General features: G+C 71.3%; 52 protein-coding genes, 2 tRNA genes and 1 pseudogene (1 of these 55 cut by a window edge). 23 read left to right on the top strand and 32 right to left on the bottom strand.

What is annotated here, in order from left to right:
- Positions 1–259 carry the 5' portion of a DUF1489 family protein gene (locus MFF04_RS00275; protein ID WP_238273582.1) on the bottom strand. Its footprint begins 179 nt before the window's first position, so 259 of the gene's 438 nt are visible here — the first part of the coding sequence; it begins with the start codon at positions 257–259; its stop codon lies beyond the left edge, outside the window.
- Positions 260–356: 97 nt separating this feature from the next.
- Positions 357–1,574, bottom strand: a complete 1,218-nt coding sequence (locus MFF04_RS00270; RefSeq protein ID WP_238273484.1) for a hypothetical protein — start codon at positions 1,572–1,574, stop codon at positions 357–359.
- A gap of 126 nt (positions 1,575–1,700) precedes the next feature.
- Between MFF04_RS00270 and MFF04_RS00265 the strand changes: the two genes are divergently transcribed.
- The 5 genes from MFF04_RS00265 to MFF04_RS00245 all read left to right on the top strand — a co-directional run bounded on the left by MFF04_RS00265 (position 1,701) and on the right by MFF04_RS00245 (position 6,773).
- Positions 1,701–2,894, top strand: coding sequence for an MFS transporter (locus MFF04_RS00265; RefSeq protein ID WP_238273483.1), 1,194 nt, complete (start codon positions 1,701–1,703; stop codon positions 2,892–2,894).
- An 83-nt stretch (positions 2,895–2,977) separates the two neighbouring features.
- A complete protein-coding gene (locus tag MFF04_RS00260; protein ID WP_238273482.1) occupies positions 2,978–4,135 on the top strand; it encodes an ABC transporter permease in 1,158 nt (385 codons plus the stop codon).
- A 14-nt stretch (positions 4,136–4,149) separates the two neighbouring features.
- Complete coding sequence (locus MFF04_RS00255) at positions 4,150–4,995, top strand: ABC transporter ATP-binding protein (protein ID WP_238273481.1); 846 nt, start codon at positions 4,150–4,152, stop codon at positions 4,993–4,995.
- 4 nt (positions 4,996–4,999) lie between these two features.
- A complete protein-coding gene (locus MFF04_RS00250) occupies positions 5,000–6,082 on the top strand; it encodes an MlaD family protein (RefSeq protein ID WP_238273480.1) in 1,083 nt (360 codons plus the stop codon).
- Between the two features lie 106 nt (positions 6,083–6,188).
- Complete coding sequence (locus MFF04_RS00245; protein WP_238273479.1) at positions 6,189–6,773, top strand: ABC-type transport auxiliary lipoprotein family protein; 585 nt, start codon at positions 6,189–6,191, stop codon at positions 6,771–6,773.
- A 10-nt stretch (positions 6,774–6,783) separates the two neighbouring features.
- Here MFF04_RS00245 and MFF04_RS00240 read toward each other — a convergent pair whose 3' ends face one another.
- The 4 genes from MFF04_RS00240 to thiE form a co-directional block, all read right to left on the bottom strand.
- On the bottom strand, positions 6,784–7,239 hold the full coding sequence (locus MFF04_RS00240) for a hypothetical protein (RefSeq protein ID WP_238273478.1): 456 nt from the start codon (positions 7,237–7,239) through the stop codon (positions 6,784–6,786).
- Between the two features lie 5 nt (positions 7,240–7,244).
- Entirely contained in the window at positions 7,245–7,874 is a 630-nt protein-coding gene (locus MFF04_RS00235; protein WP_238273477.1) for a helix-turn-helix domain-containing protein, read from the bottom strand.
- Between the two features lie 95 nt (positions 7,875–7,969).
- Positions 7,970–8,779 carry a bifunctional hydroxymethylpyrimidine kinase/phosphomethylpyrimidine kinase gene (thiD, locus tag MFF04_RS00230; RefSeq protein ID WP_238273476.1) on the bottom strand — a complete coding sequence of 270 codons (810 nt, stop codon included), beginning with the start codon at positions 8,777–8,779 and terminating at the stop codon, positions 7,970–7,972.
- On the bottom strand, positions 8,776–9,477 hold the full coding sequence (gene thiE, locus MFF04_RS00225) for a thiamine phosphate synthase (protein WP_238273475.1): 702 nt from the start codon (positions 9,475–9,477) through the stop codon (positions 8,776–8,778). The genes thiD and thiE overlap by 4 nt, the downstream gene beginning before the upstream one ends.
- Positions 9,478–9,672: 195 nt before the next feature.
- Here thiE and MFF04_RS00220 point away from each other — a divergent pair, with 195 nt between their 5' ends.
- Complete coding sequence (locus MFF04_RS00220; RefSeq protein WP_238273474.1) at positions 9,673–10,668, top strand: NUDIX hydrolase; 996 nt, start codon at positions 9,673–9,675, stop codon at positions 10,666–10,668.
- Here MFF04_RS00220 and MFF04_RS00215 read toward each other — a convergent pair.
- From MFF04_RS00215 to MFF04_RS00205, 3 genes are read right to left on the bottom strand one after another with little or no spacing between them, the layout of a single operon-like run.
- The gene (locus MFF04_RS00215) at positions 10,658–11,950 is read right to left on the bottom strand and encodes an adenylate/guanylate cyclase domain-containing protein (protein ID WP_238273473.1); all 1,293 of its coding nucleotides are present in this window, start codon (positions 11,948–11,950) and stop codon (positions 10,658–10,660) included. The genes MFF04_RS00220 and MFF04_RS00215 overlap by 11 nt on opposite strands.
- 8 nt (positions 11,951–11,958) lie before the next feature.
- Positions 11,959–14,166, bottom strand: a complete 2,208-nt coding sequence (locus MFF04_RS00210) for a sensor histidine kinase (protein WP_238273472.1) — start codon at positions 14,164–14,166, stop codon at positions 11,959–11,961.
- Between the two features lie 52 nt (positions 14,167–14,218).
- Positions 14,219–14,518, bottom strand: a complete 300-nt coding sequence (locus MFF04_RS00205; protein WP_238273471.1) for an Rdx family protein — start codon at positions 14,516–14,518, stop codon at positions 14,219–14,221.
- Between the two features lie 154 nt (positions 14,519–14,672).
- Between MFF04_RS00205 and MFF04_RS00200 the strand changes: the two genes are divergently transcribed.
- The 3 genes from MFF04_RS00200 to MFF04_RS00190 are packed head-to-tail and all read left to right on the top strand — an operon-like array spanning position 14,673 to position 16,713.
- The gene (locus MFF04_RS00200; RefSeq protein WP_238273470.1) at positions 14,673–15,305 is read left to right on the top strand and encodes a LemA family protein; all 633 of its coding nucleotides are present in this window, start codon (positions 14,673–14,675) and stop codon (positions 15,303–15,305) included.
- A 9-nt stretch (positions 15,306–15,314) separates the two neighbouring features.
- Positions 15,315–16,091 (top strand): TPM domain-containing protein, encoded by a 777-nt coding sequence (locus MFF04_RS00195; protein ID WP_373319916.1) that lies wholly within the window; start codon positions 15,315–15,317, stop codon positions 16,089–16,091.
- Complete coding sequence (locus tag MFF04_RS00190; protein WP_238273469.1) at positions 16,075–16,713, top strand: TPM domain-containing protein; 639 nt, start codon at positions 16,075–16,077, stop codon at positions 16,711–16,713. The genes MFF04_RS00195 and MFF04_RS00190 overlap by 17 nt, the downstream gene beginning before the upstream one ends.
- Positions 16,714–16,722: 9 nt before the next feature.
- Here MFF04_RS00190 and moaA read toward each other — a convergent pair whose 3' ends face one another.
- Positions 16,723–17,748: a GTP 3',8-cyclase MoaA gene (moaA, locus tag MFF04_RS00185; RefSeq protein WP_238273468.1), complete on the bottom strand. Its 1,026-nt coding sequence runs from the start codon at positions 17,746–17,748 to the stop codon at positions 16,723–16,725.
- 123 nt (positions 17,749–17,871) lie between these two features.
- Here moaA and MFF04_RS00180 point away from each other — a divergent pair, with 123 nt between their 5' ends.
- The 3 genes from MFF04_RS00180 (at position 17,872) to MFF04_RS00170 (ending at position 19,350) form a co-directional block, all read left to right on the top strand.
- Complete coding sequence (locus MFF04_RS00180; RefSeq protein ID WP_238273467.1) at positions 17,872–18,309, top strand: gamma-butyrobetaine hydroxylase family protein; 438 nt, start codon at positions 17,872–17,874, stop codon at positions 18,307–18,309.
- Between the two features lie 11 nt (positions 18,310–18,320).
- On the top strand, positions 18,321–18,713 hold the full coding sequence (locus MFF04_RS00175; RefSeq protein WP_238273466.1) for a rhodanese-like domain-containing protein: 393 nt from the start codon (positions 18,321–18,323) through the stop codon (positions 18,711–18,713).
- Between the two features lie 100 nt (positions 18,714–18,813).
- Positions 18,814–19,350: a GNAT family N-acetyltransferase gene (locus MFF04_RS00170; RefSeq protein WP_238273465.1), complete on the top strand. Its 537-nt coding sequence runs from the start codon at positions 18,814–18,816 to the stop codon at positions 19,348–19,350.
- A 91-nt stretch (positions 19,351–19,441) separates the two neighbouring features.
- Here the strand turns inward: MFF04_RS00170 and MFF04_RS00165 are convergent, their stop codons facing one another.
- The 4 genes from MFF04_RS00165 to nadA form a co-directional block, all read right to left on the bottom strand.
- Complete coding sequence (locus MFF04_RS00165) at positions 19,442–20,104, bottom strand: L,D-transpeptidase (protein ID WP_238273464.1); 663 nt, start codon at positions 20,102–20,104, stop codon at positions 19,442–19,444.
- A 390-nt stretch (positions 20,105–20,494) separates the two neighbouring features.
- A complete protein-coding gene (gene nadC, locus MFF04_RS00160) occupies positions 20,495–21,352 on the bottom strand; it encodes a carboxylating nicotinate-nucleotide diphosphorylase (protein ID WP_238273463.1) in 858 nt (285 codons plus the stop codon).
- A gap of 11 nt (positions 21,353–21,363) precedes the next feature.
- A complete protein-coding gene (locus MFF04_RS00155) occupies positions 21,364–22,884 on the bottom strand; it encodes an L-aspartate oxidase (RefSeq protein ID WP_238273462.1) in 1,521 nt (506 codons plus the stop codon).
- Positions 22,881–23,909, bottom strand: coding sequence for a quinolinate synthase NadA (gene nadA, locus MFF04_RS00150; RefSeq protein WP_238273461.1), 1,029 nt, complete (start codon positions 23,907–23,909; stop codon positions 22,881–22,883). The genes MFF04_RS00155 and nadA overlap by 4 nt, the downstream gene beginning before the upstream one ends.
- Before the next feature lie 521 nt (positions 23,910–24,430).
- Between nadA and MFF04_RS00145 the strand changes: the two genes are divergently transcribed.
- The 4 genes from MFF04_RS00145 (at position 24,431) to MFF04_RS00130 (ending at position 27,720) form a co-directional block, all read left to right on the top strand.
- Positions 24,431–25,174, top strand: a complete 744-nt coding sequence (locus MFF04_RS00145; protein WP_238273460.1) for a sigma-70 family RNA polymerase sigma factor — start codon at positions 24,431–24,433, stop codon at positions 25,172–25,174.
- Positions 25,175–25,248: 74 nt separating this feature from the next.
- Positions 25,249–26,778 (top strand): class I adenylate-forming enzyme family protein, encoded by a 1,530-nt coding sequence (locus MFF04_RS00140; protein WP_238273459.1) that lies wholly within the window; start codon positions 25,249–25,251, stop codon positions 26,776–26,778.
- The gene (locus tag MFF04_RS00135) at positions 26,775–27,614 is read left to right on the top strand and encodes a glycosyltransferase family 2 protein (RefSeq protein WP_238273458.1); all 840 of its coding nucleotides are present in this window, start codon (positions 26,775–26,777) and stop codon (positions 27,612–27,614) included. The genes MFF04_RS00140 and MFF04_RS00135 overlap by 4 nt, the downstream gene beginning before the upstream one ends.
- A gap of 13 nt (positions 27,615–27,627) precedes the next feature.
- Positions 27,628–27,720, top strand: a tRNA-Ser gene (locus MFF04_RS00130).
- Between the two features lie 113 nt (positions 27,721–27,833).
- Here the strand turns inward: MFF04_RS00130 and MFF04_RS00125 are convergent.
- Both MFF04_RS00125 and scpA read right to left on the bottom strand, forming a co-directional pair.
- Positions 27,834–28,820, bottom strand: a complete 987-nt coding sequence (locus tag MFF04_RS00125) for a GDP-mannose 4,6-dehydratase (protein WP_238273457.1) — start codon at positions 28,818–28,820, stop codon at positions 27,834–27,836.
- A 119-nt stretch (positions 28,821–28,939) separates the two neighbouring features.
- Entirely contained in the window at positions 28,940–31,099 is a 2,160-nt protein-coding gene (scpA, locus tag MFF04_RS00120) for a methylmalonyl-CoA mutase (protein ID WP_238273456.1), read from the bottom strand.
- 213 nt (positions 31,100–31,312) lie between these two features.
- Here scpA and MFF04_RS00115 point away from each other — a divergent pair, with 213 nt between their 5' ends.
- Entirely contained in the window at positions 31,313–32,797 is a 1,485-nt protein-coding gene (locus tag MFF04_RS00115) for a PepSY domain-containing protein (RefSeq protein ID WP_238273455.1), read from the top strand.
- A 47-nt stretch (positions 32,798–32,844) separates the two neighbouring features.
- On the opposite strand, the gene MFF04_RS00110 is transcribed toward MFF04_RS00115, so the two are convergent.
- Entirely contained in the window at positions 32,845–33,255 is a 411-nt protein-coding gene (locus MFF04_RS00110) for a site-specific integrase (RefSeq protein WP_238273454.1), read from the bottom strand.
- On the opposite strand from MFF04_RS00110, the gene MFF04_RS00105 reads away from it, so the two are divergent.
- Positions 33,250–33,636, top strand: a complete 387-nt coding sequence (locus tag MFF04_RS00105; RefSeq protein WP_238273453.1) for a hypothetical protein — start codon at positions 33,250–33,252, stop codon at positions 33,634–33,636. The two genes, MFF04_RS00110 and MFF04_RS00105, sit on opposite strands and share 6 nt — an antisense overlap.
- A 16-nt stretch (positions 33,637–33,652) precedes the next feature.
- Here MFF04_RS00105 and MFF04_RS00100 read toward each other — a convergent pair whose 3' ends face one another.
- The gene (locus MFF04_RS00100; RefSeq protein WP_238273452.1) at positions 33,653–37,642 is read right to left on the bottom strand and encodes a DUF4214 domain-containing protein; all 3,990 of its coding nucleotides are present in this window, start codon (positions 37,640–37,642) and stop codon (positions 33,653–33,655) included.
- Between the two features lie 273 nt (positions 37,643–37,915).
- On the opposite strand from MFF04_RS00100, the gene MFF04_RS00095 reads away from it, so the two are divergent.
- Complete coding sequence (locus MFF04_RS00095; RefSeq protein ID WP_238273451.1) at positions 37,916–38,752, top strand: DUF6065 family protein; 837 nt, start codon at positions 37,916–37,918, stop codon at positions 38,750–38,752.
- Positions 38,753–38,756: 4 nt separating this feature from the next.
- On the opposite strand, the gene MFF04_RS00090 is transcribed toward MFF04_RS00095, so the two are convergent.
- Positions 38,757–39,779 carry a helix-turn-helix transcriptional regulator gene (locus MFF04_RS00090; RefSeq protein WP_238273450.1) on the bottom strand — a complete coding sequence of 341 codons (1,023 nt, stop codon included), beginning with the start codon at positions 39,777–39,779 and terminating at the stop codon, positions 38,757–38,759.
- A 675-nt stretch (positions 39,780–40,454) separates the two neighbouring features.
- Here MFF04_RS00090 and MFF04_RS00085 point away from each other — a divergent pair.
- Positions 40,455–40,688, top strand: coding sequence for a helix-turn-helix transcriptional regulator (locus MFF04_RS00085; RefSeq protein WP_238273449.1), 234 nt, complete (start codon positions 40,455–40,457; stop codon positions 40,686–40,688).
- 1,297 nt (positions 40,689–41,985) lie between these two features.
- On the opposite strand, the gene MFF04_RS00080 is transcribed toward MFF04_RS00085, so the two are convergent.
- The 3 genes from MFF04_RS00080 to argC all read right to left on the bottom strand — a co-directional run bounded on the left by MFF04_RS00080 (position 41,986) and on the right by argC (position 44,002).
- Positions 41,986–42,062: transfer RNA gene (locus MFF04_RS00080), tRNA-Arg, on the bottom strand.
- Positions 42,063–42,216: 154 nt separating this feature from the next.
- Positions 42,217–42,732 carry a Ros/MucR family transcriptional regulator gene (locus MFF04_RS00075; protein ID WP_238273448.1) on the bottom strand — a complete coding sequence of 172 codons (516 nt, stop codon included), beginning with the start codon at positions 42,730–42,732 and terminating at the stop codon, positions 42,217–42,219.
- 319 nt (positions 42,733–43,051) lie between these two features.
- Positions 43,052–44,002 (bottom strand): N-acetyl-gamma-glutamyl-phosphate reductase, encoded by a 951-nt coding sequence (gene argC / locus MFF04_RS00070; RefSeq protein ID WP_238273446.1) that lies wholly within the window; start codon positions 44,000–44,002, stop codon positions 43,052–43,054.
- Positions 44,003–44,159: 157 nt separating this feature from the next.
- On the opposite strand from argC, the gene MFF04_RS00065 reads away from it, so the two are divergent.
- Positions 44,160–44,675, top strand: a complete 516-nt coding sequence (locus MFF04_RS00065) for a hypothetical protein (protein WP_238273444.1) — start codon at positions 44,160–44,162, stop codon at positions 44,673–44,675.
- 78 nt (positions 44,676–44,753) lie between these two features.
- Here the strand turns inward: MFF04_RS00065 and rpsI are convergent, their stop codons facing one another.
- The 3 genes from rpsI to MFF04_RS00050 all read right to left on the bottom strand — a co-directional run bounded on the left by rpsI (position 44,754) and on the right by MFF04_RS00050 (position 46,298).
- Positions 44,754–45,236: a 30S ribosomal protein S9 gene (gene rpsI, locus MFF04_RS00060; RefSeq protein ID WP_238273443.1), complete on the bottom strand. Its 483-nt coding sequence runs from the start codon at positions 45,234–45,236 to the stop codon at positions 44,754–44,756.
- A 2-nt stretch (positions 45,237–45,238) separates the two neighbouring features.
- Positions 45,239–45,700, bottom strand: coding sequence for a 50S ribosomal protein L13 (rplM, locus tag MFF04_RS00055; RefSeq protein ID WP_238273441.1), 462 nt, complete (start codon positions 45,698–45,700; stop codon positions 45,239–45,241).
- A 181-nt stretch (positions 45,701–45,881) separates the two neighbouring features.
- Positions 45,882–46,298, bottom strand: a complete 417-nt coding sequence (locus MFF04_RS00050) for a PaaI family thioesterase (protein ID WP_238273440.1) — start codon at positions 46,296–46,298, stop codon at positions 45,882–45,884.
- 79 nt (positions 46,299–46,377) lie between these two features.
- Between MFF04_RS00050 and MFF04_RS00045 the strand changes: the two genes are divergently transcribed.
- The gene (locus tag MFF04_RS00045) at positions 46,378–46,953 is read left to right on the top strand and encodes a CoA-binding protein (RefSeq protein ID WP_238273580.1); all 576 of its coding nucleotides are present in this window, start codon (positions 46,378–46,380) and stop codon (positions 46,951–46,953) included.
- Between the two features lie 6 nt (positions 46,954–46,959).
- Here the strand turns inward: MFF04_RS00045 and MFF04_RS00040 are convergent, their stop codons facing one another.
- From MFF04_RS00040 to MFF04_RS00010, 7 genes are all read right to left on the bottom strand, one after another.
- Positions 46,960–48,405, bottom strand: a complete 1,446-nt coding sequence (locus tag MFF04_RS00040) for a YcjX family GTP-binding protein (RefSeq protein WP_238273439.1) — start codon at positions 48,403–48,405, stop codon at positions 46,960–46,962.
- 73 nt (positions 48,406–48,478) lie between these two features.
- Positions 48,479–49,558 (bottom strand): hypothetical protein, encoded by a 1,080-nt coding sequence (locus MFF04_RS00035; protein WP_238273437.1) that lies wholly within the window; start codon positions 49,556–49,558, stop codon positions 48,479–48,481.
- Between the two features lie 22 nt (positions 49,559–49,580).
- Positions 49,581–50,369 carry a histidinol-phosphatase gene (gene hisN, locus MFF04_RS00030; protein WP_238273435.1) on the bottom strand — a complete coding sequence of 263 codons (789 nt, stop codon included), beginning with the start codon at positions 50,367–50,369 and terminating at the stop codon, positions 49,581–49,583.
- A 52-nt stretch (positions 50,370–50,421) separates the two neighbouring features.
- Positions 50,422–52,368, bottom strand: a complete 1,947-nt coding sequence (locus MFF04_RS00025) for an AI-2E family transporter (RefSeq protein WP_238273434.1) — start codon at positions 52,366–52,368, stop codon at positions 50,422–50,424.
- A 125-nt stretch (positions 52,369–52,493) separates the two neighbouring features.
- A complete protein-coding gene (locus MFF04_RS00020; RefSeq protein ID WP_238273433.1) occupies positions 52,494–53,252 on the bottom strand; it encodes a LamB/YcsF family protein in 759 nt (252 codons plus the stop codon).
- On the bottom strand, positions 53,252–54,544 hold the full coding sequence (gene pncB / locus MFF04_RS00015) for a nicotinate phosphoribosyltransferase (protein ID WP_238273431.1): 1,293 nt from the start codon (positions 54,542–54,544) through the stop codon (positions 53,252–53,254). The genes MFF04_RS00020 and pncB overlap by 1 nt, the downstream gene beginning before the upstream one ends.
- Positions 54,545–54,680: 136 nt before the next feature.
- Positions 54,681–55,184, bottom strand: a complete 504-nt coding sequence (locus MFF04_RS00010; protein WP_238273430.1) for a pyridoxamine 5'-phosphate oxidase family protein — start codon at positions 55,182–55,184, stop codon at positions 54,681–54,683.
- Positions 55,185–55,205: 21 nt separating this feature from the next.
- Here MFF04_RS00010 and MFF04_RS00005 point away from each other — a divergent pair.
- Positions 55,206–55,405 (top strand): annotated as a pseudogene (locus tag MFF04_RS00005) (hypothetical protein); the annotation flags it as partial.

Genomic DNA, 55,405 nt, shown 5'->3' with positions numbered 1-55,405 from the left:
GGCATCGGGAGATGCCGTCCGTGCCGGTGAACGGCTCGATGGCGGCGATGGCCTGCCGGCAGCAGAGCGTGCCGCGGATCACCCAGTAGATCGACCCCTGCCCCGCGATCTCGGCGAGGCGCTTCGGGACCATGCGGGTGGTGTGCGAGGGGGTGTAGGCGCGCCCCTCCTCCGCGGCCTCGCGCGCCCAGCGGGTGTGGCGCGCTTCGAGGTCCGCGATCGAGTCCGGCCCGACGCTGAGCTTGAGAAGGTGGAGAATGTCCGGCGCGTCCCGTCCGCGTCCGGGAAGGCGGGCGCAGGGTCCCCTATAGCAGCACCGCCCGCCGGGGCACGAGCGGCCCTGCGGTCGCGGTGGCTCAGGTGAACAGGGCGAGCTTCTCTTCGAGGGTCAGCTCGTCGAGATCGGCGAAGTCCGGCATCGCGGTCTTGGCGGCCGGCTCGGCCTCGCCCTCCGCCGCATCATCCGCGGCCTCGGCCGTCGTCTCCGAAGCGGGGGAGGTCTCGTCGAGGAGGGCGAACGCGTCGGCATCGGCGCTCTCATCCTGGCTCGCGAATTCTGCCGCGAACGCCTCCTCCGGCTCCAGATCGAAGGCAGGATCGACCGCGACGCTCCCGGCCTCCTCGGCCGAGGTCTCGCCCTCGGCATCGAGCGGGAGCTCGGCCTCTTCGAGAGCCGCGAGGTCGGCCGGCACCGCATCCGGCGCCTCCTCGACCATCGCCTCGTCCGGCGCCGCTTCGCGGAGCGGCATCTCGGCAGCCGTCTCCTCCACGGCGGGAGAAGCCACGAACATGAGGTCCTCGTGCAGAGGTACCGTCCCGAACGCGGCGGCCGCAGGAACCACGGCCTGCGCCCGCGGTCCGGCCTCGCCCTGCTCGGCGCCGAGGCTCTCCATGTCGATGAAGCGGTCGACGTCGGTCTGATCGAGGGGACCGAGGGACGGGTCGACGGCGAATGTCTGCGATCCGGCGCCGGGCGCCGGGGGCACGCTCTCGTCGCCGCCCCAGATGCCGATCATCGCGATCAGCCGTTCTTCCAGGTAGCGGAGGGTATGGACGACGCGGCTGGTGGGCTGCGCCGTGAGGTCCTGGAAGGAGCAGGCGGTGTAGATCTGGGTCGCGTGCCGGTCGAGCTGGTCGCAGAGGCCGTTGTCGACGCCGTTCTCGCGCAGCGTCCAGGCGAGTTCCTGCACCTCCTCGGCCGCGCCGAGGATGTCGGAGGTCGCCTGCTCCGTGGAGCGCACGATGGCGTCGAGCGCTTCCGAGGCGCCCGTGAGGCGGCTCTGGTCGTGGCTCGGGGCGCTGATCGCCGCGATCTCGGCCTTGGTGCGGGCGATGGCGTTGGCCATCTCCATCAGGTCGCCCCGCAGGCGCCCGACACCGTCGAGGGAGCGCTCGCCGGAGACGGCGTTCTCCAGCTTGCCGATGGCGGAGAGCAGCACCTCGGTGTCGGCGTTGCGGTTGCGGCGTGCGTACTCCGAGAGGAACCAGCGCCCGCGGGCTGTCTCGGCGACCGCCGCCTCGATCACCTCGTAGGCGGACGGATCGGCCGGGCTCAGGAACTGCGATCCTGACATTCTCTGGTCCTCGGAGCCGGCGCCTCGAACGGACCAGCCCTCACGCAACCCCGGCAATTTGACAGAACGGGCTTAACGGGCGCTTACGCTGCCGCCCGCCCCTTCCTCTCCCAGCCCCGAAGGCCTTTGCCGACGCCCCCACCCCGCTCCGCCGGCCTCGCGCTGCTCTACGCGGTCGTGTTCGTCGAGATCGGCATCGCGATGCCGTTCATGCCGGTCTGGCTCGACGCGCTGGGCCTTGATGCCCGCATCATCGGCCTGCTGCTCGCGATCCCGATCGCCACGCGCATCGTCGCCACGGCGCCGCTGATGAGCCTGATCGACCGCGGCATCGGCCCCCGGCGGCTGGTGCTGCTGGCGAGCCTCGGCCTCGCGCTCACCTACGCGATGATGCCGACGGCCGCCGCGTTCGGCTGGCCGCTCCTCGCCGTGCTGGTGGCGGTCAACGCGATCGCGGGGGCGCCGCTGGTGCCGAGCATCGACTACCTGACGCTCGCCGCCGTGCGCCGCGACCCGCGCCTCGCCTACGCGCGCATCCGCATGGCCGGCTCCATCGGCTTCCTCATGGCCAACCTCGCTGGCGGCGCGCTGCTCGCCGGGCTCGGCGGGCAGGTGGCGGTGCCCCTGCTTCTGACCGGGCTCGCCCTGTTCGCGAGCGCCGTCGCGGCGGCGAGCCAGGGGCCGGAGCCTGCGGAGCCGCGGCCCGCGCCGGTGGCCGGGCGCCCTCCTCTGCCCCGCGTGCTCTGGCTCTCCATCGCCGCCGCGGCGCTCGTCCAGGCGAGCCATTCGGCGATCTACGGCTTCGCGGGCATCTACTGGACGGCGCACGGCCTCTCGACGGCCGCTGTCGGCGCGCTCTGGGCGGTGGGCGTGGCGGCGGAGATCGTCCTCTTCGCCCTCGTCGGGCGCCTGCCGGACCCTTGGCGAAGCCCCTTCCGGCTTCTTGCCATGGGCGGCGCGGCGGCAGCGGTGCGGGCGCTCGGCATGGCCGCCTTCGGCAGCGACCCGCTGGTCGCCGGGTCGCTCCAGCTCCTGCACGCCTTCACCTTCGGGGCGACGCAGCTCGGCGTCATGGCGGCCGTCTCCCGCTTCGCGCCGGAGGGCGCCCGCGGCCGCGCCCAGGGCACGCTGAGCGCCGTGAACGCGCTCGCCGCCGCCGGATCGACCCTGATGAGCGGCCTCGCCTACCGCGAGGCGGGGCCGGTCGCGTTCCTGCTGATGGCGCCGCTCGCGCTCGCCGGCCTGACGCTGACGGCGCTCGCCGCGCGGGAGGCAAAACGGCCGAGGTTTGGCCCCGGACCCTTCGACAGGGTATGTTAACCGCGTTCCCGCCTGATCCGGCCGTGGGCGGCGGCCGGCTCGCATCGCGGCGCGGGGACGGCAGCAGAACGGGAACGGGCACCGTGCGGGCAAGAGACTCCCATCTCGACGCCACCCTCGACGACGGTCGCGCGAGCGCGCAGGTCGATGCCGCGGGTGGCCGCGTCGCGCTCTCCGGCCGCTGGACGGCGGACCAGGGCCCGGCGGTGGAAGCCGCCGCCGCCGGCATCGCCGCGCTGGGCAGCCGCCCGGTCGAGATCGATCTGCGCCGCCTCACCCGCCTCGACACCCTCGGGGCCTGGGTGCTCGAGCGGACACGGGGCGAGATCGAGGCGGGGGGCGGCGCCGTGGTCTACACCGGCACGACGCCGGAGCATCGCATCCTCCTGGGCGAGATGGGCCTGCGCCAGCCGGAGGCGCCGGCCGGGCCCCGGCATGGGCGGGTCTACGCCTTCCTCGACGCCACCGGCCGCCGCACCGTGCGCGGCGTCAAGGAGGTCGTCTCCGGGATCGCCTTCCTCGGCGAGGTGGTCACGGCCTGCGGGCGCGTCGCCCTGCGGCCGGGCACCTTCCGCACGACGGCGCTCGTCAACCAGATCGAGCACGTGGCCTGGCGCGGCGTGCCGATCATCGCGCTGATCTCGTTCCTCGTCGGCGGCATCGTCGCGCAGCAGGGCATCTTTCAGCTCCAGCGCTTCGGGGCGCAGACCTTCGTCGTCAACCTCATCGGCCTGCTGATCCTGCGCGAGCTCGGCGTGCTGCTCACCTCGATCATGGTCGCGGGCCGCTCCGGCTCGGCCTTCACCGCCGAGATCGGATCCATGCGCATGCGTGAGGAGGTCGACGCGCTCCGCGTGATGGGGCTCGACCCCATCGAGATCCTGATCGTGCCGCGCATCCTTGCCCTGGTGATCGGCCTGCCGATGCTGACCCTGGTCTCGTCGCTCGCGGCGCTCGCCGGCGGCGGCCTCACGGCGATGCTCTACGGCGGCCTGACGCCGGAGGCGTTCCTGGCGCGCCTCCAGGCAGCGATCTCCGTGCATCACGTGTGGGTCGGTCTGATTAAGGCGCCGTTCATGGCGCTGACCATCGGGATCATCGCCACCATCGAGGGCTTCGCGGTGGAGGGCTCCGCGGAGTCGCTCGGCCGCCACGTCACCGCCGCAGTCGTCAAGTCTATCTTCATGGTGATCATGCTTGATGGACTCTTCGCGGTGTTCTTCGCCGCCATCGATTTCTGAGCCCCGTGCAGAGCTTGCCCCCTCAACCAGCCGGTGCCGGTGCGGACGCGCTGATCCGCGTGCGCGACCTCGTCGTGGGCTTTCGCGACCGCACCGTGCTCAAGGGCCTCAACCTCGACATACGCCGGGGCGAGATCCTCGGCTTCGTCGGGCCCTCCGGCCAGGGCAAGTCGGTCCTGACCCGCACCATCCTCGGCCTCGTGCCGAAGCGTTCGGGCACCATCGAGGTGTTCGGGGAGGACACGGACGGGCTCACCACCGCCCGCCGCCGGCAGATCGAGCAGCGCTGGGGCGTGCTCTTCCAGCAGGGCGCGCTGTTCTCGGCGCTCACCGTGAAGCAGAACATCCAGATGCCGATGCGCGAGCATCTGAACCTCTCCGGGCGCCTGCTCGACGAGTTCGCCCGGCTCAAGATCGAGATGGTCGGGCTGAAGCCCGACGCCGCCGACAAGTTTCCCTCGGAGCTCTCCGGCGGCATGATCAAGCGCGCGGCGCTCGCCCGCTCGCTGGCCCTCGACCCGGAGATCCTGTTCCTCGACGAGCCGACCTCGGGCCTCGACCCGATCGGCGCCGGCGAGTTCGACGAACTCGTGGCGACCCTGAAGCGCACGCTGGGGCTGACCGTGTTCATGGTCACCCACGATCTCGACAGCCTCTACACCGCCTGCGACCGCATCGCGGCGCTGGGCGACGGGCAGATCATCGCCGAAGGGCCGATCGAGGCGATGCTGGCGAGCGACCACCCGTGGCTGCGCTCCTACTTCCACGGCAAGCGCGGCCGCTCGCTCGCGGCGCCCGCGGCCGCCGCGCGGCGTGTGCTGCCGCACGGCGCGCCGGCCGCCAATCTCGCAGGGGTCTGACGCCATGGAGACCCGCGCGAACTACGCCCTCGTCGGAGCCTTCACCATCGCCGTGGTGCTGGCCGGCTTCGCCTTCGTGTTCTGGCTTCAGGGCGGCTCCTCCCGCCAGGTCCGCCAGGCCGTGCGGATCGTGTTCTCCGGCAGCGTCGGCGGGCTCGCCAAGGGCTCGGGCGTGACCTTCAACGGCATCCGCGTCGGCGAGGTGCAGGACGTGCGCCTGCTGCCGCAGGACCCGCGGCGCGTCATCGCCGCCGTTCAGGTCGAGCCGACGACTCCCCTGCGCGCCGATACCCGCGCCCGCCTCGATTCCGCGATGCTCACCGGCGTCTCGGTGATCGCGCTGTCGGGCGGCAACGCCGACGCGCCGGCCCTGGCCCAGGGCGCCAATGGCGAGCCGCCGACGATCTTCGCCGATTCCTCCGACATCCACGACATGATGGCGGCGGCCAAGCAGATCGCGCAGCGGGCCGACGACGTGCTCCAGCGCCTCGACAAGATCGTCGCCGGCAACGAGGGCGCCATCAACCGGACGCTCGCCAACGTCGAGGCCTTCTCGAAGACGCTGGCCGATGCCGGCCCCGCCGTGAGCAGCCTCGTCAAGGCCATCGACGGGCAGAAGCTCAACCGCATCGTCGACAACACCGACCGGCTCACCGCCTCTCTCGGCAACGCGGGCCCCGACATCGAGGCCGGCGTGAAGGACGCCCGCTCCCTGGCCGGCAAGCTCAACGCATCGGCCGACCGCATCGACGCCGTGCTGAAAGGCGCCGAGGGCTTCCTCGGCTCCGCCTCGGGGCAGGCCGGCACCAGCACCTTCGCAGAGGTCCGGGATGCCGCGATCTCCGTGCGTGACGCCGGCCGCGCCTTCCGCACCCTCTCGGAGAATCTCGACAAGCGCACCGCCAACATCGCCACGAGCTTCGGCCGCCTGAGCGGCACCGGCCGGCGGGAGGTCGAGGCCTTGTCCACGGACGGCCAGCGGACGCTCAACACCCTGAACCGCACCGTGAAGAGCCTTGAGCGCGATCCCTCGCAGGTGATCTTCGGCGGCAAGCCGTCGTTGCCGGAATACAACGGTGGGCGCTGAAAGCGTCCGCCCCGGAAACGCGGTGCGGCGGCGCACGGCACCGTTCGAGCTTTGCCGTATTGTCAGGGTCGGGCCGCCCTTCGCGAGGCGGCGCAGGTACACCCGTATGCGTTCTCGATCCCCCGCGTCCGTTCTCGGCGCCTGCCTGATAGCCGCCGCCCTCGGCGGCTGCGGCGGTGCCGCGCCGCTGACCTTTGACCTCGCCGCCGTCCCCGGGCAGGCGCGGCAGGGCGCGGTCGCGCGCGCGATCGTGGTGTCCGAGCCCACCGGCCTGCAGCCCTTCGAGTCCGACCGGATCATCGTGCGCGAGCCCGGCGGGGCGCTGTCCTTCCTCGGCGGCGGTCAGTGGGCCGACCGGCTGCCGCGCCTGATTCAGACCCGGCTCGTGCAGAGCCTCGAGAACTCGGGCCGCCTGCGCTCGGTCAGCCGCCCCGGCGACAAGGTCGCCTCCGACTACCAGCTCATCAGCGAGATCCGCGCCTTCGACATCGCCGCCGGCTCCGGCGAGGCGGTGGTCGACCTCTCGGCGAAGCTCATCGCCGACGGCAGCGGCAAGGTCGTCGCGGCCCGCGTCTTCACGGCGCGTGTGCCGGTGGCGAAGGTCGATCCGGGCACGGCCGCCGCCGGCCTCGACGCGGCGCTCGCCAACGTGCTCGCCGATATGGTGCGCTGGGTGAACGCCGGCCGCTGAGCGCACCCCTTCAACCCACGTACTGCTTCAGCACCTCGATCCCGGCGAAGGGCGCCGGCCAGAGCACGATCCGGTAGCGGTCGTCGCCGTCGAGCCTGTCCTCGGACAGGGTGTCGAGGCCCGCGAAACAGACCCGCACGCGGTAGGTGTCCGGCGCCAGATCGATGACGTCGATCGATCCGCCGGTGCATTCGTGGATCTCGAGCTGTCCGGACGGCAGGGCGAGGCTGCCCTCGGCGACGTGATCCCAAGGGTCGAGAGCGGGGTCCGGCGCCGCGGACACGATCTCGATCTCGACGGGCACCTCCATGTTCCGCTCCGGCTGCACGACGAAGAGGTGATCCTCGACCTTGATGCGCCGCTCAACGTCCTCCGGCTTGAAGATGAGCGACGTGTCCGGCGCCGCGCCGCGGTCCCAGAGGTAGAACTGATGGTAGTCCGCGAAGATCGCATACCGGCGGATCATCGATCCTACTCCATCACCGCCGCCTTCATGATGACGACCATGGTCGCCCGGCCCGGCTCGTCGCTGACGCAGCGGACGGTGTGGGGGCGGTCGCAGCGGTAGCGCAGGGTCTCGCCGGTGCGGGCCCGCTGCACGACCCCGCCGATATCGACCTCGAACACGCCCTCGCTCACCGAGAGCGACTCGACGGAGCCGCGCTGGTGGGGATCGGAATCGAGCACGCCGCCGGGGTCGGCCGAGACCTCGTACCACTGGAGCCACTCGACGGTCTTGATCCAGCCGATGATGGCGAGGCGCACCTTGCCGTCCTCGGAGAGCAGGATCGGCGTGTCGGCCCGCGACGAGCGCTCGAGGAACGGCTCCTCGTCGCTGCTCGCCAGCACCCGCTCGATGGAGACGTCGAGCGCCTGGCTGAGGCGCCAGATCGTGGCGAGCGTCGGGTTGGTCTCGTTGCGCTCGATCTGGCTGATGATCGACTTCGCCACGCCCGACTGCTCGGCCAGCTCGGAAAGCGACAGGTTGTAGGCCTTGCGCAGCCGCTGGATGGTCTTGCCGAGCTGTCCCGAGAGGAGCTGGGCCCCGTTCAGCAGGTCCCGCGGCTTGCCGCGCTCGACCCGTTCCGCACTGTCCTGCATCGTACCCGATCCACGAGATCGTTCCGTTATCCGAACGATCGTGCGTTACTTCAAACGCAAACGGGCGGTTGATTCAAGGGATTCGGTCTCCTCGTTCAAGACCAGACGGCATGGAAGTGGTGGACGGGCCCGTGGCCAGCTCCGATCGACAGCCGATCAGCGGCCGCGATGGCGGCGGTGACGTAGCGCTTGGCCTGGACCACCGCTTCGACGAGCGAAAGGCCGCGGGCGAGCCCGGCGGCGACGGCGGCCGACAGGGTACAGCCGGTGCCGTGGGTGTTGTGCGTGGCGATCCGCTCGGTGGCGAGGCGGCGCAGCGTCCCCCCCGCCGTCACGAGATGGTCGACGCTCTCCGAGCCCTCGGCATGCCCGCCCTTCACGAGGACCGCCGGCGCCCCGAGCGCCAGGATGCGGCGCGCTTGCGCCACGGCCTCGGCCTCCGTGCGCGCCACGGCCTCGCCGAGAAGGATGGCGGCCTCGGGCAGGTTCGGGGTGACGAGGGTGATCCTCGGCAGCAGATGCCGGCGCAGGGCGTCGACGGCGGACTCGGCGATCAGGCGGTCGCCGCTCGTGGCCACCATCACCGGGTCGAGCACCACGGGGCAATCGGGCGCGAGCCGGGCGAGGCCAGCGGCGACGGCGTCGATGACGGGCGCCTGCGAGAGCATGCCGATCTTGGCGGCGCGCACGGAGAGGTCGCCGAAGACGCTCTCGATCTGCGCGGCGACGAAATCCGGGGGCACGTCGTGGATCGCCTGGACACCGCGGGTGTTCTGCGCGGTCAGCGCCGTGACGACGCTCGCGCCGTAGACGCCGAGCGCCGAGAAGGTCTTGAGATCGGCCTGGATGCCGGCGCCGCCTCCGGAATCGGAGCCGGCGATGGTGACCGCGATGGGCGTCGTCATGCCCCGCCCCGCTCGGCCAGGGCCGCGTCGACCCGCGCGCGCAGGTCGCGGGCCCGCGCCTCGACGTCGCTCCCTGCGAACAGCGAGGAGATCACCGCGATCCCGTCAGCACCTGCCGCGATCACCGCTGCGGCGTTGCTCGCGTCGATGCCGGCGATGGCGCCGAGCGGCACCTCGCGCCCCCGGGCGAGGCGTGCCCGGAACAGGATGTTGCGAAGGCCGTCGAGGCCGACCGGCGGGTCCGGGTTGTCCTTGCTGGCGGTCGCGAAGACCCCGCCGATGCAGGCGTAGTCCACGGGGAGCCGGTAGAGCTCGTCGGCCTGCGCACCGGTCTTGAGCGTCAGGCCGACGATCGCTCCCGTGCCGAGCAGCCGGCGGGCGTCGGCGGGATGCAGGTCGGACTGGCCGAGATGCACGCCCTCGGCGCCGGCGGCGAGGGCGAGATCGACGCGGTCGTTGACGAGGACGGGCACCCGGCCCTCCACGGCCGTGCGGATCGCGCGGATGCGGGCGAGCGCCGCGCGCGCGTCGGGGATCGCCTTCTCGCGGTACTGAAGGAGGGTGCAGCCGCCCGCCACGGCCTCGGCCGCCATCGCCGCGAGGCGGCCCCCGTCGAGGCCGCTGACGCCGGTGTCGAGAAGACCGTAGAGGCGCAGGTCCGCGCCCGCGCCTGCCTCCCGGCGTCCGTCGATGCTCATCGCCGCGGCCTCCTCACGCTCCGGTCGGTTCCGTTTGGGCGCGCGCCGGGCGGAAGGCAAGCGCCGACGATCAACCGCGATCTCGGCGATGCGCGGACACCCGACGTTGACGCGCCGCACCGATCTGCAACACAGGAGCCGGGAGGGCCCGCGGCTCGGAGCACCTCCGGGACGCGGTGCGCGAGCGCGGTGGCGATGGCCGAGGCGACACGGAACTCCCAGGCCTGGACGGAGCCGAGCCCCTCGTCGGTCGGGCTGGTCGCGGTGATCGTGGCGGCCACGGGCGTCGAGCCGCGCATCCTCACCGTGCAGGCCGCCGGACAGTCGGAGGGGCGTGGGGCCGGGCTTCCCGCCGGCCCGCTGGTGCAGGAGCACGCCACCCTGGAGAAGGGCCTGCGGGCCTGGGTGGAGCGGCAGACGCAGCTCCGGCTCGGGCATGTCGAGCAGCTCTACACCTTCGGCGACCGCGACCGTTCGGCGGGCACCGAGGCCAGGGTGCACTCGCTTTCGGTGGCCTATCTGGCGCTGGCGCGGGAGCTGCGTCCCGCCGGGCTCGCCGAGGCCGGCTGGCGCAACTGGTACGCGTACCTTCCCTATGAAGATTTCCGGCGCGGCCGCCCCGTCGCCCTTGACGCCATCGAGCCGAAGCTGCTCGCCTGGGCGGCCTCGGCCGGCGACGCGAAGCTCCGCCGGCGGCGGGAGGACCGCCTCGGCCTCACCTTCGGGATCGGCGGCAGCGCCTGGAACGAGGAGCGGGTGCTGGAGCGCTACGAGCTTCTGTTCGAGGCCGGGCTGATCCCGGAGGCGCAGGGCAACGCCGGCGCGGCGCACCCGGGCGACCCGACCGGCATGCCGATGGCCTTCGATCATCGCCGGGTGCTGGCGACCGCGATCGGGCGGCTCCGAGGCAAGATCAAGTACCGCCCCGTGGTGTTCGAGCTGCTGCCGCCGACCTTCACCCTGCTCCAGTTGCAGAAGACGGTCGAGGCGCTCTCCGGCACGCTCCTGCACAAGCAGAACTTCCGCCGCCTCGTGGCGCAGCAGGGCCTCGTGGAGGAGACGGAGGACCTCACCACCGGCGCCGCCGGGCGGCCCGCCCGACTCGTGCGTTTCCGCCGGGAGGTTCTGATGGAGCGCCCGGCCCCGGGCCTTCGCCTCATCCCCGGCGCGATCAGCCGTGTCAGGCCGTGAGGCGCCAGACCGGCATCGGCCCCCGGCCCTTCACCTCGACGAGGTGCGGGCCCTCGAAGCGGTAGCGGCCTTCGAGCGCGGCGGCCACCGCTTCCGTCACCTGGATGCGGCCGGCGACGCCGTGGCTCTCCATCCGGCTCGCGAGGTTCACGGTGTCGCCCCAGACGTCGAAGATGAAGCGCGCCTCGCCGATCACGCCCGCCGTCACCGGCCCGGAATGGATGCCGATGCGCAGGCGCAGCGGCGTCCCGTCCGGATCGCGGGTGCCGGCGGCGGCCTCCATCATCTCGCAGGCGGCGCGCATCACCCCGTCGAGATGCCCGGCATCGGGGTGCGGGATGCCGCCGGCGACCATGTAGCAATCGCCGATGGTCTTGATCTTCTCCAGCCCGTGCCGTGCGACGATGCCGTCGAAGCGGCGGAACAGATCGCCGAGAAGACCCACCACGGCCGTGGGCTCCAGGCGCGCCGACAGGCCGGTGAAGTTCACGATGTCGGCGAAGAGGAGCGTCGCGCTGGGGAAGTCGTCGGCGATCGGATGCTCGCCGGAGAGCTTGCGAAGGGCGATCGACGGCGGCAGCACGTTGTGCAGGAGCGCCCGCGCCCGGTCCTCCGCACGGGCCAGCTCGGCCTCGCGCAGCCACGCGATGCGCTGGGTGCGGTCGAGAAAGTAGGAGCCCACGCCCGAGAAGCCGATCACGCTGGCGAGCCAGGCGCCCTGGAACAGCACGAGGAGCGGCGGCTCCGGGCGCAGCACGAGGGTCGCGACGAGGAAGGCCGCCAGCGCCAGCAGGGAGAGGACCGCGCCTTCCACGAAGGTCACGGCGCACAGGGCGAAGCTCGTGACCGCCGCCATCGTGAAGATCGCGCTCGGCGGGCAGTAGGTCAGCGTGTCCGGGGACATCAGCGCGACGCACAGCACCAGCAGCCCGGTGTTGGCGGCGACCGTCGCCGCGCCCGCCGCCTCGATCCAGCGCCCGGGCCTTCGGAGCGCCACCACCGCGAACAGGATCGCGGTCATCGCGATTCCGGCAAGGCGCGTCGCGAAGAGCCCCGGCGAGGGGTCGCTCAGTGTCGCCGCGTCGAGCAGCAGGAAGACGAGCCAGGTCAGCGCACCGGCAAGGCTGCTGATCGCGGTCGCCGTCCGGCGGAACGGCAGGCGGTCGGCATGGTATCGCCGCTCGAGCGCCGGGTCCCGGAAACGCAGGCTCAGCGGCCGGAACGCCCGGTCGGGCGGACGGGCCGCGGCGTCGATGCCGGATGTCGTGGCGGGAAGAGCCACGATCACTCTCAGTGCGGCTGGAGGAGGGCGATCGGGCCGGGCGTCGGGGTCGCGCCCCGCCGCTCCAGAAGGCCGGGCGGGGGCACCGGCGCCTCGATGGTGCAGATCACGCCCTCCGGCTCGTACAGGAGCTGCACGTCCCCGGCGAGCTCACGAGCGAGGCTGCGCTCGATCAGGCGGGAGCCGAAGCCCGTGCGCGTCGGCGGCACCACCGGAGGCCCGCCCCGCTCGGTCCAGCGCAGGGACAGGCGCGTCTCGTCTCCCCGCGAGACCCTCCAGCCGATCTCGACGGTGCCGCCCTCCTGGCAGAGCGCGCCGTATTTCACCGCGTTGGTGCCGAGCTCGTGCAAGGCCATGGCGATGGAGAGCGCCAGCCGCGGCGGCAGCCGCAGGGCCGGGCCGGAGATGCGGAACCGCGAGGGCTGATCCTCGGCGGCATCGAGGGGGCGCACGGCGTCGGCGACGACGGTGCCGAGCTCCGCCCCCTCCCAGCTCTCCCGCGTGAGCACGTCGTGAACGCGGGCGAGCGCCAGAAGCCGCGCCTCGAAGGCGGCGCGGGCCGCCCGCGCGTCCTCGCCCTCGAGCCGCCGCAGGGACTGGCCGGCGATGGACTGCACGGTGGCCAGCGTGTTCTTCACCCGGTGGTTCAGCTCGTGGATGAGCAGGAGCTGGTGCTCGGCGGCGAGCTTGGCGTCGGTGATGTCGACGTTGCAGCCGGTGTAGCCGAGGAAGGTGCCGGCATCGTCGAGCCGCGGCACGCCTTCGCATCGCAGCCAGCGCACGGCGCCGTTCCGGTCGACCACCCGAACCTCGCAGCGGAACGGCAGGCGCGCCGAGAAGGCCTCCGAGAACGCCGTCGAGAAGCTCTCGACGTCGTCGGGATGGACGATCCGCCGCCAGCCGGAGTTGGCGAGCTCGGAGGCGGGCACCCCGAACATGTGGTCGAAATGCATGTTCGCGAAGCTGACCTCGGCGTGCTCGTTGGTCATCCAGATCAGGGCCGGCGCCGAATCGGCCATGTGGCGGAACCGGGCCTCGCTCTCCTTCAGCGCCGAGAGGCCGCGCCGGGTCTCGGCCAGCGCCCGGTCGCGCTCCTCCTCGCGGGTGCGCAGGCGAAGCGAAGCGTCGGAGAGGACCTCGGCGAGGCGGCCGATCTCCTGAACCGGCGAGGCGAGGCGCGGGATCGCCTCGCCCCGCGCCAGCGCCGGGCCGGAGGCCGCGAGCTGCCGGAGCGGGCGCGACACCCGCGACCACAGGCTCACGGCGAAGTAGGAGGCGGTCGCCAGCACCAGCAGGGCGAAGGCCAGGAAGGCGTAGAGCCAGCGGTCGAGCCGCGCGTTGACGATGGTCTTCGGGATGCTGGTGCCGACCGTCCATCCCGTGAGGCGCGACTGGGCCTCGATCACCAGGACGGGCTGCCGCTGCCGGTTGCGGCCCTCCCAGACGCCGGGGGTCGTCGTCAGCGTCTCGCGCAGGCCCTGGTAGCGGATCTGCCCGATCAGCGCCGGCTGCGGAGGCTCCAGCGCCAGGATGTGCTGGCTGCGGTCGGAGATGCCGGTGGTCCAGCCCTCGACCGCCTCCCGGTCGAGGATGCCGGCGAGACGGCTCACCGGCACGTTGATGCTGAGGATGTAGGCGACCTCGCCGGAGGAGAGCACCGGCACCGCGACCGAGTAGGTCGACTGCTCCGGCGTTGTGCCCGAGGTGAAGCCCGAGACCGCGGCGCGGGGCGTGTTGGTGAGAATCTCCCGGTCGACCGGCAGGCTCATTACGGGCAGCGGGCCGCCGCGCTTCGTCGCCGTGCTGACGACGACCTGACCGTCGGGGCGGCGCAGCAGGATGTCGAGGTCGATCGCCTCCCGCACCAGCCGCGCCTGGGCGTCGAACGCGTCGATCTCTCCCTCCCGCAGGCGCGGCGAGGTTGCGAGCGTCTGGAGCACGGAGACGAGGCCCGCCGTGTCGCGGTCGACCGAGAGCGCGATGCCGCGCACGTTCTCGCGGGCGTCCTGCTCGAAGCGGGCGCGTTCCGCTCCGGCGTAGCGGGCGAGAAGGATCGCGGTGAAGATCAGGCCGGGGCCGATCAGCGCCACCACCAGGGCGACGAGGTAGAACTGGGTCGAGAGGCCGCGATCGCCGATGGTGCGCCCGCGCCTCGACAGGCGGGCGGCGAGGCCGCCCCGCGCCTCGGCGGCGCCTCCGGGCCGGTCGGCGGCCATCAGCGCTTGTCCGGCGCGGGGCCGGCGCGTCCCGCGATGAGTGCGCCCGCGATCATGGCCGATCGATATGGCCCAAGTCGCGAGTCGGGTCGAGGCGGTCGCGCACCCGCTGCTTGAGGGCCTTCACGTCGGGAAAGCCGTCGTCGCGCTTGCGCTCCCAGACGCAGTGATCGTCGACCCGGATCTCGAAGACGCCGCCGGTGCCGGGACGCAGGGCGACCTCGCCGAGATCGTCCTTGAAGGTGGAGAGGAGCTCCTGCGCCATCCAGGCGGCGCGCAACAGCCAGTTGCACTGCGTGCAGTAGGCGATCGAGACTCTCGGCTTGGGAGCGGCGTCCGGCGCGTCGTCCATGCCCGGCCAGAGGCCCCGCCCGCTCCCGCTTGTCAACTCTCGCCGGCCCGGCGCGACGGGCCGGTTGCCCTTTTTTGCGGCGGCGGGGTGCCTATCTGTCGCGAAGACCGGCTCAGCTTGTGCCGGAACGCACAGCACGAGGAGACTCCACCCGATGCCCGCAGCCCTGAGCGATGCCGGATCGCGCAGCCCCGTCCTCGCCCGCGTCTTCGGGGCGATCGCCGCGATGATGATGGCGGTCTGCCTCTCGGGCTGCGGCGCCATCAACCGGGTGCCGACGCTCGAGGAGCAGGCCAAGTCCTCCTGGAGCGAGGTGCAGAACCAGTACCAGCGCCGGGCCGATCTGATCCCCAACCTCGTCGAGACCGTGAAGGGCTACGCTCAGCAGGAGAAGGACGTGCTGACGAGCGTGATCGAGGCCCGCGCCAAGGCGACGAGCGTCAAGGTCGACGCCTCGACGGTCAACGATCCGCAGAAGTTCAAGGAGTTCCAGGACTCGCAGAACCAGCTCTCCGGCGCGCTGGGCCGCCTGCTCGTCACCGTCGAGCGCTACCCGGACCTGAAGTCGAACCAGAACTTCCTCGCCCTCCAGTCGCAGCTCGAAGGCACCGAGAACCGCATCGCGGTGGCGCGGCGCGACTACATCCAGTCCGTGCAGGCCTACAACACCGAGATCCGCACCATTCCCGGCCGCTGGATCGCCTCGTGGTTCTACCCGGAGGCGAAGCCGATGGAGACCTTCGCGGCGACTCCGAACGCCGACCGGCCGCCGAACGTGAAGTTCTAGGCCGCACCCGTGCCGGATGATCGGCGCCTGCGCGGGCTTCTCGCCCCGCTGTTCCTGCTCGCCGTCCTGCTGCTCCCGCCCCGCACGGCGTGGGCGGTGGACGTCGCGATGCCGCCGCTGACCGGGCGGGTCGTCGACGGCGCGGCCCTGCTGACCCCGGAGCAGCGGCAGGCCCTCTCCGAGAAGCTGAAGGCCCACGAGGACAAGACCTCCGATCAGGTCGTCGTCGCCACCGTGCGCACCCTCGGCGGCCTCTCGGTGGAGGACTACGCCAACCGCCTGTTCCGGACCTGGGGGCTCGGCCAGAAGAAGACCAACAACGGCGTCCTGCTTCTCGTGGCGCCCAACGACCGCAAGATGCGCATCGAGGTGGGCTACGGCCTCGAAGGCGCCCTGACCGACGCGTTGTCGAAGGTGATCCTGGCGACGGCGGTCGCCCCGCGCTTCAAGGCGGGCGACTGGAACGGCGGCCTCGACGCCGGGGTCGAGGCCATCCTCTCCGTGCTCTCGGGCGATGCGCAGGAATGGCAGCGCCGGGCGGAGGTCCGCGAGGATTCGAGCGACAACGCGCAGTTCGCGATGTTCTTCGCGGTGTTCGTGGTCATCATGATCGTCTTCGCCTTCATGGGCGGCCGGCGCCGGCGCGGACGGGGCGGGTTCGGCGACATCATCGTGCTGCCGGGCCCTTCCGGCGGCTGGAGCGGGGGGCTCTCCGGCGGCGGCGGGTTCAGCGGCGGCGGCGGGTCGTCCGGTGGCGGGGGAGCCTCGTTTGATTTCGACTGGTAGCGCCCGCACCGTCCTCGACGGACCGGCCCGCGAGCGGATCGCCGCCGCCATCGGCCGCGCCGAGGCGGCGACCTCGGCCGAGATCGTGGTGATGGTCGCCGGCCGCGTCGGCCGCTACCGCTCGGTGGCGCTCCTCGCCGCGCTCCTCGTCGGGCTGACGGTGCCCTGGCCGCTGATCTGGTTCACCCGCTGGAGCGCCGCCGACATCGCCCTGATGCAGGCGATCGTCGTGCTTGGCCTGCTCTCGGCGAGCCTGTACCTGCCGTTGCGGATCGCGCTCACGCCCATTCGGATGCGGCGGACGCAGGCGCGGCAGGCGGCGCGCCGGGCCTTCTGGTCCCGCGGGCTCTCCCGCACGAAGGGCCGCAACGGCCTGCTGATCCATCTGGCGCTCGCCGAGCGTCACGCCGAGATCGTCGCCGATGAGGGCATCCTCGAACGGGTCGAGCGTCCGGTCTGGGACGAGGCGCTGCGGCACCTCTCCGCCGCGCTCGAACGCGGCGAGACGGAGGCCGGGCTGATCGCGGCGGTGGAGGAGGTCGGGCAGGTGCTCGCCCGCGTCTTTCCGGGGAGCCCGGACGACGTGGACGAGCTTCCGAACCGCGTCATCGTGACCGGTTGAGACGAGACCTCAGCCGCCGGTGACGCTCATGTGCCGGGGGACGGCCGCCGGGCGGGCCCGCTCGATGACGAAGTCGTGCCCTTTCGGCTTGCGGGAGATCGCCTCGATCACCGCCTCCGTGACGAGCGCGTCGTCGGGCGAGGCCCGCAGCGCCGCGCGGAGGTCGGCGGCGTCCTCCTGGCCGAGGCACATGTAGAGCTGGCCGGTGCAGGTCAGCCGCACCCGGTTGCAGCTCTCGCAGAAATTGTGCGTCAGCGGCGTGATGAAGCCGAGGCGCCCGCCGGTCTCCTCGACGCGCACGTAGCGGGCGGGGCCGCCGGTGCGGTCGGGCAGCGGCGTCAGGGTGTAGCGGCTCTCGAGCCGGGCGCGGGCGACGGAGAGCGGCAGGAACTGGTCGGTGCGGTCGCCCTCGATCTCGCCGAGCGGCATGACCTCGATCAGGGTCATGTCCATGCCGTCGCCATGCGCCCAGGCGATCATGTCGGCGATCTCGTCCTCGTTGACGCCGCGCAGCGCCACCGCGTTGATCTTGACCTTGATGCCGGCCTCGCGGGCGGCCCGCAGCCCGTCGAGCACGACGCTCAGGTCGCCGCGGCGGGTGATGGCGCGGAACTTCTCCGGGTCGAGCGTGTCGAGCGAGACGTTGATCCGCTTCACGCCGAGGGAGGCCAGCGCGTCGGCGTAGCGGGCGAGCTGCGTGCCGTTGGTCGTCAGCGTCAGCTCCGAGAGCGCGCCGCTGTCGAGGTGGCGCGAGAGCCGCCGGAACAGGTGCATGATGTCGCGCCGCACCAGCGGCTCGCCGCCGGTGATGCGCAGCTTGCGCACACCGCGGTCGATGAACACGCCGCAGAGGCGGTCGAGCTCTTCGAGGGTCAGCAGGTCGCGCTTCGGCAGGAACGTCATGTCGTCGGACATGCAGTAGACGCAGCGCAGGTCGCAGCGATCCGTGACCGAGATGCGCAAGTACGTGATCGCGCGCTGGAACGGGTCGACGAGCGGCGCGGCCGGCAGAGGCCGTCCGGCGGGCGGTCGCATCTCGCGTTCACGTGGCAAAATCTGCATTCAATGCGATATGATGCCTCCGGGGCCGGCGGGCAAGCGCGCCGGTGCAACCCTCCCCATCGCCGTGTTCCGATCCCCGTCATCCGAGGAGCCGCCATGACCCCCGACCGTTGGCCGACCGAGATCCGGCTCTCCGGCGACAAGCGCATGCTCAACGTCGCCTTCGAGGATGGCGGCCGCTTCGCGCTGCCCGCCGAGTACCTGCGGGTGTCGAGCCCTTCGGCCGAGGTGCAGGGCCACTCGCCGGCCGAGCGCAAAGTGATCGGCGGCAAGAGCGACGTCGCCATCATCGCCGTCGAGGCGGTGGGCAACTATGCGGTCAAGCTCCGCTTCGACGACATGCACGACACCGGCATCTACGGCTGGAGCTACCTCTACGATCTCGGCCGCGAGTATCGCCGCCGCTGGGGCATCTACCTGGAGGAGCTCAAGGAGCGCGGGCTCTCGCGGGATCCGCGGGTTCCGGCGCCGAAGGGGCATGGCCACAGCCATGGCGGCGGGGGCTGCGGAAGCGGAAGCTGCGGCTGCCACTGAAGGCGACGACGATGCGCAAGGGCTATCGGCAGCTCCTCGAAGAGGCCGCCGCTGCCGTGACGACGCTCGAACCGGCCGAGGCCGCGCGTCTCGTCGCGGACGAGGGCGCCCTGCTCGTCGACCTGCGCGATCCCCGCGAGGTCGAGCGGGACGGACGCATCCCCGGTGCCAAGCACTGTCCCCGCGGGATGCTGGAGTTCTGGATCGACCCCGAGAGCCCCTACCACAAGCCCTACTTTTCCTCGGGAAAGCCGATCGTCTTCTACTGCGCCAGCGGCTGGCGCTCGGCGCTCGCGGCCCGGACGGCCGGCGAGATGGGGCTGGAGTCCCTGCATCTCGGCGGCGGCCTGAAGGCCTGGCGCGAGGCAGGGCTGCCGTTCGAGCCCGGCGGGCCGAGGCCCTAGACCTAGCGCATCGCCGAGGAGCCGCCCTGGTTCCCGCAAGGAGCCCCCCGAGCCGCGCGCCGTCTTTCCATCCGTCACCGCGACGAACCGAGGATGGGACATGCAATCCGGACACGTCACGCTCGAAGCGGCCGAGTCAGAGGCTTTCCCGACCTTCAAGAGGCAGCTTCAGGAGGCCTTCGCGGTGGCCATCATCGAGGAATTCGGGTCCCTCCCGAACGGTCCGGTCCCCTCCGACGCGGATCTCGATGGCATGATGTCGGGGCCGGGAGCCGTCGTTCTGCACATCCTCTGCGACGGACGGCGGGTCGGCGGGGCCGTCGTGACCATCGACGGCAAGACGCATCGCAACGCCCTCGATCTCTTCTTCATCGCGACGGGTGCGCTCGGTCGCGGCCTCGGCCTGAAGGCGTGGCGGGCGATCGAGGAGCGCTATCCCGAGACGCGCGTCTGGCAGACGCACACGCCGTACTTCGAGAAGCGGAACATCCACTTCTACGTCAACAAATGCGGCTTCAGCATCGTGGAGTTCTTCGGTCCTTACCATTCGGACCCGCATGGGCCCGGCTCCAACGATCTGCCGGGCGGCGGCGAGGCGTTCCGCTTCGAGAAGGTGATGAACCGCGCCGGCACGTAGCGCGCGGTCGGACCGCGACGGTGTCGCACACCAAAGGAAAAGGGCCGGCGTCGCCGCCGGCCCTCCCCGCCCCCTCAAGCTTTGCGGCGCCTTAGCGCTGGACGATGACGCGGGTGCCGACCTTCACCCGGGTGTAGAGGTCGCTCACGTCCTCGTTGGTCATGCGGATGCAGCCCGACGACACGGCGGTGCCGATCGTCTCCGGCTCGTTGGAGCCGTGGATGCGGTAGATCGAGCCGCCGAGATACATGGCGCGGGCGCCGAGCGGGTTCTCGAGGCCGCCCTTCATGTAGCGGGGCAGGTCGGGGCGGCGGCGCAGCATCTGGGCCGGCGGGCGCCAATCGGGCCACTCGCGCTTCATGGTGACGGTCTGGACGCCGCCCCAGGTGAAGCCCGGACGGCCGACGCCGACGCCGTAGCGCAGGGCCTGGCCGCCGCCGAGCACGTAGTAGAGCCGCCGCTCGGCCGTCGAGACGACGATGGTGCCGGCACCGTAGGGGCCGGCATAGGCGACCGTCTCGCGGGCGATCGCCGACATCTGCGGCACGGCGGAGCCGGCGAGCGGGTCGGCGGTGTTGAGCGAGGCGTTGGCGGTCGGCACCGCGACGGCGGTCGCCTGCGGGCGCACGCGCACGCTGAGCGCGTTGTCCAGCGGCTGGCGGGTCAGCGGGTCGATCTCGTAGGCGAGAGCCGGCGCGGCCAGCGCGGCGAACGCGCAGGCGGCCCCGGCCAGGAGCGAGCGAAGGGAACGCATCAGGGCCTCTCGTGGGCAGGCGAGTGTCGGGGCGACGCGGTGGAAAACCGATGCACGATGCGGTGCAGGACGTCGCCAACCGGTAAACGAGAGGGCCCCAAAGCCAAGCCGAAATCAGGCGTCCGGAAACGTTCGGCGCCGGTCGTGACTCGGTGGCAACACTGTGTCAGCTTTGCCATAAGCCGGCGCTTTCGCCCGGATTATTTCCTTTCCTTGCAGCAGCCTGCGGCCGCGGGCCGATCTCGCGCCGCGACGGCGACCTTGGTCGAATCGTGGCAACGCCGCGATGGTTGTGAAGGCGCGGGCCGAACGCCGTGTCGCGCCTTCGAGACGATCGGTGGTCATCTGTGGACGCGTGTGGACGGCCGAGGAGGCGTTCCCGTCGGAGCGTCAGGCGACGTCGAGCCCGAGGTCCACGATCGCGGCGCTGTGGGTGATCCAGCCGCAGGAGATCAGGTCGACGCCCGAGGCCGCCACGGCGCCGACGGTCTCGGCGTTGATGCGGCCTGAGGCCTCGGTGATCGCCCGGCCGCCGACCATCCGCACGGCGCGGGCGAGCGTCTCGGGGCTCATGTTGTCGAGGAGCACCGCGTCGACGCCGATGCCGAGTCCTTCCTCCAGCTGCTCCAGGGTATCGACCTCGAGCTCGATCTTCACGAGGTGGCCGACGCCGGCCCGCGCCCGCGTCACGGCGGGCACGATGCCGCCGGCCGCGGCAATGTGGTTGTCCTTGATGAGCACCGCGTCGTCCAGGCCGAAGCGGTGGTTGGCACCGCCGCCGGCCCGCACCGCGTGCTTCTCCAGCGCCCGCAGGCCGGGCGTGGTTTTGCGGGTGCAGACGATCCGCGCCCTGCCGTGCGGCCGCGCCGCCTCGACGAGGGAGGCGGTCGCCGTGGCGATCCCCGACATCCGGCAGAGCAGGTTCAGCGCGACCCGCTCGGCGGTGAGGATGCCGCGGGCGGGCCCGGAGAGCCGGATCACCGCGTCGCCCGGCGCGAACCGGGCGCCGTCGCCGCGTTCGATCGTAACGGAGACGGCGGGGTCGATGAGCGCGAAGGCCAGGGCCGCGGCATCGACACCGGAGACGGTGCCGGGCTGGCGCGCGGCGATCACCGCCTCGATGCGGGCCTCGGCCGGCACCACAGTGTCCGTGGTGATGTCGCCGGCCCGTCCGAGATCCTCGGCGAGGGCGGCGCGCACGATCGGCTCCACGAGGAGACGCGGCTGGGGGGCGAGGTCGGTGCTCATCGGGCCGGTGCTCACGAGGCGGGCACGGTTTCGTGCAGGGTCGCTTCGCCGGGCATGGTGCCGGCGAGCACGACCTCGCTGTGATAGGGCGCGGCGAGATCGGGGAAGTCGCTGCGCCAGTGGGCGCCCCGGCTCTCCCGGCGGCTCAGGGCAGCGCGGGCGACGAGGTGTCCGACGAGCGCCGCCGGGCAGCCCGAGAGCGAGAGCGCGTGCAGCGCCTCCGCCGCGCGGGCGAGCCCGTCCGCGTCGCGCACCACACCCACGTCACGCTCCATGATGGCGCGGATCGCGGCGAGATCGCCGACGCGCCGCGGCTCGCTCGTCTCGGGCAGGATCTCGGCCGTCGGCCCCGTGTCGAGGCCGTCGGCGATCCACCCGGCGAAGGCGAGGGCCTCGAGGAGCGAGTTGCTGGCGAGCCGGTTGGCGCCGTGCAGGCCGGTCGAGGCGACCTCCCCGCAGGCGTAGAGACCCGGCACGCTGCTGGCGCCAGCAGCGTCCACGCGGATGCCGCCCATGTGGTAGTGGGCTGCCGGCCGCACCGGGATCACCTGCCGGGCCGGATCGATGCCGGCGCCCGCGCAGAGCGCCGCCACGGTCGGGAAGCGGCGCGGCATCGCCTGCCCCAGCGCGCCGCGGGCGTCGAGGGCGACGGTGCGGCCCCGCGCCAGCGCCTGGAAGATGCCGCGGGCGACGACGTCGCGGGGGGCGAGGTCGCCGCCCTCGATGCCGGCCATCACCCGCGCTCCGGTCTCGTCGACGAGCACGGCGCCCTCGCCCCGCAGGGCCTCGGTGGCGAGCGGCATCGGATCGGCACCGGTGGCGATGGCGGTGGGGTGGAACTGCACGAACTCGAGGTCGCGCAGCACCGCCCCGGCGCGGGCGGCGAGCGCGAGCCCGCTCGCGAGGGCGCCGCGCGGGTTGGTGGTGGAGGCGTAGAGGCCCCCTGCCCCGCCGGTCGCGAGGACCACGGCCCGGCCGGGGATGCGGAAGCGGGCGCCGTCGCGCTCGGCCACGACGCCGCAGACGGCGCCGTGCGCGTCCCGCATCAGGTCGACCGCCGAAGCGACGACGATCTCGATCGAAGGGGCGCAGAGCGCCGCCCGCACCAGCGTGTCGAGGACGGCGCGGCCGGTGGCGTCGCCGCCGGAGCGCACGATGCGCCGCCGGCCGTGGGCCGCCTCGAGCCCGAGCGCCAGGGCGCCCTCCGGCGTACGGTCGAAGGGCAGGCCGAGGGAGACGAGCCAGTCGATCAGGCCGGGGCCGGCCGCCGCGACGCGGCGGGCGACCTCCGGCTCGGTGAGCCCGGCTCCCGCCGCCTCGGTATCGGCCGCATGCAGGCTCGGGTCGTCGTCGGCGCCGATCGCCGCGGCGATGCCGCCCTGCGCCCAGCCCGTGGCGGTGCCGGTGCCGATGGGAGCGCTGGCCAGCACCGTCACCGGACGGGGCGCGAGGCGGAGCGCAGTCGCGAGGCCGGCGACGCCGGCCCCGACAACGACGACCCGGTCGGCGGGATTGCGCGACAGCGCGTTCATCGCGGCCTCACGGCGAGCATGCGCTCGACGGCGCGCCGGGCGCCCTCGGCGACGGAGGGGTCGACGGTGACCTCCTGCGTCAGGGTCTCCAGCGCGTGCCGGATGTTGCGCAGGCTCATCCGCTTCATGTGCGGGCACATGTTGCAGGGCTTGATGAACTCGATGTCCAGGTTCTGCGCGGCGATGTTGTCGGCCATCGAGCACTCGGTGACGAGCACGACCTGGGGCGGGCGCTTCTCGACGACGTAGTTGAGCATCATCGCGGTCGAGCCCGAGAAGTCGGACTCCGCCACCACCTCCGGCGGGCACTCGGGATGCGCGATCACGGTGACGCCGGGATAGCTCTCCCGCACCTCGCGGATATCGGCAGGGGTGAATCGCTCGTGGACCTCGCAATGGCCGGCCCAGGTCAGGATCTCGATCTCGGGGCACTCCGCCTGGACGTTCTGGGCCAGGAACTCGTCGGGGATCATCAGCACCCGCGGCACGCCCAGCGAGCGCACCACGTCCACGGCGTTGCCCGAGGTGCAGCAGAGGTCGCTCTCGGCCTTCACCGCGGCCGAGGTGTTGACGTAGGTCACCACCGGCACGCCGGGGTAGCGCTCGCGGAGCGCCCGCACGTCGGCGGCGGTGATCGAGTCGGCGAGGGAGCAGCCGGCCCGGCTGTCGGGGATCAGAACCGTCTTGCCGGGGTTCAGGAGCTTGGCCGTCTCCGCCATGAAGTGGACGCCGGCGAGCACGATCACGTCGGCGTCGACGTTCACCGCCTCGCGGGCGAGCGCCAGGCTGTCGCCGACGATGTCCGCCACCGTGTGGAAGATCTCCGGCGCCTGGTAGTTGTGGGCGAGGATCACCGCGTTGCGCTCGCGCTTCAGGCGCAGGATCGCCTCGATGTCCGGCGCCAGCGCCGGCCACTCGATCGCCGGGATGTGCCGGCTGACCTTGGCGTAGAGATCCGGCAGCGGCAGCCCGCCGGGAACCGGCGACGGCGTCGTGCGGGAGAGCGGAGCAGTGGTGGCCGCCATGGCGTCCTCCTTTATGCTCAGTTTGAGCATTTCGACGCCTAACTTAGGGACGACCGGCACCCGAGTCCAGATATGCTAGTTCTGAGCATATCTCCCGCACTGCGGGAGACTGCGCCATCCGTTATCGCGCCGCACAGCGTCGCGGACGGCTCTCCGGGCGGTACAGACCCGGCTTCCCAAGGCGTCGGCGTCTTGCCTGCGCTGGGCAGAGCGTGTCGTCGGCGGCCGATAAGGCTTCGCCGTCGCCGTGAGACCGGCGCCTGGGCCTCTTCGGCTCGCGCCGATTGTGCATCTGCACAAAGAATCCGCCGGATCGCGTCGCCTCGATGCCTCGGGCACCGCGGTCCCCGCAGGGGCTGCATGGGTCGGTTGTGCGGGACGCGCGCTCGGGACGAAAGCCGTCTGAGGGCGCGGCAGATCCGTCCGGGTTGATCTATGTTGAAGCGGCGCCCGCGCCCATCGCCGACAAGCCTTCTCAAGGAGACGCCAAGCGCTCCGGGGCCTCAGCGATCGGGATCTTGATGACCGATGATACGACCGGCGACGACGGGATCGCCGCCGCGGACATCCCGCCGGGCCTGTCGGCCAAGGTTCGACAGCATCTCGGCCAGATCCTGCGGGACCTCTACGCAGGCGAGCGCCCTTCCGAGCCTCCCTCGCGCTTCGCGGAGCTCATCGCCCGGCTCGACGGCGCCGTCGCGGGAGGCAGGGAGCAGGATGAGATCGATTTCCGTGAGGGCTTTCTTCAGGCGGTGCCGAGCCTCCAGAACTTCGCGATGTCGCTCACGCGCAACCCGTCGCAGGCGGACGACCTCGTTCAGGACACGCTCCTGCGGGCCTGGCGCAGCCGGGCGGGCTTCGCGCCGGGCACCAACATCGGCGCCTGGCTGTTCACGATCATGCGCAACGCCTTCTACAGCGCCCATCGCCGCCGGGGCCGCGAGGTGCAGGACACCGACGGCGGCTATGCCGGCCGCGTCGGTACGGTGCCCGAGCAGGGCGGACATCTCGATCTCCAGGACGCCCAGGCGGCGCTCGGCCGGCTTTCCGCGCCGATGCGGGAGGCGCTGGTTCTCGTCGCCATCGAGAACCTCAGCTACGAGCAGGCGGCGGAGGTGCTCAACTGCCGCATCGGCACCGTGAAGAGCCGCGTCTGGCGCGCCCGGGACCAGCTCGCCGCCATGCTCGGCTACTCCGCCGACGAGGTCGGCGCCGACCATACCACTCTCTCCGTCCTCGCCGGCGGAACCCTCTCGGAAGCCTGACGCGCCCTCGGTTGACCTGAGCGGTCCGGCGGCCGAAACCGGTCGGGAGGATCGAGAGGGGCGAGACGTCGACTTTGCCGGATGAGAGCCGCGCGCCGCAGCGTTTCAACGCGGCCCGTTACTGTCTGGCGGAGAACGCCCGTCTGCGCCCGGACAAGCCGGCCCTGGTGCTCGCCGGTCCCGAGACGGCTTCCGTCCTCACCTTCGCCGAGGCGGATCGCGCCGTGCGTGGCATCGCCGCCGGCCTGGAGGCGCTCGGGCTGCCGCCGGGCGCGCGGGTGATGATCCGCATGGGCAACGAGGCGGACTACGTCCTCGCCTATTTCGGCGCGCTCGCCGCCGGCCTCGTCGCCCTGCCCTCCTCGCCGCAGCTCACCGCCGAGGAAGCCGGCTTCCTGCTGCGGGATGCCGACGCGAGCGTCGTCGTCCATGGAAACGGCATCGCGATCGAAGGCGCGGATGCGCAAGGGCGCATCCTGCTCGGTCCCGAGGCGATCGCGGCGATGAAGACCGGCCCGGCGCGGGAAGACTACGCCGACACCGCCGCGGAGGACCCGGCGACCCTCGTCTACACCTCCGGCACCACCAGCCACCCGAAGGGCGTGCTGCATGCCCATCGCGCAGTCCATGCCCGGCGTCCCATGCACGCCCACTGGCTCGGCCTCACCGAGGCCGACGTGATGCTGCATGCCGGCACCATGAACTGGACCTACACGCTGGGCGTCGGCATCGCCGACCCCTGGGCGGTGGGGGCGACGAGCGTGGTCTACGAGGGGCCGCGCGACCCCGGCATCTGGCCGGCCCTGATCGCCCGCCACCGCGCGACCCTGTTCGCGGCCGTGCCGAGCGTGTTCCGGCAGCTCCTGAAATATGCCGGCGCCGACGCCTCCGATCTCTCGAGCCTGCGCCACGGCGTGACGGCCGGCGAGGCCCTGAGCGCGGAGCTTCTGGAAGCCTGGACGCGGGCGACGGGCAAGCCGCTCTACGAGGCCCTCGGCATGAGCGAGGTCTCCACCTACGTGTCGAGCGGCCCGACCATCCCCGTGCGTCCCGGTTCGCCCGGCCGCCCGCAGCCGGGCCGGCGCGTGGCGATCCTGCCCGTCGACGGGCCGCCGGAGCCCCTGCCCCCCGACGAGGTCGGTCTGCTCGCCGTGCACCGCTCCGAGCCCGGCCTGATGCTCGGCTACTGGAACCGTCCCGACGAGGAGGCCGCGGTGATGCGCGGCGACTGGTTCGCCGGCGGCGACCTCGCCCGCCTCGACGCGGAGGGCTACCTCTGGTTCGAGGGCCGCAACGACGACCTTATGAACGCCATGGGCTACCGGGTCTCGCCTGTGGAGGTCGAGGCGGCGCTTGCCGCCCATCCCGATGTCGCCGAGGTCGGCGTGGCGGAGCTCGCCGTGCGCGCCGATGTCAGCGTGATCGGCGGCTTCGTGGTGCTGAAGCCCGGTGCCGTCGCCGACGAGGCGGCGCTGATCGCCTGGTGCCGGGATCGGCTCGCCGCCTACAAGTGCCCCCGCGCCATCCGCTTCCTCGGCGCGTTGCCGCGCACCGCCAACGGCAAGGTCCAGCGCAAGCGCCTCGCGGCAGCGTCCGCCCGATGAGCGCGGCGCCTCCCCTGCCGCTCTCGGTCTTCGTCATCGCGCGCAACGAGGCCGACCGCCTCGGCGCGACGCTGCGGGCCGTGCAGGGCCTCTCCGACGACATCGTCGTGATCGATTCCGGCTCGAGCGACGGCACCCAGGAGCTGGCGCGAAGTCTCGGCGCGCGGGTAATTCACAACGACTGGCCGGGCTACGGCCCGCAGAAGCGCTTCGGCGAGGAGCAGTGCCGGCACGATTGGCTGCTCAACCTCGACGCCGACGAGGTGATGCCGCCTGATCTCGTCGCCGAGATCCGCGCCCTCTTCGCCCGTGGCGAGCCGGACAAGCCGGCCTGGTCCGTCGGCATCGCCGAGGTCTTCCCGACGGAGAGGCGGCCGCATCCCTGGGCCTACACGCTGACGCCGGTGCGCCTCTACCGCCGCGACGTCGGGCGCTACTCCCCTTCCCCGGTGCACGACCGGGTGGCGCTGCCCGAGGGCACGCCGACGGGCCGGCTGCGGGGCGTGATCCACCATTTCTCGGTGCGCTCGCTCGGCGACCAGCTCGACAAGCTCAACCGCTACTCCGACCAGCAGGCGGACGACCTCGCCGCCCGCGGCGTCGCCATCCCGAGCTGGCGGGTCTTCGTGGAGCTGCCCGGCAACTTCCTGAAGGCGTATTTCGGCCGGCGGCACTTCGTGCGCGGCGTCTACGGTTTCCTGACGGCGATGAACTACGCCATCTCCCGCCATCTGCGTGTCGCCAAGCACTACGAGCGCCGCCACACCAGGGCGCCCGCGCCACAGCGCGACCCGGCAAAGCCCGAGCGCCTTGACCCGCCCGCACCGACCTTCTAGAGCCGGGGCCTGGGGAGACGTGGCCGAGAGGCTGAAGGCACTCGTTTGCTAAATGAGCATACCCCTAAAAAGGGTATCGAGGGTTCGAATCCCTCCGTCTCCGCCAGTTCAACAGTCTGAGTTCATCGGCGTTTTCGTCGCCGCAAGCTCTCTCTCGGCCTGTGGAGCGAACCTGTCGGACTTCACCGGTTGCGAGTACGTGCGCCTGGTGACGCCGCCTCAATCGCTGTTGCGAATCCGCTCGCGCCAAGAATCCAGCGTGTCGGCGATGGTCTGCTCCCAGGTGAATCGTGGCCTCCAGCCCAGCCGTTCGCGCAGCCGCGCCGCGTCGCCGACGGCGAAGGGCGTGTCGTTGGGGCGCAGGCGGGTCGGGTCCGGCTCGACGGCGATCGGCACGCGGGCCTGGGCGACGAGCGTGTCGAGGGCGTCGCGGATGGGCCGGGGATGGCCGGAAGCGACGTTGAGGATCAGGCCGGGCGGCAGCTCGGGCGCCGCGGCCGCCGCCGTGTAGGCCGCGACGACGTCGCGCACGTCGAGGAAGTCGCGCAGCGCCTCGAGATTGCCCACCCGCAAGGTCGGTTCCTGAAGGCCCGCCTCGATCCGAGCGATCTGCGCGGCGAAGGCCGGCACCACGAAGGCCTCGGTCTGTCCGGGGCCGGTATGGTTGAACGGGCGCATCCGCACCGCCCCAAGCCCGTCGCGGGCCATCTGCCCGACGAGAAGGTCGGCGGCGGCCTTCGAGGCGGCGTAGGGGTTCGTCGGATCGAGGAGCGCGTCCTCGTCGAGGGGCTCGGCGCCGCGCCGGAAGGTGCCGCCATAGACCTCCGAGGTGCCGACGAAGACGAAGCGCGCCCCCGGCGCGTGGCGCATCACCGCCTCGGCGAGATGCCGGGTGCCGTCGAGGTTGACCCGCCAGGTGCGGCTCGGATCGGCGCGGGCCTCCTGGAGCGCTGCGATGGCGGCAAGATGCACGACGCAGGTCGGGCGCACCTCGCGGATCGCGGCGTCGGCCCCCCCGGCATCGGCGATGTCGAAGCGCAGGCCCGTCGTGCCGTCCGGCGCCTGCTCCGCGCCGCGCAGGCCCGCGAACAGGCCGGCCGCCGGTAGCGCCGATTTCAGGGATCGGACGAGATGGCGGCCGACGAACCCGGCCGCACCCGTGACAAGGATGCGGGCGGCAGCGCCGGTCAGCTTCGCATCGGCCATGCCGGCTCGCACCTCTCGCAGCGCCCTGCCATGCGGCGGGCCCGGCCCTTCCTTCCGGCCTCCCTGCGCCGGAGGCAAGGGGTAAGCGACGGGAACGGTGAACGCCGCCCGCCGAAGCGCTACTCGGCCGCCTGCCGCTCCTCGTAGCCGAGGCGCTGGTTCAGCTCGCCGATCAGCCGGATGGCGGCGTCCGCGATGACGGTTCCGGGGGGGAAGATCGCCGAGGCGCCGGCGGCGTAGAGCGCCTCGTGGTCACCCGGCGGGATGACGCCGCCGACCGCGATCATCACGTCGTCGCGGCCGGCCTCGCGCAGCGCCGCCTTCAGCTCGGGCACAAGCGTCAGGTGGCCGGCGGCGAGCGAGGAGACGCCGACGATGTGGGCGTCGTTCTCCACCGCCTGCCGCGCCGCCTCGGCCGGCGTGGCGAAGAGCGGCCCGATATCCACGTCGAAGCCGAGATCGGCGAAGGCCGAGGCGATGACCTTCTGGCCGCGGTCGTGCCCGTCCTGGCCCATCTTGGCGACCAGGATGCGCGGGCGGCGCCCGTCGTTCTCCTCGAAGGCTTCGACAAGCCTGCGCACCTCCTCGACCACCGGCGACATGCCTCCGACCTCCCGCTTGTAGACCCCCGAGATCGAGCGGATCTCCGCCCGGTGCCGGCCCCAGGCCCGCTCCATCGCTTCGGATATCTCGCCGACCGTGGCCTTGGCCCGCGCCGCGTTCACGGCGAGCGCGAGCAGGTTCTCCTTGGTGTCGGCGGCAGCGGTCAGCGCGTCGAGACGGCTGCGGACCTCGGCCTCGTCGCGCTCGGCGCGCAAGCGTTTCAGCTTGTCGATCTGGAGCGAGCGCACGTTGCCGTTGTCGACGCGAAGCAGCTCGACGGTGCGGTCGTCCTCCGGGCGGTACTTGTTGACGCCGACGATGGTCTGGCGGCCGGAATCGATGCGGGCCTGGGCGCGGGCGGCCGCCTCCTCGATCCGGAGCTTCGGGATGCCCGCCTCGATCGCCTTGGCCATGCCGCCGAGGCTGTCGACCTCGCGGATGTGCTCCCAGGCGCGGGCGACGATGTCGGCGGTCAGCCGCTCGACGTAGTAGGAGCCGCCCCAGGGATCGGCGATGCGGGTGGTACCGCTCTCCTGCTGGAGGAAGAGCTGCGTGTTGCGGGCGATGCGCGCCGAGAAGTCCGTCGGCAGGGCCAGCGCCTCGTCGAGCGCGTTGGTGTGCAGCGACTGGGTGCCGCCCTGCGTCGCCGCCATCGCCTCGATGCAGGTGCGGGTGACGTTGTTGAACACGTCCTGCGCGGTGAGCGACCAGCCGCTCGTCTGCGAATGGGTGCGCAGCGGCAGCGACTTGTCGGACTTCGGATCGAAGCCCTTCACGAGCTTCGCCCAGATGAGGCGCGCGGCGCGCATCTTGGCGACTTCCATGAAGAAGTTCGTCGAGATCGCCCAGAAGAAGGACAGGCGCGGCGCGAACTGATCGATGGTGAGCCCGGCGGCGAGCCCCGCCTTGATGTACTCGACGCCGTCGGCGAGCGTGTAGGCGAGCTCGAGGTCGTTCGTCGCACCGGCCTCCTGCATATGGTAGCCGGAGATCGAGATGGAGTTGAACTTCGGCATGTTCGCCGAGGTGTAGGCGAAGATGTCCGAGATGATCCGCATCGACCCCTTGGGCGGGTAGATGTAGGTGTTGCGGACCATGAACTCCTTGAGGATGTCGTTCTGGATGGTGCCGGCGAGCTTCTGCGGCGGCACCCCCTGCTCCTCGGCCGCGACGATGTAGAGGGCGAGGATCGGCAGCACCGCGCCGTTCATCGTCATCGACACGGTCATCTCGTCCAGCGGAATGCCGGCGAAGAGCGTGCGCATGTCGTAGATCGAGTCGATCGCCACACCCGCCATGCCGACATCGCCCGAGACGCGCGGGTGGTCGGAGTCGTAGCCCCGGTGGGTGGCGAGATCGAAGGCGACCGAGAGCCCCTTCTGCCCGGCGGCGAGGTTGCGCCGGTAGAAGGCGTTCGAATCCTCCGCCGTGGAGAAGCCGGCATACTGCCGGATCGTCCAGGGCTGCGTGACGTACATCGTCGGGTAGGGTCCGCGCAGGTAGGGCGCCAAGCCGGGATAGGTGTCGAGGAACTCGAGGCCCTCGCGGTCGCGGGCGTCGTAGCGGGCCTTCACCGGGATGCCCTCGGGGGTCATCCAGGGCTCCGAGGCGGGCGGCGCGGCGGCGACGGGCGGAGGCGCCCAGGCGAGAGTCGTGAAATCCGGAATCCGAGACATGGTGGCGGCCTCTCTAGGGGCGCTTGTCCGGACTCGTTGGCCGGTCCGGTGGCCGCATTATAGGCATGGCGCCGGGCGGTGCTACTCCACCGCTCCGCCGTGCCGCCCGAGCCCCGGTTCCGGCGGAAGAATCTTACCTTGGGATGGCGCCTCGATGATCGCACGACGCAGGATGCCCGAGGCGGCGCCCCCGACCGAGACGGTCCGCCGATCGTGACGTCGTTCGGAAAGCGGCTGCGGCGCTGGCTCTATCTCGGCCATCGCTGGCTCGGGATCGTCACCTGCCTGTTCTTCGCGGTGTGGTTCGTCTCCGGCGTGGTGATGATGTACGTGGGCTTCCCGCGGCTCACCGAGACGGAGCGCCGCGCGGCGCTGCCGCCGGTCGCCTGGGACCGGGTGGCCTTGGAGCCGGAGGCCGCCCTCGCGCGGGTCGGCACCGAGCCCGGAGTGCTGCGGCGGCTCGACCTGTCGATGCTCGATGACGAGCCCGTGTACCGGATCGTCTCCCGCGAGGGCCGCCTCACGACGCTCTCGGCCGTCGACGGCAGCCTCGTCGGCCCGGTCTCCGCCGAGCGGGCGCTCGCGGTGGCGCGCCATCACCCGGCAACTCGGGAGCCGGACGTGCTGGGACTGATCGAGCGCGACCAGTGGAGCGTGCCGCAGCGCTTCGATCCGCTGCGACCGTTCCATCTCGTCGCGCTGGGCGACCCGGCGGACACGCGTCTCTACGTCTCGGCCGTCACCGGCGAGATCGCCCTCGACACCACCTCGCGGGAGCGGTTCTGGAACTGGCTCGGCGCGGTGCCGCACTGGATCTACTTCACGCCGCTGCGGGCGCAGGTGGATCTCTGGCGCGAGGTGGTGCTGTGGCTCTCCGGCGTCGCCGTCGTCGGCGCCCTCACCGGCGCCGTGGTCGGCGTGCTGCGGGTGCGCCTGCGGCGCCGTTATGGCGGCGGCAAGGTCACGCCCTACCGGGGCTGGATGGCCTGGCACCATCTCGGCGGCCTCGTCGCGGGCGCGACGCTCCTCACCTTCATCGCCAGCGGCTGGCTCTCGATGAACCCCAACCGTTGGTTCTCGCCCCGCGAGCCCGACCGCGCCGCCCTCGACCGATATCAGGGACCGCCGGGCGCCCCGCCGCCGCTCGACCGCGCGGCGCTCGCCGCCGCCTGCCCCGGTGCCGTGCAGGCCCGGTTCTCGCGCCTCGACGGGCAGCCTGACGTCCTGCTCGCCTGCCCCGATGGGCGCACGCTCCCGTGCTGCGGGCCCCGGATCGGCCGGATGGAGGAGCGGATCGCCGCAGCCGCCGCGCGGCTGATTCCGGATGCGCCGCCGCCCCGGATCGCGCGTCTCGAGACCGAGGACCTCTACTGGTACGGGCACCATCAGGAGCGCCAGCTTCCGGTGCTGCGGGCCGTGTTCTCCGATCCGGCGGAGACCTGGTTCCACATCGATCCCGACACCGGCGAGATCATGAACCGCACCGATCGCTCGAACCGGATCTACCGCTGGCTGTTCACCGGCCTGCACAGCTTCGATTTCGGTCCGCTGATCCGCAACCGCCCCGCGTGGGACCTGCTCGTGATCGCCCTCTCCCTCGGGGGGCTGATCGTCTCGGTGTCGGGCATCGTCGTCGGTTGGAGGCGTCTCGGCATCAAGATGCACCGCCGCGACCCGAGAGGCTGGCGACCCCGGTAGGGCTCGAACCTATGACCTGCCGCTTAGAAGGCGGCCCAGGGAAATTTCTAAGCTATTGCTGTCGTTGAGATATCAGAAACGTTGTCGTTCCCGTGTTGCGTTGCTGTTGCGGGCTTCGCGACGCCGAGCACCGAAACTTCGCCTGCCGTGATTGCCCGACGATCCGTTCGGCCGGCATCGAAAAGATGCCCGTAGACTCGCTGGGTGAATTCCGGCGACTCGTGCCCGGCCCACTCGGAAACCTGCTTCAGGGCTGCGCCCTCGTCGATCCATAGGCTGACGGCGAAGTGCCGGAATCTGTGGGCCGTCCATCTCGGCGTGCCGTCCTCGGCGACGATGCCTAGAGCGATCTGGAGCGGGCCCAACTGCCTGTTGGCGATATTCGGATATGGCTGACGCTGGCTGGGGCAGCCGTCATCGTCTTCGCTTTCTACCTCGGCGCGGTGGTAGGCGTGCAACGATGGCCCTACGAGGTGAAGGAGACGCTCGTGTTCACGCCGGTCGTCCCGGCCGGCGCCGCTTTCAGGATGGGGCGTGTCATCGACTATCAGGACGACTGCGAACTGAACTACGACCGGCGGCTCCAGAGCGACACGCCGGACGCGAAGGGCGACATCCGCCGGGAGGTGCTGCCCGAGATCAACTTCCAGAACCCGCCGATGGATCTCGACGGCAAGCTCTGGGAGGTCAGCGTGCCGATCCCCGACGACTTCCCATGCGGGCCGGCGCGCATCATCGACTCGCCGACCGCGGCCTGCAACTGGTTCCGGCGGTTGTTCTGGCGCCAGCGTCGGTCGGACGCCGTGACGAGCTTCACGGTTCTGTGTCCGCCGTCGTAAGCCAAGCGGTCGCCCGTCACGCCACGAGGTGCCAGCCCTGCTCGATATTCGAGACATGGTGAAGCTGGGCTTCCAAGCTGTTTGCGATGGAGAGCGCGATCTCGGCGCGGCTCGCACCGTGACCGAGCGCATCCTGCCAATGCCGGAGCCCATCGGCATCAGGCGTCCGCCCAAGCGCTCCGTCGTAGAGGCTCGTGAGGAAGGCGTTGTCGGTCGGGGCCCCGAAATGGGCGGCGTATTCCGGCGCGGCGAGGATCGCCCGTGCGACGCCGGCTTCGCTCAGGTGGCCATCCTTGATCTCCTGCGACCAGAGCAGGAGCCCGTCCCTGTCGGGGGCCCGGTCGAGCAGCCCGTAGTAGAGCCGCGCCACCTCGGAGACGACGGGATCGGGCGCGAACACGCCTTTCGCCAGGGCCGGCGCGTCCTGGGCGATGTTCTCCGCCGAAAGTGCGAAGGCGAAGGCGGCCTCCGGGCGAGATAGACCGTGGGAGAGCGCGTCGAGCCAGTGGGCGCGGCCGTCCTCGTCCGCGGTACGGCCGAGGACGGTGCCGTAGAGCTCGTTCACGAAGTCGGCGTCGGTGGGCGCGGCGGGGCGGCCATGCGCGGCGATGTACTCGCCCGAGCCGAGGATGTCGCGGGCAACCGCGACGAGGCTCTGGCCGTGGGCCAGCGCATCGAGCCAGTGAGCGTAGCCGAGCGGGTCCGGCGCCCGCCCGAGGAGCCCCTCGTAGAGCTCGTAGACCTGACCTGCCGGCCCCGAGGCGTCGGTCACCGTCGTGCCGAACACGGGCTTGTTGGCCTCGCTGGTCGGGACGGCCGACACCGTGAAGGTGACGGTCAGGGTCACGTCGGCGAGCGCGCCCGAGTAGCCGCTCGCGTTCGACTGGGTGGGATGCAGGACGATCGTCTCGGAGAAGCTGCCGGCCGCCGAGGTGTCGGCGCTGAGGGTGAGCGTCTCCGCGAGGCTGCCGCCGCCGAGGCGGTAGAGCGCCGTGCTGGTGAAGTCGACGCCCGTGCCGAAGGAGTCGAAGGCGCCCGACAGGGTGTTCGCGCCGGTGCCGCCGGTGTTGACGACGCCGATCGTGACCGGCCCGAAGGCGGCGCCGACCGCGAGCGTGCCGAGATCGAGGCTGTAGCTCGTCGCGCCCGTGGCGCCGAAGGTGCCCGCGCCCGAGACCTTCAGCAGGCCGGCGCCCGCCGGGGTGCCGGCGATGGGGTCGGCGTTCGCCACGATGGAGCGGGCGGTTCCCGCCGCGAGCCCGTACCCGCTCGGCGCCGTGATCGAGAGGCCGAGCGACTTGTCGGTCACGCCGACGATGTCGGGCGCGGCGATCGTCACCGTGGTGCTGGTCTCGCCCGCGGCGAGCGTCACGGTGCCGGTCGGCGCGCTGCCGCCGAAGTCGGCGCCGGTGTAGGTGCGTCCGTTCGGGTCCGGCGCCAGGGCATAGGTGACCGTGACCGCGCTCGAGGCGTCGCCCGTGCGGAAGATGCGGAATTGGACCGGCGTCGTCGCGCCGTTGCTCTCGACGAGGCTCGCCGCGACCGGCGCGATGCCGATGAGGTTGGCGGTAGCGGCCGGCGCATCCGGCGCCTTCTCCACCGGGACGGTCACGACGCCGGCGTCGAGCCCGCGCTTGGCGCCCTCGATGAAGCTGCGGTCGCCGGTGAGGAGATAGTCCAGGGCCGCGTTGTCGCGCAGGGTCGGATCGGTGATGCCGGCGGCCGTCGCGAGCGCGCGGGCGCTCTCGACCACGTCCGTCGGGAAGCTGTTGATGGACACCGGGGCAGCGGGGAAGGGCCGCACCGTGAAGGTGTCGGTGGTCTCGCCGGGCTTGTAGTCGAGGAGCGACTCGGACTGCGCGATGCGCCAGCTATCGGCGTAGGTCGTGAGCAGGACCTCCGGGGTCGGCGCCCGGCCGAGGCTGGTCCCGTCGCGCAGCGAGAACTCGTTGTCGCGCGATCCGTCGAGGTTGCCGAGCAGCCCCGCGATCGTTCCGGCGGCGCGAGTTTCCGCCGGGGCAAACGAGACGCTCATGGTGTTGTAGGCGGCCAGATGCGCCGTGACGACGTCGCCGTCGCGCGTGGTGATCTCGTTCGTGTAGAGGTCGATCCGGCGGATGGTGCCGCCGTCGAGGCTGATGACGTCGCCGACGCGCATCGGCGTCACGACGCCGTCGATGCTGATGGCCCGGCCCTCGGCCGGGATGTCGTAGTGCGGGTCGCGGGTCGCGTCGAAGGTCACGCGGTGGCTGCCGAGACGCAGCCCGATCTCGTTGAGGGCGCTGGCGTATTCGGAGACGGCGACCGCACGCCCCTGCAGCGTGAAGGCCGGGCCTGACGTGGCCGTGGCGATGACGAACTCGCCGACCGCCTGGAGGTCGTAGTTCAGCCCGTCGAACGTCTTGTAGTGCACGTCGCCCCATCCGCCGCCGGTCGGGCGACCGGGCGGAGGCGGCGGGGGAGGCGGCGGGCCGTCACCGCCGCCGCCGGGGGGCGGAGGAGGAGGCGGCGGCGGGGGAGGCGGCGGCGGCGGCGGAGGCGGAGGGGGTGGCGGGGGCGGCGAGGCCGCGATCGTGTAGGACTGCCCGACGGCGCCGCCGGCCTCGTAGTAGATCCCGTAGGAGGTCAGCACGTCGAGGCGCCCGTCGCCGTTGACGTCGCCGATGGCGAGCTTGTTGCTGCTGCTGCCGGTCGCCGTCGTCTGCGCGATCAGGATCGGGCTCTCGAAGGTCCCGCCGCCGAGGTTGCGCACGACCCGGAGTTCGCCGTCGAGCTGCAGGACGTCCAGGGTGCCGTTCCGGTCGATGTCGACGAGCGCGATGTCGGAGAGGTAGGAGGAGGTGCTGATGGCGGCGACCGACCGCGCGGCGCCGAAGGTGCCGTCACCGTTGCCGGGCAGGTAGCCGATCGAGCCGCCCGCCTGCTGATACTGGTTCTGTCCGATGTTCTCCTGACGGTTCGTCAGGTAGACGAGGTCGGCGATGCCGTCGCCGGTGACGTCGCCGACCGCGAAGGCGGTGACGCTCTCAAGCCGCGGGTCCGAGACCGCCGCCGCGACGGTGGTCGGCGCGGTGAAGCTGCCGTCGCCTCGGCCGAGGGCGACCGAGATCGAGGTGGCGTCGGTGAAGGGATCGCGGAAGATCGCGTCGAGGCGCCCGTCGCCGTTGATGTCGGCGAGCTGGAGCAGCCGGCCCCTCGCCGCCGCGGTGCCGATGGCCGCGCCGAAGGTGCCATCGCCGTTGCCGAGATAGGTGGTGATCCCGCTGTCGCCGAGCGCAACAAGGTCGAGCTTGCCGTCCCCGTTGACGTCCCGGGCGACGAGGCCGCCATAGGCCTGGGCGCCAAGGGTGGGGGCCTGCTTGAGATAGTTGGGGCCGACGAAGACACCGGAGTCGCCGGCGGGATCGCCGAGCCGGATCTCGATCCCGCTGCGGTCGCCGCCGATGGCGACGTCGAGGTTGCCGTCCCGGTTGAAGTCGCCGGCGGCGATGGTCGCGCCGTAGTTCGCGCGGTAGCTGATCCCCGTGGGGAAGTTCCCGCGGCCGTCGCCGTCGGCGATGAAGACGCCGCCGCCGCCCTCCACCCCCGCGATGTCGAGCTTGCCGTCCGGGCCGAAGCTGCCGTCGGCGCGGGGCCGCGAGAAGTCGCCGAGGGCGAAGGCGTAGCTAACGGTGCTGTCGGGGACGCCCGTGGCGAGAAGGCCCGCGACCGCCTGCCCGTTGTTGTCGGTCACCGTCGCGTTGGAGGCGTAGTCGAGATGGAGCGTCGCCGGCAGCTGCGGATTGTAGGGCGAGCCGGTGCTGATCCGGACGATGTACTGCGACCCGTTGGAGCCCGCGAGCGGCGCGACGCTCAGGATCGAGGGGTTGACGAGGTTCGAGGCGGTCAGCGCGAAGTCCGCCCGGTCCACGCCCGTCACCGGCGCGCTGAAGGTCACGATGTAGTCGTGCAGGCCCGCGCCGACGAGCTCGGGCTCGTTGTAGCGCTCGATCGTCAGGGTGGTCATCGCGCTTGAGCCCCTCTTCACCCGCAGTCCGGGTCCGGTCCGCGGGCAAGCTAGAGGGAGGCGGGATCGGTTCGGGCCACCCGTTCGGGTAGGGCCGGCGGCAAAATTTAAGCGCTCGGTAATCTTCCGCGGCCGCTGGATCGGGCTCGCCGGCGCCGCGCCTTCGCGCACCTACCCGAACGGGTAGGGAAGATGGTCCCCCGAGCCCTTAAGCTCGCGCTTCCTGCGCGCTCGCGTGCCGGCCCGATCCACGTCACGCCGGGGTCTCCCGCCTTGCCGCCCGCTTCGCCGCCCTTCCCGACATCGGATGCCTCGGAGCCGACCCCCGACGACGGCGGCGACGCGCTCCCGGTAGCCGGGCTGCCGCCGCCCGATCTGACCTGCTATCGGCTGGAGCCCGACGCGCCCCGGATCGTGCCGGGCGTGCCCGGCCGCGCCTGGATGGAGGCGACGCAGGACCGGTTCGCGTTCCGCTGCACGCCGCTCACCATCGCCAACGCCAGCGGCTGGGAGCTGCTCTCGCCGGTCTCGTTCCAGGCGTTCTGGGACGGCGGCCCGGGGCTCGAGGCCATCACCATCGCCTCCGACGAGGACCCGGCTCGGGTCGCCCGCTTCGTGGTCTCGCATTTCGGGGCCGGGGTGCTGACCTTCCATACCGGGCACCTGTTCCGCACGCCGCCGGGCTGGGCGCTCTGGTGCCGCGGGTCGCCGAACACGGTGAAGGACGCGATCGTGCCCCTCGACGGGCTCGTCGAGACCGATTGGCTGCCCTTCACCTTCACCATGAACTGGCGCTTCACCCGCCGCCGGACGGTCCGCTTCGCCCGCGGCGAGCCGTTCTGCTTCGTCAGCCTGTTCCCGCACGGGGCCGTCGACGCCGTCGCGCCGGTGCTGGCCGACATCGCCGAGGCGCCCGAGCTCAAGGCCGCGCACGACGCCTGGGCACGGGAGCGGGCCTCCTTCAACGAGCGCCTCTGGCAGCGCGAGGCCGGCGCCGTCGAGCAGGGCTGGGAGAAGCGCTACGTCCGCGGGGCGTCCGATGCGGCCGGCGCCTCGCCCTTCCACCGCAGCAAGCGCCGGCTGCGCAGCCCGAAGCCCGCCAGCGGCTGATCCGTCAGCCGCCGAGGTCGCGCAGGATGCCGGTGGCGATGCGCACGAGGTCGGCCTGCCGGCGGGTGCCCGTGGCCGCGAAGGCCGCCTTGAGGTGGAACTTCACCGTGTTGACGGAGAGCCCCGTCCGTCCGGCGTAGCCCGCCAGGTCCTCGCCCGAGACGAGGGCGGCGACGAGCCGGGCGCCGGCGAGCGGCAGGTCGAGGGCCGCGATCAGGATGGCGGCCGGGTCGGCCGTCGCGCGGTCGGGGTCGGAGACGTGGACGATGAAGCGCCCGGAATGCGACGCCCGCCGCAGGACGCGCAGGGCGCAGGGCAGCATCTCGCCCGCCCGCGGCAACGAGAGGAGATGCGTGTCCTCGTGAGAGGTGGGATCGCGCAGGATCGCCGCGAGATGCCGGTTCGCCTCCGGCTCGACGGCCCTGAGGCGCCCGGCGGGCGTCAGGGTCAGCGCGTCGCCGCGGGCCAGGAGGGCGCGGGCCGCCGCGTTCGCCCGCCGCAGGACGCCGTCGGCGTCGAGGACGAGCACGGCGGTCGCCGTCGCGTCGAGGGCGGCGTCGGTGTTGGCGGCGTCGGCGGCGATCTCGAAGAAGGTCCTGCGCAGCGCCACGACCTGCGCGAGATGGGGGATGAGCCGCTCGAAGTCGCGGATCTCCGCGTCCGTGAAGGGGTCGCGCTCCGGGCCGCGGTGGACGGCGACGATGCCGAAGCGCCCGCTCTCGTTGACGATGGGCCCGCCGAGCGCCTCCCGCAGGCCAAGGGGATGGTAGTACTCGCGGATGAAGGGGAGCGCGTCGATCTCCTCGGGGGCGAACAGACGGTCGCTTGCCGCCGCCTCCCCGACCGGCAACCGTGCCATGATCGCGGGCAGTGGATCGATGTGGGCAAAGCGCGTCCTGTAGCGTTCCTGCGCCTCCCGATCGAAGGCGCCATGTCCCTGCACGACATCCGCGGCTGGATGCACGCGATCGACGTAGATGAATGCCGCGGATCGGCAGCCGAAGCGCTGTCCGAGCAGTGACAGCATGGCCGGCAAGCCATCGTCGCGGGTGACGATACTGTAGAGCGCGATCAGAAGAGGATGCTGACTGTCATGGCTGGACATAAGGATCATTGTTCTCGCTGCCGATAGCGGTCTCTACATATTCACCCCGTTCGTCGAAGGCGATGTCAAGATGCGCAGGTCCTCTATCTACGAGAAGAAACTCTACCGCGATAGATACCAGCTCAGAGATCGCCGTCGTCCCACTCTCGAAGTTGAGCGCCGTGCAGTCCTAATCGCGGCCGGGAAACTCGATGACCGGCTGCTGAACCTCTTATAGCTTTAGGCATCAACTCCTTATCCCCAGCCTGCTGAGTAGGGAGGCTCGTCACAAGGTCCATTTCTCAGGGCTATCCGGGGCGAAACCGGATCTTCCCTCGCGCACGCCGTTCTATTCATCGAGGAATTTGGCCGCGGCCGGCCAATACCGGCGATTGCCGAACAGCGGTCTCGCTTAGGCAACCCCTCGCGCTCCAGCACCACGGACACGCCGTTCCAGGTCTTGAGCATCTCCCTCGCCGCACCTCTGCCGAAAAGGGCCGCAACGATCCTCGCCTCAGTCGGATAAAGCGGCATTTCCGCTGATTCGGTCGGCGTCGAACGAGTTGGCATCTCCCTGGGGCCCTCGCGACCATGAGCACCGAGCGTAAACACGCATCCATGCTGCCGCTATCCTGCCCGCCGCGCGGCCTCTCGCGCATCCAGGCCGCGGAGTACGTCGGCATCTCCGCCTCGCTCTTCGACGAGATGGTGAACGACCGGCGGATGCCAAAGCCGCCGTGCATCAACCGCCGGAAGGTCTGGGATCGCCACGAGCTTGACGCCGCCTTCGAGGCTCTGCCCCATGACGGCGGCGACGACTCGGACGACGAGGAACTGGAGTTCGGCGCGTGAGGGCCGGACTCGATATGCCGAGAAAGCTGCCGCGGTACTGCGTCGAGGACGTCGACCGCTATGGCAAGAGCAGGATCTACCTGGGCCGAAAGGGGCAGAAGAAGACCCGGCTGAAGGGTTTGCCGTGGAGCCAGCCCTTCATGGACGCCTATCAGGCAGCGCTGGAAGGCTCCGCGGCGCCGAAGCCCGGTGTCGTGATTCCGCGCTCCTGGCGGTGGCTGTGCCACCAGTGTTTCGGCTCTGCGGCCTTCAAGGCGCTTGACGCTCACGCGACCCAGCCTCGGAGGCGGGCTGCGCTGGAGGTCACGTTCGACGAGCCGATCAAGCCCGGAACGCCCATCCTGTTCGGGGATGTGCAGGTCTCGAAGCTGACCACGGCGGCTGTCCGCGCTATGCGCGACCGCAAGGCGGCCGAGAGCAAGGACGGGGCGAACGCACGCCTGAAAGCGATCCGTGGCGTCTTCAAATGGGCGACCACACCAGGCATCGAGCTCTGCGATCACAATCCCTCGAGGGACGTGCCGCCTCTGGCAGTCGACAGCGAGGGCACCGCCCCTGGACGATCGGCGAGGTGCGCCAGTTCATCGAGAAGCACCCCTCGGATCGAAGGCCTCCCTCGCCCTCTGCCTACTCCTCTTCTGCGGCGGCCGCCGATCGGACGTCGTGCTCCTCGGCCGCCAGCATATGCAGGCCGGCTGGCTCCGCTACACCCAGCACAAGGGCCGCAACTCCAAGCCCATGAAGATGGAGATCCCTGTGCTGCCGGCGCTACAGGCGGCGATCGATGCGCACCCGAGCAGCCATCTGACCTTCCTCGTGACAGGGTACGGCAAGCCCTTCACCTCGAATGGCTTCGGGGGATGGATTAAAAAAGGGTGCGTTGAGGCAGGTTTGCCTCATTGGGCTGCGCAAGGCCGGCGCAACGTTGGCCGCAGAAAATGGCGCCACAGAGCGACAATTGATGGCGATGTTCGGCTGGCGAACATCTGCGATGGCCCAGCACTACACCCGTCCGGCAGAACGGAAGCGCCTCGCCCAGGCTGCGATGCACCTCATCGACCTAGACCGTCCCGGCCTCCCACCCCGCTGAGATGCATGTTGTCGTTGGACGCCCTGCTTGAATGCGCTGCCCTCGGCAGGACGCGAAGCGTGTTGCATCCGTGTTGCGCGGACTGGCCTGTACCTCGGCGCAGCCAATTGTAAAAACAGGGGTGTCGGTGAACCGTAGGATATGCCGACAGAGCATGTTGGCGGACACGAAAAACCCGCCAAGTCGTTGACATGGCGGGATATTCTGTGGCGACCCCGGCAGGGCTCGAACCTGCGACCTGCCGCTTAGAAGGCGGCTGCTCTATCCAGCTGAGCTACGGGGCCTGACCTCGACGGCGCAGAAGCCACGGGCGCCGCCCGCGGTCAAGCAACGCCGGCTTCGGCCGCCCCGCAGCTTTCGTTGATCGAGGGACACCGAACCCGCCGACATCCGGCCTCGGCGCAGGACCTGGGTCTGGGCAAGCTCGGCTCCGGCGCCTTACTCCGCGCCCTTCGCCTTGCGGGGCGCCCGAGGCTTCTTCGCCGGGGCGGCCGCCTCGGCCGTGACCTCCGCGGGAGCGGCGGCCTTGGCGGCGACGCTCTTGCGGCGCTGCTGCCCCAGGCCCAGCGAGCGGGCGAGCTCGGAGCGCTGCGCGGAGTAGCTCTGCGAGGTCATCGGGTAGTCCGGCGGCAGGCTCCACTTGGCCCGATACTGCTCCGGCGTCAGCCCCCGCAGGGTGAGATGCCGGCGCAGGGTCTTGTAGTGCTTCCCGTCCTCGAAGCTGATGAGGTAATCGGCCGTCACCGAGCGGCGGACCTCCTGGGCGCTGGGCTTGGGCGGCCCCGCCTCCACCGGCGCGGCCGCCGCGTGTGACAGGCTGCGGATGGCGTCATGAACATCGCCGATCAGCTTCGGCAGTTCGGCGCTCTGCACGTGATTGTTACTGACATAGGCCGAGACGAGGTCGGCCGCGAGGGTGATGAGGCGATCCTGGTCGCCCGTTGAATCGCTCATGGCTTTCGCACCGCAATCGTTGTGGGATCGCCGTGCTTGCATTGCGCAAGCTCAATCGACGGTTTCTTGTCGACAATACGAAGGAATTTAAGTCTTCCGTCAAGCGCGACGGTCGATTTCCATCGATCATCGGATCGCGGCTCGCGTTCCGAAGCATCGCCTGCGGCATGATGCGCGCTCCGCGAAACGAACGGATCGGATTGTCAGCGGCGGTCCGCGAGGCCGGGTGCGACTCGGCGGAACGGCGGAGGCAGGTCGCCGCCCTACCCCCGCGAAGGATTTCGATTCGCCGGAACGGTCCCGTTCGCGGCGGGAGCGCTCAGTCGAGGCCGAGCATCAGGCCGATGTTCTGCACGGCCGCGCCGGAGGCGCCCTTGCCGAGGTTGTCGAGGCGCGCCACGAGCACGGCCTGGGCCTGCGCGTCCGAGCCGAACACCCGCAGCTCCAGCCGGTCGGTGTCGTTGAGGGCCTCCGGCTCGATGCGCTCGCGATGGGCGCCCTCTTCCGCTCCCTTGACCACCTTCACCAGCGGCCGGTCCGCGTACCAGTCGGCGAGCGCGGCCTCGAGGTCGCCGGCGGCGGGCCGGCCGGGCAGCGTGTCGAGGTGGAGCGGGATGCTCACCAGCATGCCCTGCCGGAAGTTGCCGACCGAGGGCACGAAGATCGGCCGCCGGGTCAGACGGCTGTAGGTCTGCGTCTCCGGGACGTGCTTGTGGGCGAAGCCGAGGCCGTAGAGCTCGAAGGCCGGCGCGTCGCCCGCCTCGTAGCGTTCGATCATGCCCTTGCCGCCGCCGCTGTAGCCGCTCACCGCGTTGATGCTGACCGGTTGGTCCGCCGGGATCAGCCCGCCCGCCACGAGGGGGCGCAGGAGCGCGATGGCGCCCGTGGGGTAGCAGCCGGGATTGGCGACGCGGCGCGACCCGCGGATCGCGTCCGCCTGGCCGGCGCTGAGCTCCGCGAAGCCGTAGGTCCAGCCCTCCGCGACACGGTGGGCGGTGCTGGCATCGAGCACCCGCGGCCCGCCGTTCGGGAGGCCGTCGCAGAGCGCCACCGTCTCGCGGGCGGCGTCGTCCGGCAGGCAGAGCACCACGAGGTCGACCTCGGCGAGGAGCGCGCGCTTGGCCGCCGTGTCCTTGCGGCTCTCGTGCGGGATCGAGCGCAGAGCGACCCGCCCCTCCCCTTCCAGGCGGGCACGGATGCCGAGGCCGGTGGTGCCCGCCTCGCCGTCGATGAAAACCGTGGGCCGTGTCGTGTCGTGATCGCCAGACATCGCCGCTCGCTCCCCGAGTCCGTTCCGGCGGCGAGGTGGACGCCGGGCGTCCCCCTGTCAATGGGCCGCAGCGCAGCATGGGCTCGCTCGGCCTGTGGACCCGGAACCCGCCCGCGCACCTCCGGTTGACGGCGAAAATCGCGAACGGAGATGGACGATGACAGCGACCGCCGAGAAGTCGGACCCGAAGCTCTGGGAGAAGGTGAAGTCCCGCGTCACGAAATCGTCGAAGGGCGGCAAGCCCGGCCAGTGGTCGGCCCGCAAGGCGCAGATGGCGACGCAGGAATACAAGAAGGAAGGTGGCGGATACGAGGGCAAGAAGTCCTCGGACAACCACCTCAAGGAGTGGACCGACGAGGAGTGGGGCACGAAATCCGGCAAGGAGAGCGGCAAGACCGGCGAGCGCTACCTGCCGAAGAAGGCCCGCAAGTCGCTCTCGAAGGACGAGTACGCGCGTTCCACCGCCAAGAAGCGCGCCGACAGCGCCAAGGGCAAGCAGTTCTCGAAGCAGCCGAAGGACGTGGCGAAGAAGGCCGCCGCCGCGCGCAGGTCGGGCGCCGCGCGCCGTTCCTCCGGACCGACCAAGGCCGAGCTGATGGAGAGGGCCCGCGCCAGGAACGTGCCCGGCCGCTCGAAGATGTCGAAGGCCGAGCTGCAGAAGGCCGTCGCCTGAGTCGATCGGCCCCGGAACGAAGAAGGGCGGCCTCCTCGCGGGGCCGCCCTTCGTGTCGGATGCCGTGGAGCCGTCGGCTCAGCGCTTCGAGAACTGGAAGCTGCGGCGAGCCTTCTTGCGGCCGTACTTCTTGCGCTCCACGACGCGGGCGTCGCGGGTGAGGAAGCCTTCGCGCTTGAGGGGCGCGCGCAGCTCCGGCTCGTAGTAGGTCAGCGCCTTCGAGAGGCCGTGGCGCACGGCGCCGGCCTGACCCGAGAGACCGCCGCCGGCCACCGTGACGGTGATGTCGTACTGGTCGACGCGGTTGGCGACCTGGAGCGGCTGACGCAGGATCATGCGCAGCACGGGCCGGGCGAAGTAGGTCTCGACCGGGCGCTTGTTGATGGTGATCGTGCCGGAGCCGGGCTTGATCCAGACGCGGGCGACCGCATCCTTGCGCTTGCCGGTCGCGTAGGCGCGGCCCTGGGCATCGAGCTTCTGGACGTGGACCGGGGCGGAGTTCTCGCCCGAGCCCGCGACGTCGGACCGGTTGAGGTCGGCGAGGGACTGAAGGGTCGCCATGATCAAGCGCTCACGTTCTTGCGGTTGAGGGCGCCGACGTCGAACGTCTGCGGCTGCTGGGCTTCGTGGGGATGCGTGGCGCCCTTGTAGACGCGCAGGTTGCCCATGATCTGGCGGAAGAGCGGCCCGCGGGGCAGCATGCGCTCGACGGCCTTCTCGACCACGCGCTCGGGGAAACGACCCTCGAGGATGAACTTCGCCGAGCGCTCCTTGATGCCGCCCGGGTAGCCGGTGTGGTGGTAGTACACCTTCTGGTTATACTTGCGACCAGTGAACTTCACCTTGTCGGCATTGATGACGATGACGTTGTCGCCGCAATCGACGTGGGGCGTATAGGCGGCCTTGTGCTTGCCGCGCAGCCGCATCGCAACGATCGAGGCGAGACGGCCCACGACGAGGCCCTCCGCATCGATCAGCACCCACTTCTTGTCGACCTCGGCGGGCTTCAGCGACGTGGTCTTCATGGCCAAATCCCGTGGCGTTGGTGTCGAGAAACGAAGCGCCGCCGCGTCCGGGGACGCAGCGGCTTGCGGCGGTGTCTACGGTCCGTTGCATTCAACGTCAAGCACTTTGTGCATTCCTGAAAATGCAAAAACGCTTTTCGGGCAATAGCTTCGTATATGCGGTATCATAATACCACCGTCTTCATCGATCCGGCGGGATCGAGTAGGTGCCGGTGGCGTGGCAGACGAGATCGTTCGAGCCGGGGGCGGTGATCAGCACCTCCCCGACGGCGAGCCGTCGACCGAGCTTCAGGAGCCGCGCCTCGGCGACGAGCCCCGTCGCGCCGGGCTTGCGCAGGAAGTTGAAGCTCAGGTTCGTCGTCACGGCGAGCGCCACGGGCCCGATATTGGCGAGGATGGCCGCATAGAGGGCGATGTCGGCAAGCCCCATCATCGCCGGCCCGGAGACGGTGCCGCCGGGGCGCAGGTGCCGCTCGTGGTGGTCCAGGCGCATCCGCGCGGAGAGCGGCCCGACCGCCTCCAGATACAGGCTGCGGCCGCCATGGTGCATCTGCGGGAACTCCCGGTCGAGGAAGGCCGTGGTCTCGGCCAGATCCATAACGGGAAGGTCGGGAGGCGTGTCCGGTGGCATGGCACGCCTTGCAGCACGGGCGCGGATCGCGGACAAGTCGGCCGCCATGATGCCGACCCTCGACCGGGCGCCCGAAGGGCTGCCGACCGCCCACGACGCCTATCCGGACGCGCTGATCCGCGGCATCCTCAAGGCGTGCCGCAGCATCGCCCTGATCGGGGCCTCCGCGAACCCGGCCCGGCCGAGCTGGATCGTGCTGAAGTACCTGCGCGAGCGCGGCTACGACGTGGTTCCCGTCAATCCGGGTCTCGCGGGCCAGGAGCTTCTCGGCGCCACCGTCGTCGCCTCGCTGAGCGATCTCGGGCGGCCCGTCGACATGGTGGAGATCTTCCGCAACTCGGCCGCCGCCGGGCCGATCGTCGACGAGGCGCTGGCGCTGCCGAGCCTCCCGAAGGTGATCTGGATGCAGCTCGGCGTGCGCGACCACGCGGCCGCCGCCCGCGCCGAGGCACGGGGCGTCCAGGTGATCATGAACCGCTGCCCGAAGATCGAGTACGGCCGCCTCTCCGGCGAGATCGGCTGGACGGGCGTGAACTCGCGGATCATCAGCTCGAGGAAGCCGGTCCTCTCGACCAAGGGCATCCAGAAGCTCACCATCGAGTCGCGCGGCGGCCGGGGCTAAGGCCGATCAGGTCAGCCGGTCGGCAAGCAGGAACTGCATCGCCCGGTCGAGGCGGATCTGCGGCAGGTGACCCGGCCGGCCCAGCGCATCGGGGCGCACCAGCGGCGGCCTGAAGCGGGGGAAGCGCAGCGAGCCCGGCGCGACGCCGCCCTCCAGCACCGTCTCCGGCCGGGCTGGCAGCTCGCCGGGAAAGACGGCGGCCTCGCTCTGCCCGTCGAACACCTCGTCGCCGACGATCTCGCCCGCCTCCGGGGTACCCGCCACCGCGCGAAAGCTCTCGCCGTCCTCGTGGATCGTGGTCTCGCGGGTCGCCCGCACCGAGGCCAGCGCCACGGTGCCGACGCGGGCGCCGGCCGCCTCAGTCCGCCGCATCGCCCGCGACACCAGGAGCCGCAGCAGGGCGTCGAGCCGGTCGTGACTGGTCTGATGGAGGTGGTCGGCCTTGGTCGCGGCGAACAGCACCCGGTCGGCGCGGGGCGCGAACCAGCGGGAGAGCAGGGAGTTGCGCCCGATGTTCAGGCTGAGCAGCACCGAGTCGAGCGCCTCCTCGAGTTCTGCCAGTGCGGTCGGGCCGGCGTCGACGGCGGCGAGCACGTCCACGAGTACGATCTGCCGATCGACCCGCTGAAAGTGGTCGCGGAAGAACGGCTCCACGACCTTCGCCTTGTAGGCCTCGAAGCGCCGCTCCATCAGGCCGCCGAGCGTGCCGGGGTCGAGGGTCTCGGGCAGGTTGTCGAGAGGGGCGAAGGTGAGCGCGGGCGAGCCTTCGAGGTCGCCGGGCATCAGGAAGCGGCCGGGAGGCGTCGTCGCCACCGCCTCGGGACCGGCGCGGAGCCCGGCGAGATAGGCCTTGAAGGCCGTGCTCGCGCGCTCGGCCAGCACCTCGTCGAGAGGGGCCGCGGGGTCGAGCCCCTTCAGCAGGTCGAGCCAGGGCGCGGCGATGGCGGCGCGGCCGGCCCGGCGGGTGCCGGCGATGGTCGCCCGCGACCAGCCCGTGTAGCTCTGCTCGATGAGCGCGAGATCGAGGAGCCACTCGCCGGGATAGTCGACCACGTCGAGCATCAGCGTGCCGGGCCCGGAACGCCAGGAGTTCGCGCGCTCGTACTCGATGGCGAGGCGGAACTGGCTGATCCGATCCGTCGAGCGCGGCCAGCGGCGGGCGCCGGTCAGGGTCTCGAAATGCTCCTCGAAGGGAAAGCGCGGCACGTCGTCGTCGGGCTGCGGCACGAGGCGGGCCCGGCGCAGGCGCCCTTCGTGGGCGGGCGCGAAGGCCGGAAGGGCGTGCGTCTCGGTCAGGTGGTGGATCAGGGCCGTCGTGAACACCGTCTTGCCGGAGCGCGCGAGCCCGGTGACGCCGAGCCGCAGCGTCGGCTGCATGAGGAGATCGCTCGACGCCTCGGCGAAGGCCTTGACCGCGGAACCCGCGCGCGCGGCGAAGCTGGTGAGGGGCAAGGCGATCTCTGGGACGTGAAGACGAAGGCAGCGCTCAGGTGGCGCGCACGGGAGCTCCGCGCAAGCCTGACACTCAGGGCTGCCGGCGGGCGATGGCGGCGGCGACGAGACCGTGGGTCGCCCGGAGCGCGCCGAGCTCGACGCCGGACATCGCGACGAGGACGGGGAGCAGGTTCGGCAGGGGCGTTCCGTCCGGGGCGAAGAGCTTCAGGTCGTCGCCCGGACGCAGGCCGACGCTGCCCGCGATGCGGGCGGCGTAGTTGCCGATGCGGGTCTCGTCGTTGGAGCAGAGCGGCGGAGGCGGCGCCGAGAGATCGAGGGGCCGCACGGGGACACCCCCGGCAACGGGCGGCAGCGCGGCAGATTCCGCGAGCAGCCTGTCCGGCGAGAAGACGGTGCGGGTGACCTCGGGCGCAGCGGCGACGCGGGTGCCCGGTCCGATGCCGGCGGCGATGTCGGGCACGGCCTTCGGCACCGAGACGGCCGGGATCGGCCGGCGGCCGGCGAGACGCGCGCGGGCGGACCAGGGCTGGACCCGCAACGCAGGCCCGCTGCGGCGCGCTGCGACCACGGCCGGCCGCCGTGGGGCGCCGCCCCGGAAATGCCGGCCGAGGTAGCGGGCCCGCACCGTGCCGCCGATGCCGCGGGGTGCGAGCGCCGTCGAGACGCGCGGCGTCGGCACTCCGGATGCGGTCGCAGCGACCGGGCCGCAGGTCGCCGGCGCCCAGCGGCGAACGATGGCCAGCGCCGAGCGGCGCCCGAACTCGCGATAGTAGCGCGATAGCAGCGACACTGCAGCATCGGCCCCGTCGGCGCCCGTCGCGAAGGCCGTGTGGTCCTCGCCGTCGCCGCCGATCTCACCGTCCCAGCGGGCGCGCTTGATGCACCAGTAATTGTTGAGCCGCACGCAGCGGGCGACGAAGGACGGCTCGCTCCCCGCGAAGCGCACGATCAGCGTCAGGCTCGGTGGGGCGAGAGAGGCCCAGGCCTCCCGCCGCCAGTTCGAGACCGCCCGCGTCTGCGGCGAGTAGAAGGGGGCCGGCGCCGGCCAGCCGTTCGCGACGATCCCCGCGGCCGTGCGCGCACCGCTCTCGGCGGGCGCGAGCGCGCCGGGCAGCAGGGTCGTCGCGGCGATGAGGGCGGCGAGAAGCAACGGCGCGGCGGCGTCCGGTGGGTCAGGGGTTCAGGCGGCGCAGGACGGTCTCGTGCAGGCGCGGATCGCCGGCCGCGACGATGCGGCCGCCCTCCGTCGCCGGGCCGCCGTCCCAGGCGGTGACGACGCCGCCCGCGCCCTCGACGACGGGGATCAGGGCGACGATGTCGTAGGGCTTGAGGCCGGACTCGATCACGAGATCGATCTGGCCGGCGGCGACCATGCAGTAGGCGTAGCAGTCGGCGCCGTAGCGGGAGAGCCTGACCTCCGCCTCGACGCTCCGGAAGCGGTCCTGCTCCTCGCCCTCGGCGAAGAGGCGGGGATCGGTGGTCGAGAGGATCGCCTCGCCAAGACCGCCGCAGCGGCGCGTCCGCAGGCGGCGGGGGCCACGCGGGCCGTGAAGGGTGGCGGTGGCGCCGTCGCCGACGAAGCGCTCCCCGAGGAAGGGCTGGCTCATCACGCCGCGCACCGCCCGGCCGTGATGCGTCAGGCCGATCAGGGTGCCCCAGGTCGGCAGTCCGGCGATGAAGGCGCGGGTGCCGTCGATGGGGTCGAGCACCCAGACGCATTCGGCGTCGAGCCGCTCCGAGCCGAACTCCTCGCCGAGGATGCCGTGGTCCGGGAAGGTCGCCCGGATCAGGTTGCGCAGCACGACCTCTGCCGCCCGGTCGGCCTCCGTCACCGGATCGAACGGGGCTCCGGCGCCGGACTTGTCGTCGAGGCCGAAATGCGCCCGGAAGAAGGGCAGGATCGCCTCGCCGGACCGCGCGGCGAGGTCGTCCATGAACTGCGCGAGATCGACCACGCTCATGCTCTGCGCTCCACCGTGCCGCTCCGACAGGTCGGCCGGCGGAGCCCGACCGTCAAGCCCCGGCGGCGGCCAGGGGACGGATGGCGGAGGGCGTCGGCTCAGGCTCGGCGGGCTCGGGCAGCTCTCCGCGCCGGACGACGTGGAGCACCGCCTCCAGCGCCTCGCCGAGGGAGCCGACATGCCGGTCGGCGCCCGTGGTCTGGCGGCGCAGGAGGTCGTCGGGCCTCACGTCCTCTGCACGCCACAGGCCCATGACGATCGGCAGCGTCGGCATCCGCGCCTCGATGCGGCGCACGAGGCGGCGCAGATGGGCCGGCTCACCGGCGATGGCGAGGGAGATGACGCAGATCATCCGGGCCGGACCCGGATCGAAATCCGGGATGCGCACCCGCGCCGTGTCGGCGAAGGGCACCACGCGGGCGCCGATGCCGCGCTTGCGCAGAATCTGCGCGAGGATCGAGGCGGCGCATTGATCGACGAAGCCGCGCCCGGCGACGCAGAGCACCGCGCCTTCCGCCTGCCACGGGGCCGGCGGCGGGGCCGCCTCCTCGCCGCCCTCGGCCTTCGCGCTCTTGTCCGGGTGATCCTCCAGCTCCTCGATCAGCTCGGTGAGGCTCGCGCGGATCGCACCCTTCTGGTCGTTGGAGAGCACGCCGCGGGCGGCGTCGCGGGCGGCGAGCTCGAGCCCCTTCACCACGACCTCGTCGTAGTACCCGGTCAGCGAGCAGGTGCGGAGCATGACGTCGGCCTGCTCCTGCGCCTCCTCCGGATCGTCGGCGAGAATGCGCTGGTAGAAGTTCTCGACCGGCGTGAGGGCGGGCTTGTCGCCGAAGAGGACGTCGAGGAACTGCAGCCTCTCGACGTGGCGGCCGAGCACCACGAGGCAGACCGTCAGCGGCGTCGAGAGCAGCAGGCCGATGGGTCCCCAAAGCCAGGTCCAGAACAGCGCCGAGACGAGCACCGCGAAGGGCGAGAGCCCGGTCGAGTGCCCGTAGAGCATCGGCTCGATGACGTGCCCGGTCAGCGGCTCGATGATGAGGAACAGGATCGCGGTGGCGATCACCATGTTCCAGCCCGGATCGACCGCGGCGGCGAGCGCCAGCGGCAGCAGCGCCGACAGGAAGGCGCCGATATACGGCACGAAGCGCATCAGGGCCGAGAAGATGCCCCACAGCACCGGGTTCGGCACGCCGATGAAGTAGAGGCCGACGCCGATGACGAGGCCGAAGGCGGCGTTGAGGCCGACCTGGACGACGAAGTAGCGGCTCAGCCGCCGGGCGGCGTCGTCCATGGCGACGGTGGTGCGGTGGAGGTCGTTCGAGCCGGCGAGCCGGATCAGGCGGTCGCGCAGGTCCTCCCGCTGCATCAGGATGAACATCAGCACCACGAACATGATGCCGGCGGTGGCCAGCGGGTGGACGATCGGGGATAGGAGCGTCGTGGCGAGCTCCATCGGCCCCGGCTGCCGGTCCTTCACCTGGACGAGCAGCGCCTTCTCCTCGGGCGGCTGCGTGGGCGCCGCGTCGCTTTCCGGCGTCTTCTTCTCCTCCTGCTTCTCCGTCGTGTTGTGGAAGACGCGGCCGATACCGGCGACGTAGTCGGTGAGCTTGCCCGCCGGACTGTTCTTCAGCCCCTCCACCTTGCGCTCGATGGTGCTGCGATAGCGCGGCACGTCGCCCGCGAGGTCCGCGACCTGCACGCCGATCAGGGTACCGATGGCGACGAGGATGCCGACGGTCAGCATCACCGCGGAGAGGATCGCCGCGACTCGCGGCAGGCGGATGCGCCGCAGCAGGTTCACCAGCGGCGCGATGACGAAGGCCAGCAGCACCGCGATGGCGATGGGGATGAGGATGTCGCGGGCGAAGTAGAGCCCTGCGATGATGACCGCGACCGCGAGGATCGAGATGGCGAGGCCGGCGCCCGGCGTCTCCGCCGCCGGAACGCGGGTCGGCTGCGGCGTGGGGTAGGGATCGACCGTTCTGCTGCTCGCTGCCATGGCCCAAGGTCCTCTACGCCGCACGCCCGTGCCTGGAGACGGCCGCGGGGGCCGCCTTCGGCCTGAGCAACGATGTCGCAGGCGGTTCGATCCCTGGCCCTGAATACAAAATCGATGCGTGGCGCTCAGGCCACGAACGGGCCCAGGACGCAGCCCTTCGCTTCCAGCGCGGCGCGGACGGCGCGGGCCATCGCGACGGCGTCGGGCGTGTCCCCGTGGACGCAGACCGTCTCGATCGCGACGGGGATCGCCCGGCCCGACAGCGTGCGGACCACGCCCTCCTCCAGCATCCGAACCACCCGCGCAGCCGCCTCGGCGGGGTCGGCGATGACGGCGCCGGTCATCCCGCGGGGGGTGAGGTTCCCGTCCTCGCCGTAGGCGCGGTCCGCGTAGACCTCGCGGACGACCCGCAGGCCCGCATCGAGCCCGGCACGCTCGGAGGGCAGACCTGGCATGACCACGAGCACGAGATCGCGGTCCACCCCCCTTACCGCGCGGGCGATGGCCGCCGCGACGCCGGGCTCCGCGTTCGAGAGGTTGGCGAGCGCGCCATGAGCCTTCACGTGGGTGACGGCATGGCAAGCGAGCGCCGCGCAGCCCATCAGCGCTCCGACCTGGTAGGCGACGAGATGCTCGATCTCCTTCGCCGAGAGCGGCAGCGGGCGGCGGCCGAAGCCTTCGAGATCGCGGAAGCCCGGATGCGCGCCGAGCGCCACGCCCCGCGCCTTCGCGGCCGCCGCGGTCGCGACCATGATGCCCGGATCGCCCGCGTGGAAGCCGCAGGCGAGGTTGGCCGAGGTGACGATGTCGAGCATCGCCCCGTCGTCGCCCATGCGCCAGGGGCCGAAGCCCTCGCCGAGATCGCTGTTGAGGTCGATGCGCATCAGACCAGAACGGGTAGGGCGGCCTGCTCGGGCACGCCGAAGACGCGCTTGTAGCGCGCGATCTCGTCCGCCGGGCCGATGGCCTTGGTCGGGTTGTCGGAGATCTTCACCGCCGGGCGGCCGTTGGCGTCGAGCACCTTGCAGACGATGGAGATCGGGTCGAGCGCCCCGTCCGGCACGAGGCCGCGGAAGTCGTTGGTCAGCAGCGTGCCCCAGCCGTAGCCGAGGCGCATCCGCCCGTGGAAGCGGGCGTGGATCGTCTCGATGGCTTCGACGTCGAGCCCGTCGGAGAAGATCGCGAGCTTGGCCTGGGGGTCGCAGCCCCGCGAGCGCCACCAGGCGATGGCCTCCTCGCCACCCTCGATCGGGTCCTTGGAATCGATGCGGATGCCCGTCCATGCGGTCATCCACTCGGGCGCGCGTTCGAGGAACCCGGCCGTGCCGTAGGTATCGGGCAGGATGACGAGGAGGTTGCCGTCGTAGTCCTGCTGCCAGTCGGCGAGCACCGCATAGGGCGCGGCGGCGAGGCCTTCGTCGTCCTCGGCCAGCGCCGCGTAGACCATGGGCAACTCGTGGGCGTTCGTGCCGACCGCCTCGACCTCCCGGCGCTGGGCGATGAGGCAGTTCGAGGTGCCGAGGAAGCGCGGTCCGAGGCCCGCCAGCATCGCCTCGACGCACCAGTCCTGCCAGAGGAAGCCGTGGCGGCGGCGGGTGCCGAAATCGGCGATGGAGAGGTCGGGCAGGCGCTTCAGCCGCTCGATCTTCTCCCAGACCCGCGTCATGGCGCGGGCGTAGAGCACCTGAAGCTCGAACTTTCCGAGGTGGCGCAGCACGCCCCGCGAGCGCAGCTCGTTCAGGATGGCGAGCGCCGGCACCTCCCACAGCGTGGTCTCGACCCAGAGGCCGTGGAAGGTGAGCAGATACTGCCCGTCGCGCTTCTCGAGGTGATAGTCCGGCAGGCGGAAGCCCTCGAACCAGTCGATGAACTCGGCGGAGAACATCTGCCGGCGGCCGTAGAAGCTGTTGCCGCGCAGCCAGGTCGCCTCGCCGCGGGTGAGGCGCAGGGAGCGGGCATGGTCGAGCTGCTCGCGCAGCTCTCCCTCGTCGACGAGGTCGGCGATGCGCACCTGCCGGGAGCGGTTCTGGATGCCGAAGGTGACCTGCGTGTCCCGGTGGCGGCGCAGGATCGTCTGCGCCATCAGCAGCTTGTAGAAATCGGTGTCGAGGAGCGAGCGGACGATCGGGTCGATCTTCCAGGTGTGGTCGTAGACCCGCTTGGCGAGATCGGTCATCGGCGTCGGGCTGTCTCCGTGCGGCCGCAGAGCGCACGCCCGGCGCGGGGGAGTCAACCGCCGGGCTCGACGGGATCGCCCACGAGAAAGGGCGGCCCCGCCGGAGCCGCCCTCTCCTCTCGTCCCGCGGGATCGCTCAGGCGAGGTTGACCTTCTTGGTCTCCGTCTTCGGGGACTCGCCGGTGACCGCCGCCTTCACGTAGCCGTAGAGGTGCAGCATCGTGGAGTTGGGGCTGTCCCAGTACTCGCCGGTCTCCGGGTGGACGCGGATCAGCGCGATCTCCGGATCGTCCTTGCCCTTGGGGAACCAGGTCTTGAGGCTCTCGTGCCACTTGGCATCGATGGTGGCGCGGTCGCGCACGACCTCGGCCTTGCCGGCGACCGACACGTAGGTCTGGCTCGACGGATCGGCGTAGGCGAGGTTCACCTCGGCGTCCTTCTTGATCTCGTCGGTCTTCGGCGTGTTCGCGCGGGTGAAGAACCAGAGGTCGCCGACCTCGTCGGCCGCCCCGCTCCACATCGGGCGGCTGTAGAGCTTGCCATCCGGGTCGGCGGTGGTCAGCATCGCGACCTTGATGTCCTTGATGAGCTTGAACAGCTTTTCCGCGCCCTCGTGATCGCGGTGATTGCCCTGATGCATGAAACGACTCTCCGAACCTTGGTGCGGCCTGCGACGGCGCCCTCGGGGCGCGGCGCGGGTCCGCTGCGTCGCCTCGACAACGGACGAGCCTGGGGTTGGTTTCGGCTCCTGCACGGGGGTGCGTGGACGGCTCTCGCCCTGGCGATCATCGCGCTGGCGGGGCCCGCGCAGGCGCAGGTGCGCTTCGGGCCGGGCGTGCGGATCGGCGGGCACGACTTCTC

Source organism: Methylobacterium jeotgali (assembly GCF_022179345.1).
GTDB lineage: Bacteria > Pseudomonadota > Alphaproteobacteria > Rhizobiales > Beijerinckiaceae > Methylobacterium > Methylobacterium jeotgali.
The sequence above is the reverse complement of the archived record's forward strand: the minus strand, read 5'-3'. Positions and strand labels throughout refer to the sequence as shown.

Coding starts and splice junctions, on each gene's coding strand:
- argC (WP_238273446.1), bottom strand. CDS start 44,002: ATGTCTGGCGATCACGACACGACACGGCCCACGGTTTTCATCGACGGC.
- MFF04_RS00075 (WP_238273448.1), bottom strand. CDS start 42,732: ATGAGCGATTCAACGGGCGACCAGGATCGCCTCATCACCCTCGCGGCC.
- scpA (WP_238273456.1), bottom strand. CDS start 31,099: ATGTCTCGGATTCCGGATTTCACGACTCTCGCCTGGGCGCCTCCGCCC.
- MFF04_RS00180 (WP_238273467.1), top strand. CDS start 17,872: ATGACCCCCGACCGTTGGCCGACCGAGATCCGGCTCTCCGGCGACAAG.
- MFF04_RS00200 (WP_238273470.1), top strand. CDS start 14,673: ATGCCCGCAGCCCTGAGCGATGCCGGATCGCGCAGCCCCGTCCTCGCC.
- MFF04_RS00270 (WP_238273484.1), bottom strand. CDS start 1,574: ATGTCAGGATCGCAGTTCCTGAGCCCGGCCGATCCGTCCGCCTACGAG.
- MFF04_RS00020 (WP_238273433.1), bottom strand. CDS start 53,252: ATGCGCATCGACCTCAACAGCGATCTCGGCGAGGGCTTCGGCCCCTGG.
- MFF04_RS00010 (WP_238273430.1), bottom strand. CDS start 55,184: ATGCATCAGGGCAATCACCGCGATCACGAGGGCGCGGAAAAGCTGTTC.
- thiD (WP_238273476.1), bottom strand. CDS start 8,779: ATGACGACGCCCATCGCGGTCACCATCGCCGGCTCCGATTCCGGAGGC.
- MFF04_RS00165 (WP_238273464.1), bottom strand. CDS start 20,104: ATGCGTTCCCTTCGCTCGCTCCTGGCCGGGGCCGCCTGCGCGTTCGCC.
- nadA (WP_238273461.1), bottom strand. CDS start 23,909: ATGGCGGCCACCACTGCTCCGCTCTCCCGCACGACGCCGTCGCCGGTT.
- thiE (WP_238273475.1), bottom strand. CDS start 9,477: ATGAGCATCGACGGACGCCGGGAGGCAGGCGCGGGCGCGGACCTGCGC.
- MFF04_RS00170 (WP_238273465.1), top strand. CDS start 18,814: ATGCAATCCGGACACGTCACGCTCGAAGCGGCCGAGTCAGAGGCTTTC.
- MFF04_RS00025 (WP_238273434.1), bottom strand. CDS start 52,368: ATGGCAGCGAGCAGCAGAACGGTCGATCCCTACCCCACGCCGCAGCCG.
- MFF04_RS00155 (WP_238273462.1), bottom strand. CDS start 22,884: ATGAACGCGCTGTCGCGCAATCCCGCCGACCGGGTCGTCGTTGTCGGG.
- MFF04_RS00065 (WP_238273444.1), top strand. CDS start 44,160: ATGACAGCGACCGCCGAGAAGTCGGACCCGAAGCTCTGGGAGAAGGTG.
- rplM (WP_238273441.1), bottom strand. CDS start 45,700: ATGAAGACCACGTCGCTGAAGCCCGCCGAGGTCGACAAGAAGTGGGTG.
- MFF04_RS00050 (WP_238273440.1), bottom strand. CDS start 46,298: ATGGATCTGGCCGAGACCACGGCCTTCCTCGACCGGGAGTTCCCGCAG.
- MFF04_RS00045 (WP_238273580.1), top strand. CDS start 46,378: ATGATGCCGACCCTCGACCGGGCGCCCGAAGGGCTGCCGACCGCCCAC.
- MFF04_RS00205 (WP_238273471.1), bottom strand. CDS start 14,518: ATGGACGACGCGCCGGACGCCGCTCCCAAGCCGAGAGTCTCGATCGCC.
- MFF04_RS00240 (WP_238273478.1), bottom strand. CDS start 7,239: ATGATCCGCCGGTATGCGATCTTCGCGGACTACCATCAGTTCTACCTC.
- MFF04_RS00090 (WP_238273450.1), bottom strand. CDS start 39,779: ATGCTGTCACTGCTCGGACAGCGCTTCGGCTGCCGATCCGCGGCATTC.
- rpsI (WP_238273443.1), bottom strand. CDS start 45,236: ATGGCGACCCTTCAGTCCCTCGCCGACCTCAACCGGTCCGACGTCGCG.
- MFF04_RS00135 (WP_238273458.1), top strand. CDS start 26,775: ATGAGCGCGGCGCCTCCCCTGCCGCTCTCGGTCTTCGTCATCGCGCGC.
- MFF04_RS00245 (WP_238273479.1), top strand. CDS start 6,189: ATGCGTTCTCGATCCCCCGCGTCCGTTCTCGGCGCCTGCCTGATAGCC.
- MFF04_RS00145 (WP_238273460.1), top strand. CDS start 24,431: ATGACCGATGATACGACCGGCGACGACGGGATCGCCGCCGCGGACATC.
- MFF04_RS00085 (WP_238273449.1), top strand. CDS start 40,455: ATGCTGCCGCTATCCTGCCCGCCGCGCGGCCTCTCGCGCATCCAGGCC.
- pncB (WP_238273431.1), bottom strand. CDS start 54,544: ATGACCGATCTCGCCAAGCGGGTCTACGACCACACCTGGAAGATCGAC.
- hisN (WP_238273435.1), bottom strand. CDS start 50,369: ATGAGCGTGGTCGATCTCGCGCAGTTCATGGACGACCTCGCCGCGCGG.
- MFF04_RS00220 (WP_238273474.1), top strand. CDS start 9,673: ATGGCCGAGGCGACACGGAACTCCCAGGCCTGGACGGAGCCGAGCCCC.
- MFF04_RS00250 (WP_238273480.1), top strand. CDS start 5,000: ATGGAGACCCGCGCGAACTACGCCCTCGTCGGAGCCTTCACCATCGCC.
- MFF04_RS00100 (WP_238273452.1), bottom strand. CDS start 37,642: ATGACCACCCTGACGATCGAGCGCTACAACGAGCCCGAGCTCGTCGGC.
- moaA (WP_238273468.1), bottom strand. CDS start 17,748: ATGCGACCGCCCGCCGGACGGCCTCTGCCGGCCGCGCCGCTCGTCGAC.
- MFF04_RS00235 (WP_238273477.1), bottom strand. CDS start 7,874: ATGCAGGACAGTGCGGAACGGGTCGAGCGCGGCAAGCCGCGGGACCTG.
- MFF04_RS00210 (WP_238273472.1), bottom strand. CDS start 14,166: ATGGCCGCCGACCGGCCCGGAGGCGCCGCCGAGGCGCGGGGCGGCCTC.
- MFF04_RS00175 (WP_238273466.1), top strand. CDS start 18,321: ATGCGCAAGGGCTATCGGCAGCTCCTCGAAGAGGCCGCCGCTGCCGTG.
- MFF04_RS00125 (WP_238273457.1), bottom strand. CDS start 28,820: ATGGCCGATGCGAAGCTGACCGGCGCTGCCGCCCGCATCCTTGTCACG.
- nadC (WP_238273463.1), bottom strand. CDS start 21,352: ATGAGCACCGACCTCGCCCCCCAGCCGCGTCTCCTCGTGGAGCCGATC.